Origin of the sequence: Burkholderia sp. L27(2015) (assembly GCF_009765705.1) — a bacterium.
Lineage (GTDB): Bacteria > Pseudomonadota > Gammaproteobacteria > Burkholderiales > Burkholderiaceae > LMUX01.
Map to the genome: position 1 here is coordinate 1,045,774 of NZ_LMUX01000021.1, position 57,671 is coordinate 1,103,444.

Annotated in this window: 53 protein-coding genes and 1 pseudogene (1 of these 54 running past the window's edge); 15 read left to right on the forward strand and 39 right to left on the reverse strand. The window is 57.9% G+C overall.

All coding sequences use genetic code 11. The annotated features are described in order from the left end of the window. Positions 1-35: 35 nt before the first annotated feature. The 6 genes from nagA to GSQ77_RS23130 all read right to left on the reverse strand — a co-directional run bounded on the left by nagA (position 36) and on the right by GSQ77_RS23130 (position 5,532). Complete coding sequence (gene nagA / locus GSQ77_RS23105; RefSeq protein ID WP_158906507.1) at positions 36-1,139, reverse strand: N-acetylglucosamine-6-phosphate deacetylase; 1,104 nt, start codon at positions 1,137-1,139, stop codon at positions 36-38. A 32-nt stretch (positions 1,140-1,171) separates the two neighbouring features. Beyond that, positions 1,172-1,729 (reverse strand): SCO family protein, encoded by a 558-nt coding sequence (locus GSQ77_RS23110; protein WP_254067828.1) that lies wholly within the window; start codon positions 1,727-1,729, stop codon positions 1,172-1,174. A gap of 52 nt (positions 1,730-1,781) precedes the next feature. Continuing rightward, positions 1,782-2,696 (reverse strand): heme o synthase, encoded by a 915-nt coding sequence (cyoE, locus tag GSQ77_RS23115; protein ID WP_158905184.1) that lies wholly within the window; start codon positions 2,694-2,696, stop codon positions 1,782-1,784. Between the two features lie 155 nt (positions 2,697-2,851). After that, entirely contained in the window at positions 2,852-3,955 is a 1,104-nt protein-coding gene (locus tag GSQ77_RS23120; RefSeq protein ID WP_158905186.1) for a heme A synthase, read from the reverse strand. 149 nt (positions 3,956-4,104) lie between these two features. Beyond that, the gene (locus GSQ77_RS23125) at positions 4,105-4,707 is read right to left on the reverse strand and encodes a cytochrome C oxidase subunit I (protein ID WP_158906509.1); all 603 of its coding nucleotides are present in this window, start codon (positions 4,705-4,707) and stop codon (positions 4,105-4,107) included. Between the two features lie 96 nt (positions 4,708-4,803). Beyond that, complete coding sequence (locus GSQ77_RS23130) at positions 4,804-5,532, reverse strand: SURF1 family protein (protein ID WP_254067829.1); 729 nt, start codon at positions 5,530-5,532, stop codon at positions 4,804-4,806. Positions 5,533-5,621: 89 nt separating this feature from the next. Here GSQ77_RS23130 and GSQ77_RS23135 point away from each other — a divergent pair, with 89 nt between their 5' ends. Then, complete coding sequence (locus GSQ77_RS23135) at positions 5,622-5,831, forward strand: twin transmembrane helix small protein (RefSeq protein WP_158905190.1); 210 nt, start codon at positions 5,622-5,624, stop codon at positions 5,829-5,831. A gap of 148 nt (positions 5,832-5,979) precedes the next feature. On the opposite strand, the gene GSQ77_RS23140 is transcribed toward GSQ77_RS23135, so the two are convergent. The 7 genes and pseudogenes from GSQ77_RS23140 to GSQ77_RS23165 all read right to left on the reverse strand — a co-directional run bounded on the left by GSQ77_RS23140 (position 5,980) and on the right by GSQ77_RS23165 (position 12,106). After that, positions 5,980-6,837: a cytochrome c oxidase subunit 3 gene (locus GSQ77_RS23140; protein WP_158905192.1), complete on the reverse strand. Its 858-nt coding sequence runs from the start codon at positions 6,835-6,837 to the stop codon at positions 5,980-5,982. A gap of 55 nt (positions 6,838-6,892) precedes the next feature. After that, positions 6,893-7,096, reverse strand: coding sequence for a DUF2970 domain-containing protein (locus tag GSQ77_RS23145; protein WP_158905194.1), 204 nt, complete (start codon positions 7,094-7,096; stop codon positions 6,893-6,895). Positions 7,097-7,140: 44 nt separating this feature from the next. Continuing rightward, positions 7,141-7,266: a hypothetical protein gene (locus tag GSQ77_RS29860; protein ID WP_301951181.1), complete on the reverse strand. Its 126-nt coding sequence runs from the start codon at positions 7,264-7,266 to the stop codon at positions 7,141-7,143. Between the two features lie 72 nt (positions 7,267-7,338). Then, positions 7,339-8,943 carry a cytochrome c oxidase subunit I gene (gene ctaD, locus GSQ77_RS23150; RefSeq protein WP_158905196.1) on the reverse strand — a complete coding sequence of 535 codons (1,605 nt, stop codon included), beginning with the start codon at positions 8,941-8,943 and terminating at the stop codon, positions 7,339-7,341. 139 nt (positions 8,944-9,082) lie between these two features. After that, positions 9,083-10,303: pseudogene (coxB, locus tag GSQ77_RS23155) on the reverse strand (cytochrome c oxidase subunit II); the annotation flags it as partial. A 48-nt stretch (positions 10,304-10,351) separates the two neighbouring features. Continuing rightward, positions 10,352-10,849 carry a DUF2244 domain-containing protein gene (locus tag GSQ77_RS23160; protein WP_158906511.1) on the reverse strand — a complete coding sequence of 166 codons (498 nt, stop codon included), beginning with the start codon at positions 10,847-10,849 and terminating at the stop codon, positions 10,352-10,354. Positions 10,850-11,152: 303 nt separating this feature from the next. After that, positions 11,153-12,106, reverse strand: a complete 954-nt coding sequence (locus tag GSQ77_RS23165) for a methyltransferase domain-containing protein (protein ID WP_158905200.1) — start codon at positions 12,104-12,106, stop codon at positions 11,153-11,155. 108 nt (positions 12,107-12,214) lie between these two features. Between GSQ77_RS23165 and GSQ77_RS23170 the strand changes: the two genes are divergently transcribed. After that, positions 12,215-13,060, forward strand: coding sequence for a ComF family protein (locus GSQ77_RS23170; protein WP_254067747.1), 846 nt, complete (start codon positions 12,215-12,217; stop codon positions 13,058-13,060). Positions 13,061-13,107: 47 nt separating this feature from the next. Further along, complete coding sequence (gene trmL, locus GSQ77_RS23175; RefSeq protein WP_158905202.1) at positions 13,108-13,578, forward strand: tRNA (uridine(34)/cytosine(34)/5-carboxymethylaminomethyluridine(34)-2'-O)-methyltransferase TrmL; 471 nt, start codon at positions 13,108-13,110, stop codon at positions 13,576-13,578. An 11-nt stretch (positions 13,579-13,589) separates the two neighbouring features. Here the strand turns inward: trmL and GSQ77_RS23180 are convergent, their stop codons facing one another. The 4 genes from GSQ77_RS23180 to GSQ77_RS23195 all read right to left on the reverse strand — a co-directional run bounded on the left by GSQ77_RS23180 (position 13,590) and on the right by GSQ77_RS23195 (position 16,000). After that, complete coding sequence (locus GSQ77_RS23180; RefSeq protein WP_158905204.1) at positions 13,590-14,591, reverse strand: NAD(P)H-dependent glycerol-3-phosphate dehydrogenase; 1,002 nt, start codon at positions 14,589-14,591, stop codon at positions 13,590-13,592. 21 nt (positions 14,592-14,612) lie between these two features. Next, a complete protein-coding gene (gene secB, locus GSQ77_RS23185; RefSeq protein ID WP_158905206.1) occupies positions 14,613-15,113 on the reverse strand; it encodes a protein-export chaperone SecB in 501 nt (166 codons plus the stop codon). A gap of 207 nt (positions 15,114-15,320) precedes the next feature. Continuing rightward, a complete protein-coding gene (gene grxC / locus GSQ77_RS23190; RefSeq protein ID WP_158906515.1) occupies positions 15,321-15,584 on the reverse strand; it encodes a glutaredoxin 3 in 264 nt (87 codons plus the stop codon). Beyond that, complete coding sequence (locus GSQ77_RS23195) at positions 15,584-16,000, reverse strand: rhodanese-like domain-containing protein (RefSeq protein WP_158906517.1); 417 nt, start codon at positions 15,998-16,000, stop codon at positions 15,584-15,586. Before GSQ77_RS23195 ends, grxC begins: the two co-directional genes overlap by 1 nt. A 198-nt stretch (positions 16,001-16,198) precedes the next feature. On the opposite strand from GSQ77_RS23195, the gene gpmA reads away from it, so the two are divergent. The 3 genes from gpmA (at position 16,199) to GSQ77_RS23210 (ending at position 19,578) form a co-directional block, all read left to right on the forward strand. Further along, positions 16,199-16,945 (forward strand): 2,3-diphosphoglycerate-dependent phosphoglycerate mutase, encoded by a 747-nt coding sequence (gene gpmA, locus GSQ77_RS23200; RefSeq protein ID WP_158905208.1) that lies wholly within the window; start codon positions 16,199-16,201, stop codon positions 16,943-16,945. Between the two features lie 236 nt (positions 16,946-17,181). Next, positions 17,182-18,720 (forward strand): S41 family peptidase, encoded by a 1,539-nt coding sequence (locus GSQ77_RS23205; protein WP_158905209.1) that lies wholly within the window; start codon positions 17,182-17,184, stop codon positions 18,718-18,720. A 93-nt stretch (positions 18,721-18,813) separates the two neighbouring features. After that, positions 18,814-19,578 (forward strand): molybdopterin-synthase adenylyltransferase MoeB, encoded by a 765-nt coding sequence (locus GSQ77_RS23210; protein ID WP_158905211.1) that lies wholly within the window; start codon positions 18,814-18,816, stop codon positions 19,576-19,578. A 103-nt stretch (positions 19,579-19,681) separates the two neighbouring features. Here the strand turns inward: GSQ77_RS23210 and ptsP are convergent, their stop codons facing one another. The 8 genes from ptsP to GSQ77_RS23250 form a co-directional block, all read right to left on the reverse strand. Beyond that, entirely contained in the window at positions 19,682-21,436 is a 1,755-nt protein-coding gene (ptsP, locus tag GSQ77_RS23215) for a phosphoenolpyruvate--protein phosphotransferase (RefSeq protein ID WP_158905213.1), read from the reverse strand. A gap of 149 nt (positions 21,437-21,585) precedes the next feature. Further along, on the reverse strand, positions 21,586-21,855 hold the full coding sequence (locus GSQ77_RS23220; protein WP_158905215.1) for an HPr family phosphocarrier protein: 270 nt from the start codon (positions 21,853-21,855) through the stop codon (positions 21,586-21,588). Further along, positions 21,842-22,351, reverse strand: a complete 510-nt coding sequence (locus GSQ77_RS23225; RefSeq protein ID WP_158905217.1) for a PTS sugar transporter subunit IIA — start codon at positions 22,349-22,351, stop codon at positions 21,842-21,844. Before GSQ77_RS23225 ends, GSQ77_RS23220 begins: the two co-directional genes overlap by 14 nt. 200 nt (positions 22,352-22,551) lie before the next feature. Then, positions 22,552-23,508 carry a glutathione synthase gene (gene gshB / locus GSQ77_RS23230; protein WP_158905219.1) on the reverse strand — a complete coding sequence of 319 codons (957 nt, stop codon included), beginning with the start codon at positions 23,506-23,508 and terminating at the stop codon, positions 22,552-22,554. Between the two features lie 38 nt (positions 23,509-23,546). Next, positions 23,547-24,836: a glutamate--cysteine ligase gene (gene gshA, locus GSQ77_RS23235; protein WP_158905221.1), complete on the reverse strand. Its 1,290-nt coding sequence runs from the start codon at positions 24,834-24,836 to the stop codon at positions 23,547-23,549. Positions 24,837-25,126: 290 nt separating this feature from the next. Then, positions 25,127-26,578 (reverse strand): ammonium transporter, encoded by a 1,452-nt coding sequence (locus GSQ77_RS23240; RefSeq protein WP_158905223.1) that lies wholly within the window; start codon positions 26,576-26,578, stop codon positions 25,127-25,129. 60 nt (positions 26,579-26,638) lie between these two features. After that, positions 26,639-26,977, reverse strand: a complete 339-nt coding sequence (locus GSQ77_RS23245; protein WP_158905225.1) for a P-II family nitrogen regulator — start codon at positions 26,975-26,977, stop codon at positions 26,639-26,641. A gap of 297 nt (positions 26,978-27,274) precedes the next feature. Then, a complete protein-coding gene (locus tag GSQ77_RS23250) occupies positions 27,275-28,585 on the reverse strand; it encodes an EAL domain-containing protein (protein WP_158905227.1) in 1,311 nt (436 codons plus the stop codon). A gap of 621 nt (positions 28,586-29,206) precedes the next feature. Between GSQ77_RS23250 and GSQ77_RS23255 the strand changes: the two genes are divergently transcribed. Together GSQ77_RS23255 and GSQ77_RS23260 are read left to right on the forward strand one after the other, a co-directional pair. Further along, positions 29,207-31,009 carry a GGDEF domain-containing protein gene (locus tag GSQ77_RS23255; protein ID WP_158905229.1) on the forward strand — a complete coding sequence of 601 codons (1,803 nt, stop codon included), beginning with the start codon at positions 29,207-29,209 and terminating at the stop codon, positions 31,007-31,009. 29 nt (positions 31,010-31,038) lie between these two features. Continuing rightward, positions 31,039-32,517 (forward strand): HDOD domain-containing protein, encoded by a 1,479-nt coding sequence (locus tag GSQ77_RS23260; protein ID WP_158905231.1) that lies wholly within the window; start codon positions 31,039-31,041, stop codon positions 32,515-32,517. A gap of 32 nt (positions 32,518-32,549) precedes the next feature. Here the strand turns inward: GSQ77_RS23260 and prpR are convergent, their stop codons facing one another. Further along, on the reverse strand, positions 32,550-34,493 hold the full coding sequence (prpR, locus tag GSQ77_RS23265; protein WP_158905233.1) for a propionate catabolism operon regulatory protein PrpR: 1,944 nt from the start codon (positions 34,491-34,493) through the stop codon (positions 32,550-32,552). Positions 34,494-34,844: 351 nt separating this feature from the next. On the opposite strand from prpR, the gene prpC reads away from it, so the two are divergent. Together prpC and GSQ77_RS23275 are read left to right on the forward strand one after the other, a co-directional pair. Next, the gene (prpC, locus tag GSQ77_RS23270) at positions 34,845-36,002 is read left to right on the forward strand and encodes a 2-methylcitrate synthase (RefSeq protein ID WP_158905235.1); all 1,158 of its coding nucleotides are present in this window, start codon (positions 34,845-34,847) and stop codon (positions 36,000-36,002) included. 522 nt (positions 36,003-36,524) lie between these two features. Next, positions 36,525-37,820, forward strand: a complete 1,296-nt coding sequence (locus GSQ77_RS23275; RefSeq protein ID WP_158905236.1) for an EAL and HDOD domain-containing protein — start codon at positions 36,525-36,527, stop codon at positions 37,818-37,820. Between the two features lie 12 nt (positions 37,821-37,832). On the opposite strand, the gene GSQ77_RS23280 is transcribed toward GSQ77_RS23275, so the two are convergent. From GSQ77_RS23280 to parA, 4 genes are all read right to left on the reverse strand, one after another. Next, positions 37,833-39,029 (reverse strand): DNA-binding protein, encoded by a 1,197-nt coding sequence (locus GSQ77_RS23280; RefSeq protein ID WP_158905238.1) that lies wholly within the window; start codon positions 39,027-39,029, stop codon positions 37,833-37,835. Positions 39,030-39,337: 308 nt separating this feature from the next. After that, positions 39,338-40,645, reverse strand: a complete 1,308-nt coding sequence (locus GSQ77_RS23285; RefSeq protein ID WP_158905240.1) for a replication initiation protein — start codon at positions 40,643-40,645, stop codon at positions 39,338-39,340. Positions 40,646-42,072: 1,427 nt separating this feature from the next. Then, entirely contained in the window at positions 42,073-43,104 is a 1,032-nt protein-coding gene (locus GSQ77_RS23290; RefSeq protein WP_158905242.1) for a ParB/RepB/Spo0J family partition protein, read from the reverse strand. Further along, positions 43,094-43,771 (reverse strand): ParA family partition ATPase, encoded by a 678-nt coding sequence (gene parA / locus GSQ77_RS23295; protein WP_158905244.1) that lies wholly within the window; start codon positions 43,769-43,771, stop codon positions 43,094-43,096. Before parA ends, GSQ77_RS23290 begins: the two co-directional genes overlap by 11 nt. A 786-nt stretch (positions 43,772-44,557) precedes the next feature. Here parA and GSQ77_RS23300 point away from each other — a divergent pair. Next, on the forward strand, positions 44,558-44,956 hold the full coding sequence (locus GSQ77_RS23300; protein ID WP_158905246.1) for a cupin: 399 nt from the start codon (positions 44,558-44,560) through the stop codon (positions 44,954-44,956). Between the two features lie 35 nt (positions 44,957-44,991). Here the strand turns inward: GSQ77_RS23300 and GSQ77_RS23305 are convergent, their stop codons facing one another. From GSQ77_RS23305 to GSQ77_RS23320, 4 genes are all read right to left on the reverse strand, one after another. After that, positions 44,992-45,354 (reverse strand): hypothetical protein, encoded by a 363-nt coding sequence (locus GSQ77_RS23305; RefSeq protein WP_158905248.1) that lies wholly within the window; start codon positions 45,352-45,354, stop codon positions 44,992-44,994. Positions 45,355-45,358: 4 nt separating this feature from the next. Further along, on the reverse strand, positions 45,359-48,460 hold the full coding sequence (locus tag GSQ77_RS23310; protein WP_158905250.1) for a transporter substrate-binding domain-containing protein: 3,102 nt from the start codon (positions 48,458-48,460) through the stop codon (positions 45,359-45,361). Positions 48,461-48,556: 96 nt separating this feature from the next. Then, positions 48,557-49,225 (reverse strand): response regulator transcription factor, encoded by a 669-nt coding sequence (locus GSQ77_RS23315; protein WP_158905252.1) that lies wholly within the window; start codon positions 49,223-49,225, stop codon positions 48,557-48,559. A gap of 311 nt (positions 49,226-49,536) precedes the next feature. Next, positions 49,537-50,760: a tyrosine-type recombinase/integrase gene (locus GSQ77_RS23320; RefSeq protein WP_158905254.1), complete on the reverse strand. Its 1,224-nt coding sequence runs from the start codon at positions 50,758-50,760 to the stop codon at positions 49,537-49,539. A gap of 38 nt (positions 50,761-50,798) precedes the next feature. Between GSQ77_RS23320 and GSQ77_RS23325 the strand changes: the two genes are divergently transcribed. Beyond that, positions 50,799-51,947 carry an iron-containing alcohol dehydrogenase gene (locus GSQ77_RS23325; RefSeq protein ID WP_158905256.1) on the forward strand — a complete coding sequence of 383 codons (1,149 nt, stop codon included), beginning with the start codon at positions 50,799-50,801 and terminating at the stop codon, positions 51,945-51,947. Between the two features lie 79 nt (positions 51,948-52,026). Here GSQ77_RS23325 and GSQ77_RS23330 read toward each other — a convergent pair whose 3' ends face one another. Next, the gene (locus GSQ77_RS23330; protein WP_158905258.1) at positions 52,027-52,335 is read right to left on the reverse strand and encodes a hypothetical protein; all 309 of its coding nucleotides are present in this window, start codon (positions 52,333-52,335) and stop codon (positions 52,027-52,029) included. Between the two features lie 203 nt (positions 52,336-52,538). Here GSQ77_RS23330 and GSQ77_RS23335 point away from each other — a divergent pair, with 203 nt between their 5' ends. Both GSQ77_RS23335 and GSQ77_RS23340 read left to right on the forward strand, forming a co-directional pair. After that, a complete protein-coding gene (locus GSQ77_RS23335; RefSeq protein WP_158905260.1) occupies positions 52,539-52,838 on the forward strand; it encodes a hypothetical protein in 300 nt (99 codons plus the stop codon). Positions 52,839-52,938: 100 nt separating this feature from the next. Continuing rightward, complete coding sequence (locus GSQ77_RS23340) at positions 52,939-53,340, forward strand: RidA family protein (protein ID WP_158905262.1); 402 nt, start codon at positions 52,939-52,941, stop codon at positions 53,338-53,340. 72 nt (positions 53,341-53,412) lie between these two features. On the opposite strand, the gene selD is transcribed toward GSQ77_RS23340, so the two are convergent. After that, positions 53,413-54,450, reverse strand: a complete 1,038-nt coding sequence (selD, locus tag GSQ77_RS23345; protein ID WP_158905264.1) for a selenide, water dikinase SelD — start codon at positions 54,448-54,450, stop codon at positions 53,413-53,415. A gap of 100 nt (positions 54,451-54,550) precedes the next feature. On the opposite strand from selD, the gene mnmH reads away from it, so the two are divergent. Then, entirely contained in the window at positions 54,551-55,627 is a 1,077-nt protein-coding gene (gene mnmH, locus GSQ77_RS23350) for a tRNA 2-selenouridine(34) synthase MnmH (protein ID WP_158905266.1), read from the forward strand. A gap of 78 nt (positions 55,628-55,705) precedes the next feature. Here mnmH and GSQ77_RS23355 read toward each other — a convergent pair whose 3' ends face one another. From GSQ77_RS23355 to GSQ77_RS23365, 3 genes are all read right to left on the reverse strand, one after another. Continuing rightward, positions 55,706-56,275: a YggT family protein gene (locus tag GSQ77_RS23355; protein WP_158905268.1), complete on the reverse strand. Its 570-nt coding sequence runs from the start codon at positions 56,273-56,275 to the stop codon at positions 55,706-55,708. An 87-nt stretch (positions 56,276-56,362) separates the two neighbouring features. After that, entirely contained in the window at positions 56,363-57,286 is a 924-nt protein-coding gene (locus tag GSQ77_RS23360) for a diguanylate cyclase (protein ID WP_158906519.1), read from the reverse strand. A 20-nt stretch (positions 57,287-57,306) separates the two neighbouring features. Beyond that, on the reverse strand, positions 57,307-57,671 hold the 3' portion of the coding sequence (locus tag GSQ77_RS23365; protein WP_158905270.1) for a chemotaxis protein. It continues 259 nt past the right edge of the window; 365 of the gene's 624 nt are visible here — the last part of the coding sequence; the start codon falls outside the window, past its right edge; its stop codon occupies positions 57,307-57,309.

A 57,671-nucleotide genomic window follows, 5' to 3' on the forward strand; every position in this document is an offset into this window, starting at 1 on the left:
CACAAGTATCTGCTTAGTGCGGTTTAAGCCGCTGATCAAGGCAGCACCTCGATGCTCTCCCCCTCCACGTACACTTCCTGCAGCTTGATGTCGCGGTCGAAAACGACCAGGTCGGCGTAGGCATCGGCCTCGATACGTCCGCGCTGCATCAGTCCCAGATAGTCCGCCGCGTGACGAGACAGTCGCGCCGACACGTCCGCCAAGGGCAACCCCAGTTCGACCAGATTGCGCAGCGCCTGATCCATTGTCAGGATGCTTCCGGCCAGTGTGCCGTCGGCAAGCCGAACTGCGCCCAGGCACTTGTGAACATGCTGGCTACCAAGGCGATATGCGCCGTCCGGCATGCCTGTGGCTGCGGTTGCGTCGGTGACGCAATACAGCTTGGGAATGGCGCGTAACGCGGCTCGGATCGCGCCGGGGTGAACGTGCAGTAGATCGGGGATTAATTCGGCGAATTCCGCATGCGCAAGCGCCGCGCCCACCATACCTGGCTCGCGATGATGCAAGCCGCTCATCGCATTGAACAAATGCGTGAAGCCGCTGGCGCCGCAGCGCAGCGCCGCAACGCCGTCTTCGTAACTTCCCAGCGTGTGACCGATTTGTACGCGTATGCCTCGCGCCGCCAGCGCTTCGATAATGGGCGCGTGGCCCGCGACTTCCGGCGCCAGCGTTACGACCCTCACCGGCGCCAGCGATAGAAAGTGCAGCACTTCCTCCAACGCCGCGGTTTTGGCCGCGTCGGGCTGGGCGCCAAGCTTGGCCGGATTCAGATACGGTCCTTCCAGATGTACGCCGAGCAAGCGTGCACTACCGCCAGGACGCGATTGCGCGGCTCGCGCGAGCTCCGCCAACACCGTTTCCAGCTCCGGGCGCGGCGCCGTCATCGTGGTTGCGAGCAAGCCGGTGGTGCCATGCCGTGCATGCAGACGCGCCATCGTCAAAACAGCAGCAGCGCCCTCCATGACGTCGGCTCCGCCGCCACCGTGCACATGCAGATCGATAAAGCCCGGCAAAATATAGGGCTCTTGATTGGTTTGAGGATCGACCGGAACGCCGTCGAGATGCGCAATGCGTCCGTCGCGTACCGTTAGGCAGCCAAGGATCCAGCCCTGCGTTGTCAGAATATTGCCGGTCAGCACGGGGTAGCGCATGAGAGGGGCTGCGATTGCCGCTAAGACAGCAGCAACTTCAGATCATGTACCCAGGACTGCGCGCCCTGTGCGTCTTTCACATACAAGCGCAACTGCCCCTTCTCGTCGAAGACGTAGCTGGCCGCAGTGTGATCCACGGTGTAGTCGCCCGGCGTCGTGCCGGCGACATTGGCATGGTAGATCCGGAAATCGTGCGTCACGCTTGTGAGCGCAGCGTCGCTATCGGGACGCAGGCCAATAAACGTCGGGTTAAATGCTTTCACATATTGTCCAAGCACCGCAGCCGTGTCGCGCTGCGGATCCAGCGTGATAAACAGCACTTGCACCTGCTTGCTCGCATCCCCGAGCTGCTGCATGGCCTGCGAAAGGTCAGCCAAGGTAGTGGGACACACATCAGGGCAATGGGTGTATCCGAATACCAGCACCACCGCCTTTCCCTTGAAATCGCCGACGTTCAGCGTTTTGCCTTGCGTGTCGGGCAACGAGAAATTCTGGCCGAACGCGGTATTACCGGTCAGGTCGAGATTGGTGAAATCGGGTTTGGAATCACAGGCGGCCAACAACGTGGTGGCCACCATCGCGCATATTAGAGCATTGCGCAGTGACGCGAACGGGCGTTTGGAATGCATATTAGAACCCGAGCAACGGACGCGTATAGTGGTCGACCAGTAACGCGGCGAACAACAGCGATAGGTAGAGAATCGAATAACGGAAAGCACGCCTGGCCAACTCGTCAGAATACGCGCGATAGATTTTCCACGCATACCCCAGAAAGATCGCATCGAGCACAACCGCAGAAAGCAGATAAATCAGGCCACTCATCTGGACCGCATACGGCAGCAGCGAGACCCCGAACAACACGATGCTGTATAGCAGAATCTGCAAACGCGTAAACTTTTCGCCATGCGTATTAGGCAGCATCGGCAGCCCGGCTTTCAGGTAATCCTGACGGCGGTACAAGGCCAGCGACCAGAAATGCGGCGGCGTCCAGACGAAGATAATCAACACCAGTATCCATGCCTGATGCGGCACATGCCCGGTGACCGCGGCCCATCCCAGCGCCGGTGGCATCGCGCCCGAAGCGCCGCCGATCACGATGTTCTGCGGCGTCGAGGGCTTCAGGATAATGGTGTAAACCACCGCGTAGCCGACAAAGGTCGCCAGCGTCAGCCACATCGTCAGCGCATTGGTGAACGCGTAAAGCACCCACATTCCCAAGCTGCCGAGCACCGCGGAAAACACGATGATTTGCGGGGCACTGATCTGGCCGTTGGCAGAAGGACGCCATGCGGTACGGCGCATCAACGCGTCTATTTTCTGTTCGACCAGACAGTTGATCGCAAACGCGGCGCCCGCCAGCAAACCGATGCCGATGGTGCCGCCGATCAGAACCTGCCAGGGCACCATGCCTGGTGTCGCGAGAAACATCCCGATCACGGCGCAAAAGACGGCGAGTTGGGTCACCCGCGGCTTGGTCAGGGCAAGATATTGGGTGACACGGCTACCCGGCGTGGGGGACTGAGCTGGCAGAGTGGTACTTTTCATGATGGGCTCACGCATAGTGGCCGCTGGAATGAGTTCAAACGGTTCGGTCGCTCGGCTACTTGTAGCATATGAGAGGCGCATTTGCGCTGCTCGTCCACATCCGGCATCTGCATTCAGATCCGCACTTGGCACGCACTTGGCATTTATCCACTCTCTTATCGAGCCCGAGAAGGGGCATAGCCGGTAGCATCGCAGCGCGCGCCCAGTCGAGCGACGCTCAACCTGTAGTTTAGCATGACGAGCAACAACAACAGGACTGCCGAGCCGCCGTTATGAGCCACTGCAATGGCCAGCGGCCACTGCAGCACGATGTTCGAAAGCCCTGTCACGAACTGAATCACGATTACCGCCAACAGGCCGGTGGCCGGCGCGCGCAGTGTGGCATAACGCCGCAACTTCCACGCGAGCCATGCGATGTACGGCACCACCACGAAAGCAAACGTACGGTGCAGCCAGTGGATGGCCACCAGGGCATCCTGGGACAGCACCTCGCCGTCACCGGTGCGGCCCAGTTGGCGCCACAGGTGGAAGCCATGGCTGAAGTCCATCGGGGGCACCCACATGCCATTGCAGGTGGGGAAATCGCTACATGCCAGCACGGCATAGTTGGTACTCACCCAGCCGCCCAGCGCAATCTGCACTATCAGCAAAATCAGCCCGAATACCGCGGCCCCCTGCCAGGGCGCGGCTTGCGGGTCAGCCGGCGCCGGCGTCAGGCGCGCGCCCAGCCAACCCAGCATGGCCAGCATGGCCAGGCCCAGCAGCAAATGTATTGTAACGATCACCGGTTGCAGCTTGAGCGTGACAGTCCACGCGCCAAACGCGCCTTGCACGCAGATCAGTGCCAGCAGGGCGGTCGGCCACCACGGCGAAATCTGCAACTGCCGACGTTTGGCCCAGGCCAGCACGACTTGCACGACGATCAGCACACCAATGGCAGTGGCGAAATAACGATGCAGCATTTCGATCCAGGCCTTGGTCATGCTGACCGGCCCGGTGGGCATCAGCGCGTGTGCGGCGTGTATCGCCGCATGAGCGACAAACGGCGAGGCCGTGCCATAGCAGCCCGGCCAGTCGGGACAGCCCAATCCCGAATCGGTGAGACGCGTGAAGCCGCCAAACATCACCAGATCCATGGTCAGGAAGGTCGTCACCCACACCAGTTTGCGAAATTTGTTGGCGTCGCCTTTGACCCAGATATAGGTCAGGGGAAACAGCGCAATGCACAGACCAGTCAGGCAGATTTGCAGTACGAACATCTCAACTTCCGTTAAAAAAGCTCGCGAGAACCTCGCGCGGCCCTGGTGCGGCTCTTGTGGGGCTATTGCCCCCCTCGCGCGCAACCCTCGCGTAATCATCCCCGCCGCCGCGCCGCTACTTCCTCACGTTGCTATCGCCATCGCATCGATTAGCCGATCGACGACGCTCTCAATAACTTGCCGATGTCGTTCTTGATTTTGCTCGGATCGGCATCCTTGGGAAACCGCATCATCAAATTACCATTCGGGTCGATTACATAGATATGGTCGCCGATCGCGGTGCCGTCATCGACCGGGAACCATTGCGCGAGCGCAGCCGGGTCGACTATCCACGCGTGCGTGTCGGGGTAGGCGTTGAGTATCTTCGGTGCGATCGGGCCGGCATCGGTACGCAGCCACACGGTTTCGATCCGGTCGCGCTCGGCGCCTTGCGTGGCTCGGATCTGGCGTGCGAAATAAAGCCGCGTGGCACAACTTTCGTCACAGCTGCTGGGTGCCACCGAAATCAACAACCACTTGCCTGCAAATGCAGTGTGAGGGACGACGGCGCCGTTCGAATCGCGCACGACAAGACTGTCCGGCACCGGCCGCTGCGGCGAAATAAGCGCGCCATAGTTGGTCGTGCCGCCGTGCGGTTTGAAAAAGTAGTAGGTCAGATACGATGCGATAACGGGCGCAGCGCAAATCGCCAGCACCAACAGGATCATGGCTCGTGAGCGGCGCAACTGCGTAGGCGTCGGGGGCGGCTGCATGGGACGCCGGCCGGCTGTTGGACGGACTGGTTTGGACAAAACGGATTCCTTTAAATAACTCAGGCGAGCGGGCCAGGCCGGCGGCTCGCCCCTGCTTCAATCAAGCTGGTCGGGTTCCTGCTGGCGTTGCTGGCGTGCCGAGCGACGTGCGGCATATAGCCCCACGACGATCACGGCAATCGCCATGCCCCACCATTGCAGCATATAGCCATAGTTACGCTCGACCCCGGTGGCCGGTGCGGGCCAATCGCGAACCAGGCCATCGCCGTCAGCGCTCGTTTGTTCGAGCACGAAAGGCTGCAGCGACAAGCCGGTTTCGTTCGCATAGGCATCCACGGCAAGATTTTGCCGAATTTTCAAATGCGGCGCAGAACCGTCATGCCCAAGTTCATAAACGCGTGTCGCATCGGCGCGGGCAATACCCGTCAACTCGATGCTCCCACTAGGGGTACTGTAAGGCGCGATCACCGTACGATCGACCGAGTTGCGGGGCAACCAGCCGCGACTCACCAGCACCGCACCGCCGTTATCGAGCTTGAACGGCGTGATGACGTAAAAGCCCGATTGATCCTGATACGGGCGATTGTCCAGATAAACCGTCAGCTCCGGCAAAAAATGCCCACGCGCGACGATCCGGTGATATTCGACCCCACTCACCGGCAACATTTGTGTGCCCAGTTCGATCACGCTTGCGTGCTCGAACTGTTCGATGAGCGCCTGCCGCGCCTCCTTCTCATGCGCCCGGCTGCGCTGCCAGAAACCCAAGCTTGTCGTCAGCATCGCCACAACGATAACCGCAAATGCCGGCCAGAACTTGATTTTCAGCATCGCGCGCCTCTCGCGTCCTTGCAGTCCCAAGCGCACCCCGCACATAGCAATGCGATAATCTGTAGATTCATTTTTTGGCCGAATTCATGCGTATCGTTGTCGTCATCGCTTTCATCCTCATAATTGGGAGCCTCGCCTCCGCCCTGTATTTCATGATGAAGGACCGTGGGAACAGCAAGCGCATGGTGTATTCGCTGATGTTTCGCGTGGGCTTTTCCATCGCCCTGTTCCTCTTCATCCTGTTCGCCAACTGGATGGGTTGGATACAGTCGACTGGCATCCCGATCGGCCGCTAAAATCGTCCACTGGGCCCGTTGCCGGGCCCGGCAACACTGCGGCAAATCGTCGCATCGGCTCGCCGTAAGCGACAACGCCGCCCACAGGGGCGGCGCAGCGTAATCAGCGAAAACGGTCTATCGAGCTAGACGCTTCGCAATCCCGGGCTCAGAGCCAGTACACGACGATATACAGCCCCAGCCACACCACGTCGACAAAGTGCCAATACCAAGCGGCGCCCTCGAACGCGAAATGATGCTCCGCGGTGAAGTCGCCGCGCAACATGCGCACCAATACGACGCTGAGCATCAAGCCGCCCATCGTCACGTGGAAACCGTGGAAACCGGTCAGCAGGAAGAAGGTCGAGCCGTAGACGCCCGAGGTCAACTTCAGGTTCAGTTCGTTGTACGCGTGAAAATACTCGAAGCCTTGGCAGAACAGGAAGGCCACACCCAGAGCGATCGTGATCGCCAGCCAGGTACACGCTTTCCTGCGGTGATTCTCGCGCAGCGCATGGTGCGACATGGTCAGCGTAGCGCCCGACGACAACAACAGCGCCGTGTTGATGGTCGGAACCGGCCACGGCGTCATCGAACGGAAGTGCGAGACCAGGTTGCCCGGCCCGATGTTCGGCCAAGTGGCTGCGAAATCCGGCCAGATAACCTGCGTGTTGACGTTATTGAGCATGTCGAGCGCAAACTCTCGCGCGTAGAACAATGCACCAAAAAACGCGCCGAAGAACATCACTTCGGAGAAGATAAACCAGCTCATGCTCCAGCGGAATGACGAATCGACCAGCTTGCCGTAAGAGCCGCTCTGCGATTCCGCGATCGCGTCGCCAAACCATTGCCACAACACGTAGAGCAGCCAGACCAAGCCAATCGCAAAACCGATAGGCGCAAAGCTCTCCCCATTGAGCCAGGCAGCCAGCGAGAAGAACATGCACAGCAGGCCGATCGCAGCCGTCAGCGGATGGCGTGATGGCTGCGGGACGAAATAAGTTGAGCCTGGCGTATGTGCGCTCATTGTTGTATCTCCACTTCAATCCAATTTTAACAATCGTGCCTGTCAGCGATGCCGACTACTTGGCAACAACAACATGTATTACTGTGATCAACACAAGTATGAAACATGCACCGCACAATACCGCCGCGAGAATCACGTGGACCGGGTTCAACCCAGCCAAATCACGCTGATGATCACGTCCTTTGCGTATCCCGAAGAAAGACCACATCACTGCTTTGATGGCTTTCAAAAAGCTCGGCTTGCCCTCTGCATCCAGCATCCGCCACTCCCAAAGCCAAGCATCGCTGACCGATTGTCCAGCCGCTACAAGACGTGGCTGGCGATCGACGCGACAAAAAACACCAACACGATACCCAACAAAATCATCCCGCCGCGAAAACATGCGCGACGTTGCTGCTCAGTCAGGGTTACCTGCGATTTCTGGTTCATGATCTTTTCTAAAGCCGGGCGCGAGCCCGGCACTAACAATACATTGCGCTGCGGGTGCTCTTACGGGCGCTATTACTCGACCACCGGCGGTGTTTCAAACGTATGGAACGGCGGCGGGCTCGGCAACGTCCATTCCAGGCCCTCGGCACCATCCCACGGCTTGTCGCCCGCTTCCAGATGGTTCTCGGCGCCGCGATAAGCCGGCAGCGCGACCCAGAACAGGAAGTACACCTGCATCAAGCCGAACACGAACGCACCGATCGTCGCAACCTGATTGAAGTCGGTGAACTGCGCCGGATAATCGGCATAGCGACGCGGCATCCCGGCCAGACCAAGAAAGTGCATCGGGAAGAACGTCACGTTGAACGAGATCAACGAACCCCAGAAGTGAATCTTGCCGCGCAGTTCGTTGTACATGAACCCGGTCCACTTCGGCGACCAGTAATACCAGCCGGCGAACAGCGCGAACAGAGAACCTGCCACCAGCACATAGTGGAAGTGCGCCACGATGTAATAGGTGCCGTGCAGCGCGATATCGAGCGGTGCAATCGCCAGGATCAGACCGGTAAAGCCACCCATCGTGAACACGAACAGAAAGCCAATTGCGAACAACATCGGCGTTTCGAAGGTCATGGAGCCGCGCCACATCGTCGCGATCCAATTGAACACCTTCACGCCGGTCGGCACGGCCACCAGCAGCGACGCGTACATGAAGAACAACTGGCCGGTCACCGGCATGCCGGTGACGAACATGTGGTGAGCCCACACCATGAACGACAGGATCGCGATCGACGACGTCGCGTACACCATGGAGCTATAGCCAAACAGCTTTTTGCGCGAGAACGCCGGAATCACCTGGGAGATAATGCCGAACGCCGGCAAAATCATGATGTACACCTCAGGGTGACCGAAGAACCAGAATACGTGCTGATACAGAACCGGGTCGCCGCCACCTGCCGCATTGAAGAACGAGGTGCCGAAGTGGCGATCGAACAACAGCATGGTGATCGCGCCTGCCAGCACCGGCATCACGGCGATCAGCAGGAAGGCGGTGATCAGCCAGGTCCAGACGAACATCGGCATTTTCATCAACGTCATGCCGGGAGCGCGCAGGTTAAGGATGGTCACGACGATGTTGATCGAGCCCATGATCGACGAAGCGCCGAGAATGTGGATCGCGAAAATACCCAGGTCCATGCCCGGGCCCATTTGCACCGACAGCGGCGCATAGAGCGTCCAGCCCGCAGCGGTGGCGCCGCCGGGTGAAAACAGTGAAACCACCAGCAGGAACGCGGCCGGCGGGAGCAGCCAGAAGCTCAGGTTGTTCATGCGCGCGAACGCCATGTCCGGCGCGCCGATTTGCAGCGGAACCATCCAGTTCGCGAAGCCGACGAAGGCCGGCATGATCGCACCGAAGATCATGATCAGCCCGTGCAGGGTCGTCATCTGGTTAAAGAACTCGGGACGCACGATCTGCAGGCCCGGCTGGAACAATTCGGTACGGATAATCAGCGCCATCACACCGCCCACCATAAACATGGTGAACGAGAAAATCAGGTAGAGCGTACCGATGTCCTTGTGATTGGTGGCATATAGCCAGCGCCGCCAGCCTTGCGGATAACCGTGCGCGTGATCGTGATCGTGACCCACCACGTGATCGTGCGAGACCGTCGACATAACCCCTCTCCTTACGCTTGACTACGATGCCCGCAGGAATGCGCGGGCAAATCTTTTAATTCGCACACCGGGCGCAGCCTCGCGCCCGAAGCAACTCTCAGCTGGCGACCTTGCTGCTCTCGACAGGCGCCGGGCTGGCCGCCTGTTTTTGGCCGCCTGGCAGCGTCTTGCCGTCACGCGCGGCGCCGACCACGCCGGGCTGTACAGTCTGGCCGGTGTGATTACCCCACGAATTACGAATATAGGTGACCACCGAGGCAATCTCGAGATCGCTCAAGTCAGTGCCCCAAGCCGGCATCTGGCCCTTGCCGTGCAACACGATATTGATGTTGTCCGAGACCGGGCCGTTCACGATGTGATCGCCATCCAGCGCCGGAAAGGGCCCGACGCCCTTGCCGTTTGCCTGATGGCAGGCGACGCAGTTGCTCATATAAACTTTCTGGCCGTTCGCAATCAGCTCGGCGTGCGAGTAGTCGCCCGTGTGGGCCGCAGTAGCGGCGCCTGCCGCCAGGGCCGCGGATTGCGTCGTCTTGACCCATGCCGCGTAGTCGCCCTCAGACAGTACGTCCACCACCACAGGCATGAACGCATGTTCCTTGCCGCACAGCTCGGTGCAGAAGCCACGGAAGGTGCCAACCTGCTCGGCCTTGAACCAGGTATCGCGCACGAAACCGGGAATCGCATCCTGCTTGACGCCGAACGCCGGCACATACCACGAGTGCACCACGTCGGCCGCGGTCGTAATGATGCGGATTTTTTTACCGACCGGCACCACCAGCGGGTGGTCGACTTCCTGCAAATAGGTATCGGTGATCGGTGCGCGGCCATCTATTTCGGCTCGCGGTGTCGACAACGAGGAAATGAACGAAATGCCTTCGCCCGGCCCTTTGATGTAGTCGTAGCCCCACTTCCACTGATAGCCCGTCACTTTGACGGTCAGGTCGGCGTTCGCGGTGTCTTTCATCGCGACCACGGAACGGGTCGCTGGCACGGCCATCGCAATCACGATCAGCAGCGGCACGGCGGTCCAGAGGATTTCAACCGTGGTGCTTTCATGAAAATTGGCCGCTTTGTATCCTTTCGACTTGCGGTGCGCAAAAATCGAATAAAACATCACGCCGAACACGCCGACAAAAATCACCAGGCAAATCAGCAACATCGCCGTGTGCAGGTCGTAAAGCTCCTGAGCGATATGGGTCACCGGCGGTTGGAAATTCAGCTCATTAACGGCCGGCCCTCCGGGACTATCCTTGACGTCGACGGCATACGCCCCGCCCGCCATCAGCAGGCCACCGATCGCCAGCCCGCCCGCCAGGGCTCGCTTGATTGATTTCATAGCTTCCTTACCCAAATTAACCATTCAGACTCGAGCCTGCCCGGTGGCGCCGGTCAGGCTCGGACGCATGCCTCAGGAACAACGCCGCAGCCATACGCGCAACTCAGCTGCAAACTGAGCACGCCGCTCAAGCGCAAGATGTTGTCCAATCTCAATCTTTTTACCCGAAACGTGCAGCGTGATCGGCTCGGACTCGCGTCCCCATTTGCCGCTTACCACCGGCCCCGCCTCGACCCGAACCCACCGCGGGTTCAATTCATGTTGTGTCACCCGCTCCGCCGACCGCGTCTCGATCAGCAAACGATGAGGCCGCAACTGGATGCGCTCGTAATCGACCGCATGCCGCGCATAGATCACGAACGCCACCCCGACCGCAACCACTTCCAACCCGGAAAAAATCAACACCATCCAGGCCCCGGTCAATGCAACAGTCACTGCCAAACCGAGCGAAAACACCGCAATCGCCAGATAAAAACCCACAAATTGCCGCGGGGTTGCAGAGCAATTTCGCCTGAGCAACCAATCTTTCGCCAACACCTCGGCATCCTCGTGGTATTTGCCCGGCTCCATCACCCCCTCCTGCAGTGTCTGGCAACGCATGCCGTTTCAGGCTAGCCAGCAACGAACAGAGATAGACTCGCCAGCATAACCCGAAAGCCCCGGCATTATAGGCGGGAAGCCCAACGGCCACAAGCAAGCGCGGCCGTTAGACACAACGGTTTCGAACATTTTGCGACATCGGCGGCCTATCGTGCACTCAATTTTAAACTTTCATTAAGACGATGCGTCACCGCAGCGGCGTTTATGCGCATTTGCAGCGTCCTTTGCCTGCTCATTTGCTTACTTCATTTGCCTGATTCGTTTGCTCACCGTTCAATTCATTCCCTTGAGCGGTTTGATCATGCCAGCGCCCCGGCCAATTTCGTCGGGACGGATCACGCTATAGCCTTGCGGCGTGGTCTTGACCTGCGCTTTCCACGCATGCCCATAAATTACCTCGAACGTGAGCGCGATGGTGCCATCCGCACGCCGCTGCGATTCAAGTGAGGCAATTTGTCGCGCCAGCGCGGCGCGCCCACCCAGGCCAACCGGCCCCATTCCCCGGCGCGGCTCGCCGCCCCAGCGCCGCACGTCCCGCAGCAATGCTTCGGCGCTGCGATACGTCACGGTCAGAATTTCGGCATCCATGACCGGCGTCTCGAAGCCACTCGCCACCAGCATGTCGCCAAAATCATGCATATCGACAAAACTCAGCGTCGCATCGGGATTCCCGTTCGCGCGTAATTCGCGCAAGGTGTCCGGCCCCAATGTACTGAACATCAGCAAACCACCCACCTTCAGCGCGCGCTGCCACTCTGGAAAAATCTGATCCGGGGTCGCGTGCCATTGCAAGGCTAGATTGGACCACAGCAGATCGAACGCGCCGCCGGCGAACGGCAGTCGACCGTAATCGCCTTGCACTACGCTCGTCGTACTGGATTCGGCGCCCATCGCGGCTCGCAACCCTTGCGGCAACATGCGGCGCCAGCCGATCGGTGCGATATCCCCGCGCGCCAACTGCGCCATGCGCCCTGACAGATCGAGTCCAAACACCGATGCGCCGGGGTAGCGCTCGCGCAGCCGCGGCAAGTCGGCGCCCGGCCCGCAGCCGGCATCCAGCACCCGCGCCGGCTGCAACTTGATGTAGTCGAGCCGCTCGTGCATGCGCTGCGCAATTTCGCGCGGCAAAAATTCGACCTCGTGAAAGCTCGCAGCACGCCGATCGAAAATCTTTTCGAGGCGTTCGATTTCAGCGCCTGGGCGCCCTGATTCTGCGGAATTAGACAACGTGACTACCTGTCGCTCGGATGGTTGCAAAGTATACTCGTTAGCCTCGATTTAATCAGTCAAACGCGCAGACTAACGCGCAGCACCTGCCCCGCCGCCATGACGCAAATGCCACTCCAGCCGGTATCGAAATGTGCGCTTGCACTTGGGCACCTACGTAGCCTGAATTTTCTTTCGTCCGTTACCGGCGTGAACCTGCGCACAGCCTGGCCGGCGCTGCTTCGCGTCGCGCTGCAGAACCGCTGCTTTTTATGCGGCAATATGTCGCACCTGGAAATTTGCCGCGATTGCGAGCTGGAAGCGCTTGAGGACACGCTCGACGACGCACCGCGCTGCGCGTGCTGCGCGCTTACCCTCGCGGGGATCGAGGACCCATCACAGCGATGCAGCCGTTGCGTGGTCGAGCCGCCGGCGTTCGACGCCACACTGGCCTTTGCCGACTACAGCGCGCCGTACGACTCGCTGGCGCTCGCCCTGAAATTCTCCGCGCGCCTGAACCTGGCCGGCTGGTTTGCACGCAAGCTCGCCCAGTTGGCTCATTATGCGGACGTACAACCCGATCTCATCATCCCGGTGCCGCTCGCACGCAGCCGGCTCGCTCAGCGCGGGTTCAACCAAGCATGGGAAGTCGCGCGCGTGCTGGGGCGTCTACTGGATGCGAATGCATCGGCCACCATCGTCACGCGCACTCGGAGCACCTTGCCGCAGTCGGCACTCGCCGATGTCCAAAGTCGTCGCGACAATGTGCAAGACGCGTTCTCGGTCGCTCGATACCAAGGATTTTTCGGGCGCAAGCGCATCCGGAGTCTGGACGGCCTTCATCTGGCCGTGGTAGATGACGTAATGACCTCAGGCGCCACGCTCAATGCACTCGCGCAGCAACTCAAACAAGCCGGTGCGGCCCGGGTTACCAACCTGGTTGCGCTACGTACACCAGCCGCATACTCCCGCTAAATACCGCGATTGCTAAATACCGCGATTGCCTAAACCCGAAGGAAACTATGTTCAATGTCGTTCTGGTCGAACCTGAAATTCCGCCGAACACCGGCAATGTGATTCGCCTGTGCGCGAATACCGGCGCGCGCTTGCACCTTATCGAGCCGCTCGGCTTTCCGTTGGACGACGCAAAGTTGCGCCGTGCCGGGCTCGACTATCACGAGTACGCCGCCATGATAGTGCACTCAAACTGGACAGCTTTTCTCGATACCGAAAAGCCCGATCGACAGCGTATGTTCGCCTTTACGACCCGCGGCGCCAGCGGTTTTTACGAGCAGAAATTCGAGCCGGGCGACTGGTTTATATTTGGTGCCGAGACACGAGGGCTGGCCGCCGAGGTACTCGACGAATTCGACGGCACACGCCGCGTGAGGCTACCGATGCGACCGGAAAACCGCAGCTTGAATCTGTCCAACACGGTCGCCGTGGTGGTATTCGAAGCGTGGCGGCAACAGGGGTTTGCGGGGGGAAGTTGAGAGTGCGTCGTTCAGCTTTCCGCGCGGGCGTCGCGGCGCAATAATGCGCCCACCGCGGCACGCGGTGTTCGGCCGTCGAACAGTACCGAGCAAACCGCTTCGGTAATCGGCACCTCGACCTTGCAGTGCTGCGCAATCTCCAACACCGCGCGAGCGCAAAGCACCCCTTCGGCCACATGCCCAAGGTGGTTCAGAATCTGCGCGAGCGTCTGGCCGCCGGCCAGTTGCATGCCGACCGTGCGATTGCGCGACAGGTCGCCGGTCGCGGTCAGGATCAGGTCGCCTAGCCCGGTCAGGCCGGTGAAGGTTTCGGCGCTACCGCCCAGCGCAACGCCGAGCCGCGTCATTTCGGCGAGGCCACGCGTAATCAACGCTGCCCGCGCGTTCAAGCCCAGGCCCAGGCCATCGGCGATACCGGTGGCAATCGCAAGCACATTCTTTACCGCGCCGCCCACCTCGACACCGACCACGTCCTCTCCCGTGTAGATGCGCATCGCGCCGTGATGGAACGCCTGCACGGTCAAATCGCGGCAAAGCTGCGAACTACTGGCGACGGTCAGCGCCGCAGGTAAGCCGGCTGCGACTTCGCGCGCGAAACTCGGTCCCGACAAAGCGCCGCATCCGAGATGATCCGGCAACACGTCGGCCACGACCTGGTGCGGCAACAAGCGGGTATCGGCTTCAAATCCTTTGCACAACCAGACCATTTGCGCGGGCACTCGACCGGCGGCACGTATCGCTTCGCACAAGCCACGCAAGCCGGCAACCGGAGCTGCGAGCACACACAGCGCGCGCTCGCCGCTGGCATGTTCGAGCGCGGCCGCGAAGTCCGTCTCGAAACGCAATTTCGCGTGGAGCGGGACCCCGGGCAGATACGCCGAATTTTCATGATCGAGCGCGAGCCGCTGCACCAGGCGCGCATCACGCGCCCAAAGCAGGGTATCGTGCCGCCCGGCGAGGTGGCTGGCCAGCGCCGTACCCCATGCGCCGGCACCGAGAACGGCGACTTTCATCCCTGGCTAACGCGATTGCGCTTAATGCTGAGTCGGAGCGCTATCGGCCACGATGATGCCAGGATCATTGCTGGCGGCGCCGTTTTGCGCGGCAAACTGCGCTTGACGTTGCTCGTACAGCGCCTGGAAGTTGATTTCCGCCAGATGGATCGGCGGGAAGCCGGCACGCGTCACCATGTCGGCGATATTGGCGCGCAGGTACGGGAAAATGATGGTCGGGCAGGCAATGCCCAGCAACGGATCGATTTGATCGTTCGGGATATTGCGAATGTCGAAAATACCCGCTTGCTTGGCTTCGATCAGGAAGGCGATCTTATCCTTGACCTTGGCGGTCACGGTGCCCGTTACGACGCCCTCGAACACACCATCGGCGAGGCGTTCGGCCTTGACGTCAACTTCCACTTCGACCGACGGCATTTCGGTTTCGAGGAAAATTCCTGGGGAATTCGGCTGCTCAAGCGACGCATCCTTTAGATAAACGCGCTGGATGTTGAAGTACGGCTCAGTGTTGACGTCTGACATGGGGAAAGATTCCTAAGAACAGCGAAGCGCCGCTCGGCACTCGGGCACCGGCAGCAAAAAAATAATTGGATACTGGCTCGAACACATCGCCGAACACCCAAACACGATTAACACCTTTTCGAACTGACCGATCAGGCCAAGTCAGGCAACGAGGGGCGGGCAACGGGCCACGCCACAGCTCAGGTGACCGGGTTCAGGCAAGCGGATTCAAGCAACTTCTTCCAGCATCAGTTGCAAACCGCCCTTGCGATCCAGCGCCGACAGATCGTCGTACCCACCGATATGGGTTTCGCCAATAAAAACCTGTGGCACGGTACGACGCCCGGTGCGCGTCATCATTTCGGCGCGGCGGGCCGGATCTTTGTCGATGAGAACTTTTTCGACATGCTCAACGCCCCGCGACTTCAACAAGCGCTCGGCCATGACGCAATACGGGCACACCTGCGTGCTGTACATCACCACTTTGTTCATCATGCTGTTCCCTCCCTAACGACGGGCATGCCCGCCTGATGCCAGGCGCCCAGACCGCCCTGCAAAATATAAGTTTCCGTATAGCCGGCGCTTTCCAGCAGCGCCTGCGCCTTCTGTGCTCGCTGACCGGTTTGGCAGATTAGCAAAAGCGGCGTTTTCTTGTTCTTGTTGACTTGGGCGGCTTTCGTTCCCAGTTCCTCCAACGCGAAATGGCGCGCCTGGGGCAGGTGCCCCGCAGCGAATTCGGCAGCGGTACGCACATCGACGATCACGGCGTTTCGCCGGTTGATCAACACGGTAGCGTCTGCGGCCGAGATGCCGCGCCCTTTGCGCAATGCCGGCCACAGCAGCAATGCTCCGGAGATCAGGGCAATTGCGATTAAAACAAGGTTGATGTAGTCGGTGAAAAACGTCACGGAAAAACCGCCAAAGGTAGGTTGGAATCCAATCATTATAAAATACTCCCTGTTGCGATGCGGAATTGCATTTTTGAGGCCGGCCAAAAAGCGGTGTTTGGGTCGCTCAGTTGCGTCACTTATTTGGGCCGCTTGCTTGGCCCGCCTCAGGCCTTCCGTTTTTCGCTTGCCGGTTTTACCACTCTTTCGAAGCTAACCATGTACAAACTTGTGCTTATCCGCCACGGCGAATCGACCTGGAACAAGGAAAACCGCTTCACAGGCTGGGTCGACGTCGACCTGACCGAGAAAGGCGCCATCGAGGCTTATCAAGCCGGCGTGCTGCTCAAGGAAGCCGGTTTTACCTTCGACATTGCCTATACCTCGGTCCTCAAGCGCGCAGTTCGCACGCTGTGGCAGGTGCAGGACGCGATGGACCTGATGTGGCTGCCGGTGGTGCACTCGTGGCGCCTGAACGAGCGCAGCTACGGCGCGCTGGCCGGCCTGAACAAGGCGGAAACGGCGGCCAAATATGGCGAGGAGCAAGTGCTGGTGTGGCGCCGCAGCTATGACACGCCGCCCCCGGCGCTGGACGCTGACGATGAACGCGCACCTTACGGGGATCCACGCTACGCCAAAGTGCCGCGCGAGCAGTTGCCGTTGACCGAGTGCCTGAAGGACACCGTGGCCCGGGTGCTGCCGATATGGAATGAATCGATCGCGCCGGCCATCAAGGCGGGCAAACGCGTGGTGGTCTCGGCTCACGGCAATTCGCTGCGCGCGCTGATCAAGTATCTCGACAATATCGCCGATAGCGACATCGTCGGCCTTAACGTACCCAACGGCATCCCGCTCGTCTACGAACTCGATGCCGACCTGAAGCCGATCAAGAGTGGTTACCTGGGCGACCCGGCCGCGATCGCCGCGGCGCAGGCCGCCGTGGCGAAACAGGGAAAAGTCGGCTGATCCTGGTTCAGCGTCCGGTCCCGACCGCTTCCCAGTTTTTTGGAGCGTAGATATTTCGAGCCTGGCTCGAACCTCGCCGCAAAGTCGCTGTCGAAGCGGTCTGAGACTGCAACCGCATAACGAATGTTACGATCGAAAAAGATCTCGATCGGTCTTATTCCGTTAAAAAAATCAAAACAGTTATACTCATAGAACCTTCGCTTGCGAGTTGACGAGAGCCACACATTAACTGATCTATGCGCATACAACTGAAATACCTTGGCCTGGTAGCAGCAGGCCTGCTGACCGGCACGTTTGCAACGTTACAGCTCTCTTCCGCCGCACAACCGGGTGACTTAGCGCCCCTGCCCCTCGATCAACTCAGACTATTTGCCGAAGTATTCGGTCAGATCAAGAGCGAATACGTGGAGCCGGTGGACGACAAAAAGCTGCTGACCGCCGCCATCAAGGGCATGGTCTCCAGCCTCGATCCGCACTCCTCGTACCTGGACAAAACCGAATATGCCGAACTGCAAGAGCAGACGCGCGGCAAATTCGCCGGGCTGGGTATCGAGATCTCCCAGGAAGACGGGCTGATCAAAGTCATCTCCCCGATTGAGGACTCGCCGGCGTTTCGTGCCGGGATTCGTCCGGGCGATCTGATTACACGCATCAACGACCAGCCAGTGCGCGGCATGACGCTGGACGCCGCCGTCAAGCAGATGCGCGGTGATCCGGGCACCAAAGTGACCGTGACGCTGTTCCGCAAGACGGACGAACGCACCTTCCCGGTGACCGTGACGCGCGCCGAAATTCGCGTGCAAAGCGTCAAAGCGAAAATGATCGAACCCGGCTATGCATGGGTACGCGTGACCAGCTTTCAGGAACGCACCATCCCTGACCTCGCCGCGAAGTTGACGGACTTGGCCAAGGCCGATCCGCAGCTCAAGGGCGTGGTGCTCGACCTGCGCAATAACGGCGGCGGCTTGCTGCAAACCGCAGTGGGCGTAGCGGGCGCATTCTTGCCGGACAATTCGGTGGTGGTGACGACCAACGGCCAGATCGCCGACGCCAAGCAGACCTACCGCGATACTTTCAGCAATTACCGTCTGCCGTCCTTCGACACGGATCCGCTGAAGAACCTGCCAGCCATCTATAAGACGGTGCCTATGGTCGTGCTGACCAACGCGTATTCGGCGTCGGCGTCGGAAATTGTGGCCGGCGCGCTACAGGATTACCATCGCGCTCAATTGATGGGCAAAACCACCTTCGGTAAAGGGTCGGTACAGACTGTACGTCCGCTCACCGCAGACACCGCCTTGCGCCTGACCACGGCGTATTACTACACGCCTAGCGGCCGCTCGATCCAGAACAAGGGTATCGAACCCAACTTCGTGGTCGATCAATACGCGGATGGCGACCCCGACGATGCGCTGGTGACGCGCGAAGCCGATTATTCGAACCACTTGGCCAACCTGCAGGACCCGAACGAGAAGAAAGAAGCGGAGCAGCGTCAGAAAGATCACATGCAACTGCTGCGCAACCTCGAAGAGGCGAATGCCAAGAAGACCCCGGAGCAGCGCGAGAAAGACCGCAACCGTCCGCCGCCTGATTTCGGCAGCCCGAGCGACTTCATGCTGCAACAGGCGATTGACGAGTTGAAAGGCCAACCCGTGGCGCTTTCCAAGGCGCTGATCAACGTCGACAGCGATGGCCCGCAAGCCGCAACAACCGGCTCAGCCTCCAGCGCCACCGCCAGCGTTCCGGCGATCGCATCGGGCGCAGTCGTCAAGTAAGCGGATCACGACCGCCTCGTCGGTACATCGATGAGGCGGCTCGGCGCTTGACTCTCCCCCGGCCACCGCGGCCCGCTTCCGGACTCCGCCGGCATGAACGACGATCAACTACTGCGCTACTCGCGCCACATCCTGCTTGACGAGCTCGGTATCGAGGCGCAACAACGCTTCCTCGACGCTCATGTGTTGGTGGTGGGCGCAGGCGGCCTGGGAGCGCCGGCCTGTCTGTATCTGGCCGCGGCCGGAGTCGGCACGTTGAGCGTCGTCGATCCCGATGAAGTCGACCTGACCAATCTCCAGCGTCAGATCGTCCATACCACAGCCAGTGTCGGATCCCTCAAGGTCCAGTCAGCGCAGGCCACACTCGCACAGATCAACCCCGAGGTCGTCGTCAACGCGCTGCCCGTGCGGGCCGACGCCGCGTTCCTCGACGAATGGGTCGCGCGCGCGAGCGTGGTTCTCGATTGCTCCGACAATTTCGTCACGCGTCACGCCATCAACCGCGCCTGTGTCACCCATCGAGTGCCGCTAGTGTCGGGCGCGGCACTACGCTTCGACGGGCAGATCAGCACCTTTGACGCGCGCGATCCGGCATCGCCGTGCTATGGATGCCTGTTTCCGCCGGATCAGGAATTCGAGGAAGTCGCGTGCTCGACTATGGGCGTGTTTGCGCCGCTGGTCGGTATCGTGGGTGCGATGCAGGCTGCCGAAGCGCTGAAGGTGATTGCCCATGTCGGCACCGCGCTCGTGGGACGTCTCGTGCTGTACGACGCGCTACGCGGCGAATGGAACACCATCCGCGTCGCACGGCAGCCCGATTGCCCGGTTTGTGGATCGGCTCACGCCGCGCGCGGGTAATGCCTGAGACTAATTTAGCGGACCAAGCCAGGCACATTAAGCCACGCACGCCAACCGCGGCAGACGCACCCGCAGCCTTCCCACACTCACTCTCAGCTAGCTTTCAGATGTGCGCCAAGCGCGTAAGCGCCGCCTGCAGTTCGGCCGGCTCGTAAGCGGCGAGCACGTCCTGCACAGGCTTTTCCAGATGCGGCCGATGTGCCCGCAGCACCTCTTGCTTGACCGTGAGCAATTGGCTCGGATGCATCGAGAACTCGGTCAGCCCCATACCCAATAGCAAACGCGTGAGCAGCGGATCTCCGGCCATCTCGCCGCATACTGAAACCGGCACGCCGGCACGTTGTGCTTCACGTAGCGTATGGCTGATTAAGCCCAGCACAGCCGGGTGACACGGGTCGTACAGATGCGCCACGGCGTTGTCGGTGCGATCGATGGCCAGCGTGTATTGAATCAGGTCGTTGGTGCCGATCGACAGGAAATCGAGGCGCTTCAAAAACATCTGCACAGCAAGCGCCGCGGCGGGAATCTCTATCATCGCGCCGACCTTGACGTTCGGATCGTAAGCGAGCCCCGCATCGTCGCACTGCTGTTTGGCCTCGTAAATCAGATCGAGCGTCTGATCGATTTCCTGGGCATGCGCAAGCATGGGAATCAGAATTTTCACAGGCCCGAATGCCGAGGCACGCAGGATCGCGCGCAACTGCGTCAGGAACATTTGCGGCTCGGACAAACTCCAGCGGATCGCGCGCAGGCCGAGCGCGGGATTCGCCGCGGTCTCGAAACCGTCGGTGCGATGATCGAGCGGCTTATCGGCGCCCACGTCGATGGTGCGTATCGTCACCGGCAAGCCCTGCATGATCTCGACAACCCGCCGGTACGCCTCGAACTGCTGTTCTTCCTGGGGGTGTTCGTGCTTGCCCATGAACAGGAATTCGGTACGAAACAGCCCGATGCCGACCGCACCCGCGCTGAGCGCGCCGACCGCATCTTCGGGTAATTCGATGTTGGCTAGGAGATCGATCTTGGTGCCGTCGACCGTCTGCGTCGGCGAGAATTTCAGCCGCTGCAGCTTGCGTTGCTCGAGCTCTTTTTCGCTTTGCCGGTAGGAATATTCTTCGAGAATAATCGGTGCAGGGTCGACGATCACGATGCCCGCATCGCCGTCGACGATGATCAGATCGTTTTGCCGGATCAGCGCACTGGCCTGCTGCACGCCGACCGCGGCCGGAATGCCCAGGCTGCGCGCGACGATGGCCGTGTGCGAGGTGCGTCCGCCCAAATCGGTAACAAAGCCTCGGAATGCCTGCGTTTTGAATTGCAGCATATCGGCCGGCGCAATGTCATGGGCGACCACAATCATTTCGAGTGTGCCGCCGGAGCGTTGCGCGCCGTCCGCCACCACGGCCGCGGCCGATGGCGACCCCGCCAGAGCGATCAGCACTCGCTCGACCACCTGCTCCAGATCCGCCTTGCGCTCGCGCAGATACGCGTCTTCGATCTCGTCGAAGTGCCGCCCCAGTTGTTCGAGTTGTTCGGTCAGCGCCCACTCGGCGTTGTAGCGGCGCTTGCGTATCAATTCGACGGCGGCTTCGGCCAGCATCGCGTCGCGCAGGATCAACATGTGAACGTTCAGAAACGCGCTCATTTCGCCGGGCGCATCCGCCGGCAAATCGGCGCGTATCGTATCGAGTTCGCGATGCACGACATCCTGAGCGGCGCAAAAGCGCGCGACCTCGGCCTCGATTTCCTCAGGCTCCACGAGATAGTGGTCGACATCGAGCGCTGCGGGCGCGATCAGATAAGCCCGCCCGATGGCGATGCCGCGAGACACAGGGATCCCATGCAGTGTGAACGACAAGCGCGGCTCCTCGATACAGTTATGAACGGCTATGGCTAAGGCTGCACGTACGTCGCATTCAGCGCGTTCAATACATTCGGCGCCCCCAATCCGATTGCATCATGCCTGAGTCGGAACGCACTGCGCCATTCGGGGATGCCCGGTCAGACCTACTCGCCTTCGCCGAATTTATTGGCGATCATCGCGAGCACTTCGTCCATCGCTTGTTGTTCGTCGGCACCCTCGGTTTCGATCAGCACCGTGCTGCCGATCCCGGCAGCCAACATCATCACGCCCATGATGCTTTTGGCGTTGATGCGGCGCGAGTTGCGTGTCATCCAGACCTCGCATTGGAAACGTCCGGCCAGTTGAGTGAGTTTTGCCGAGGCGCGCGCATGCAGACCCAGCTTATTGACGATCTTAGTCTCACGTTGCAGCATGATGATCCGGTGGACAGGACAAAGGGGAAGCCGCGCCGGTGGTATCGACTGCTGCAGCCGACACGGCCGCGGCCAGGGTAGAAGACGGGGTAGCAGTGGCGCCGGCCGCGGGTGGGCTGACAGCCTGGATGCCTTTGATTCCGCCCGCAAGCGCCTTATCCACGAGCGTATCGAGTGGAATCGAGCGATAACAGACAGCGCGTACCAGCATCGGCAGATTGGCGCCGGCGAGCACGCGCACGCGGGGCAAACTGGCCAGCCGCGCGGCAATATTGGACGGCGTTGCGCCGAACAGGTCGGTCAACACCAACGCGCCGTTTTCTTCCATCAGGCGCGTTAATTCCATCTCTGCCGTTTGCAGTAGTTGGGCGGGGTCGTTATCGGGGGTAATGTCGATCACCCCGATGCGCGCCGGCAGGCCACCGTAAATGTGCGAAATGCAATCCCGCAACGCGGTGGCAAACGGAGCATGCGCAATAATCAGTATTCCTGCCATATTGGTATCTTCACGGCGCGGTATCGCTTCACAGCAGCGCTTTACAGCGTCATTTCAGCAAACATGCCTATGGGAGCAGGAGGTGAAACCTTCGCAACGCCCGCTCACTCGCCTTGGCCCTCAATTGTAACAGCAGGGGCGATGCAATGCTGCCTTCGCCCTTGCCCGCTGCACTAGGCCATTTGTCCAAACCCGCCCGCTCATCCCACGGCTGCTTCCAACGCGTCGATAAACATTGCCGGCACGTCGAACCCCGTTTGTTCCGTAATTTCCCGGAAGCAGGTAGGGCTCGTGACATTCACTTCCGTCAGCCAATCGCCGATCGCATCGAGCCCGACCAGCAGCAAGCCGCGCGCGATCAACACCGGTGCCAGCGTTTCGGCGATTTCCAGGTCGTGAGCGCTCAGCGGCTGCGCGCGGCCCAAACCGCCCGCCGCCAGATTGCCGCGCACTTCGTTGCCTTGGGGAATGCGCGCCAGCGAAAACGGTACCGGTTTGCCGCCAATGATCAGGATGCGCTTGTCACCCTCGGTAATCGCCGGAATGAATTTCTGCGCCATCACCGAACGTACGCCGTTGTCGCTCAAGGTTTCGATAATCGAACCGAGATTCATGCCATCGGCCTTGACCCGGAAAATGCCCATGCCGCCCATCCCGTCAAGCGGCTTGAGAATGATGTCGCCATGTTCATCATGGAAGGCGCGCAGCCGCGTCACGTCGCGCGTCACCAGAGTCGGCGCGACAAATTGCGGAAACTCGCCGATTGCGAGCTTTTCCGAATGGTCGCGAATCGCCTGAGGTTTGTTGAATACGCGAGCCCCACGGCGCTCGGCATGTTCGAGCAACCAGGTAGCGGTCACATATTCCATGTCGAACGGCGGGTCTTTGCGCATCAAAATGGCGTCGAACCGCTCCAACGCGACGATTTCCGCGGGCGCGGCCCGATACCACGGGCCCGGGCCGACATGATGATGATCGGCCACGATTTCAATGCGCCTCACGCGGGCATCGACTACCCCGGAGCTGAGCGCCAGGTCGTAAGGTTCACAAGCGTATAACGTGTGACCGCGGCGAGCTGCCTCGGCCATCATCGAAAAGGTCGTGTCCTTGTAAATCTTGAACGCTTCCAGCGGATCGGCAATAAACAAAATATCCATGATCACTCGAACTCACAAAGCTGCAGACGTGGGGTGGGTCAAACCTGAATAGCGTCGGGGTCTGTTTTCTCTAGCTCGATCGACGCCGCCAACAATGCCAGCCGCGCGACCACGCCATACATATAGAACCGGTTCGGCGGCGCCGCACCCGCTTTTGCGTGCACATCGGGCAACGCTGCATGCTCGAAGGCCAGCGGTACAAAGTGCATGCCCGGCGCGTTGAGGTTCTGGTCCGGTCCGCGTTCGGTATGGACTCGATAGAAACCGCCAACCACATACCGGTCGATCATATAAACGACCGGCTCGGCCACCGCTTCATTGACGCGCTCGAAAGTATGCACCCCTTCCTGCACAATCACATCATGCACTTCGAGCCCCTCCTTGACGACCGACATCTTGCTGCGGTCGCGCCGGTTCAGGTTCGCGACCTCGGCAGCGTCGTGCACTGTCATCACGCCCATGCCGTAAGTACCGGCGTCGGCCTTGATGACCACATACGGCTTGTCCTGAATGCCGTACTCGCGGTACTTCTTCGCAATCTTCTTCAATACCACGTCGACCGTATCGGCCAGGTTCTGGTCGCCGGTGCGGTTCTGAAAATCGATATCGTTGCAGCGCGCGAAGTAGGGGTTGAGCATCCACGGATCGACGTCGATCAGCTTCGAAAACCGTTTCGCCACGTCGTCATAGGTCGAGAAATGCGTCGACTTGCGGCGCGTGGCCCAGCCGGCATGCAACGGCGGCAGCAAATATTGTTCGTGCAGATTTTCCAGCACAGGCGGAATGCCGGCCGACAGATCGTTGTTCAACAGGATCGAGCAGGGATCGAAGTTTTTCAACCCCAGCCGGCGCGGCGTACGTTCCAGCGGTTCGAGCACGATCGTCTGCCCGCCGGCCAGTTGCAGCGTAAGCGGTTCTTCGATTTCCTCATCCAGGGTGCCGAAGCGCACGTTCAAGCCGGCCTGCCGCATGATCGTCGACAGACGCGCCAGGTTCTCGAGGTAGAACGCGTTATGCGTGTGGCGCTCCGGGATCAGCAGCAGATTTTTCGCGTCGGGACAGATTTTCTCGATCGATGCCATCGCAGCCTGAACCGCCAGCGGCAGGACTTCCAGCGGCAAATTATTGAAACCGCCCGGAAACAGGTTGGTATCGACCGGCGCCAGCTTGAATCCGGCATTGCGCAGATCCACCGAACAATAAAAAGGCGGCGTGTGTTCCTGCCACTCGAGCCGGAACCAGCGCTCTATGGCGGGTGTCGCGTCGAGGATTTTCCGCTCCAGATCGAGCAGCGGACCATTCAACGCGGTGACTAGGTGGGGAACCATGAATCTCTCTGGGGCAATGAATTGGGGCGGCGAGTCGCCGATTGTAGTGCAATTATGATCCACACTTTGGGGCGGCCGGCCGCTTTACAAGCAAGGACGTCCATTTATCTGGGCTGACGATCGCCAGGCGGCGTGCTCGGGTACCTGCTTGCAGGCTGGCTTAGGTGCCTAGCTAAGTGCCTAAATCAAAAGAAAAAAAGCCCGCCTGGGTAGGCGGGCCAAATCTCGCTGCTCTCTGTAAACCTGTTACGTATTACCTCGCCCATCAAAGCGATATAAAGTGATATTCCTTATTCGACGTGCTCGCCGTGCAAGGTGATATCGAGGCCTTCGCGCTCTTCTTCTTCGCTCACGCGGATGCCCATCACCATGTCGATGATCTTCAGCAGCACGTAGCTGAGCACGCCGCTATAGACCAACGTGGTCAACACACCCTTGGCCTGCAAGATCACGCTGCCGTCCGCTCCGCCGATGTCCTTGACTGCGAACACCCCCGTGAGCAACGCCCCGATAATCCCGCCGATGCCGTGCACGCCGAAACAGTCCAGCGAGTCGTCATAGCCCAGCTTGGTCTTGAGCCACGTTGCCGCCCAGAAACACACCACGCCTGCCGCCACACCGATCACCAGCGAACCCAGCACGCCCACATAACCCGATGCCGGCGTAATCGCCACCAGCCCGGCCACCGCACCCGATGCAATCCCCAGCACCGACGGCTTGCCCTTGGTCAGCCATTCCGCAAACATCCACGCCAGCGCCGCCGTTGCCGTGGCCACTTGCGTCGCCATCATCGCAAATCCGGCACGACCGTCTGCCGCTACGGCCGAACCCGCGTTAAAGCCGAACCAGCCTACCCACAGCATTGCAGCACCGACCAGCGTGAGCACCAGGTTGTGCGGCGCCATGGCTTCTTTGCCATAACCCACCCGCTTGCCCAACACCAGCGCACACACCAGACCAGCAATACCTGCGTTGATGTGCACCACCGTGCCGCCTGCGAAGTCCAGGATGCCAGCGGTTGCCAGCCAGCCCGTGGGCTCCCACACCATGTGCGCGATCGGCGAGTACACGATGATCGTCCACAGCGACATGAAAATCAGCATCGCCGAGAACTTCATCCGATCGGCAAACGCACCGCAGATCAACGCCGGCGTAATGATCGCAAACGTCATCTGGTACGTCATGTACACCGACTCAGGAATCGTCGTGGCCAGGTGGCTCACGGTCAAGGTGGTCGCCTTGTCGCCCTTGATGTAGTTCATGCCCGTGAGGAACACGCGCGATAAGCCGCCGACGAAGCTGTTGCCCGGGGTGAACGCCAGGCTGTAGCCCACCACCACCCACAGGATCGTCACCACACAGCAAATCGCAAAGCTTTGCATCAGCGTGGCCAACACGTTCTTCTTGCGCACCATGCCGCCGTAGAACAGGGCCAGGCCCGGGATCGTCATGAACAACACCAACGCCGTCGAGGTCAGCATCCAGGCCGTGTCGCCCGAGTTGATCTTCGAGGAATCCACCGACACCGGTGCGGTGGGGGCGGCGTCAGCCGCCGCTGCAGCCGGCGCTGCGGCCGCGGCCGACGCGTCGGAAGCGGCTGCGGGTGCGGCCATCGGCATCGAAGCCATCGCTGCGGCCGGCGCCGACGCGGCGGCCGACGACGCGTCATCGGCGCGTGCCGCACTCAAGCCCGCTGCCAGCAATGACCCCGCCATCAGCACGGTCAGTAAAAGTTTGCGCATAATCTGTGTTCCCCTCAGTCCAGTCAAAATTGCCGCTGCTCTCGTTTGCTTTCGTTTGATTTACAGCGCGTCTGCGCCGGTCTCGCCCGTACGGATGCGGATCACTTGTTCTATCGGTGTCACGAAAATCTTGCCGTCGCCGATCTTGCCCGTACGGGCCGAACGCTCCAACGCCTCGATCGCCTGGTCCACGATGTCATCCGACACCGCCGCTTCTATCTTCACCTTGGGCAGAAAGTCCACCACGTACTCCGCCCCACGGTACAACTCCGTGTGACCTTTCTGGCGACCAAAACCCTTTACCTCCGTCACGGTTATCCCCGAGACGCCGATCGCCGATAAGGCTTCGCGCGCCTCATCGAGCTTGAATGGCTTGATGATTGCGGTTATCAATTTCATAAAGAAACTCCTGGGTTACTGCCATGCGCCTTAGGCGTGCCAACGCAACGGCAAAGCCATGCACCTTAACGACGTGTTGCTTTACAAAGCTTTCAGCGATACTGCTGCTGCGTACACACTTATGCAATCCGCGTGCCAACTCGGCAAAAATCTTGAGCCTACGTGCGGTGAAAGGGCTCGACGGAACATCTCGGTGCGTCATGCGCGATGCGGAACGGGGCCCGCACCAATACTAAGCAAAACAGCCCGGCGAACCGGGCTATTTTGGTGCATGCACTAAAGTTGCGCGAAACGGATTCAGGCTGGTGGCGTCCAGCCCCCCGAACTGGTGCGCACCTCTGCGCGAGAATCCCAATCTATGTCACCGCACAGCACACAGGAGTGGCCATCTACGCTGAGCGCCACGGATAAGGTGACGCAATCGTTCGCTTCATTGATCGACAAGTAAGGACGCGTCACCTGCACCTGATCCGGCGCATTGACCGCGTTGCGAAAATACGGTCGACGCAGCCAGTTGGCCCCTTCAGCGTCCGCCATCGGCAGAAATCGCGTACGGCGAGGAGACGCATCCAGCGCCAGCGAAACCACGTTGCGTCCGATCTGAAGGCCGTTTTCGTCTAACAGGAAGCAGCGCGCCGCGTCGTCGAGCGAAAGAAAATTCCAGCACACGTCATCGAGCGGTTCACCCGCACAAACGCGTTCGGCCACGCGCTCGAACGCCCTGATATAAGGGGCGAGCCGTGTCGCATCCGCGTACTCGCGGGCTTCCGTGCGCGTACGATAGATCGACAACAACTCATTCATCACCTGCCGCGCTTCACGCGCGTCGACGGCCGCGGCAATTGGACGCGAGAAATACGTGCCTTGCACGAAGTCGGCATTGCACTCCATCGCAATCAGCGCTTCTTGCTCGCTTTCGATTCCTTTGATCAGCACCAACTTGCCCGCCTCGTGCAGCAAGGACACAAGGCCCGGCAAAATGCGGGCGATCGACGGTCGTTGGCTGGCCTGGAACACCATATTGCGATCCAGCTTGACGATATCCGGGTCCAGTTGCCAGATTCGATCGATGTTGGAATGGCCCGCGCCGAAATCGTCGAGCGCCACCAGAAAACCGCTTTGGCGGAAAAAGCGTATCCCTTCGGCCATTTTCTTCAGGTCGGCGTCCCGCTGCTCCAGAACCTGCAGGACTACGCGCTGCGGCGCAAGTCCCGCGCGCCGCATTTCCGAAAGCAAGGCGGCGCTTTGCCACTGGTCGGTTAGCGCGGTCGAATGAACGTGGATAAACAACCACTCGCGATCGCACTGCATGTGGCAAAAGTTTTCGAGGTGCAGGCCCTGTGCCAGACGGTCCAGCGCCAACAAGTCGCCTAATCGCGCTGCGCGGCCGCAAACGTCGAGCGGCGAGACAGAACGGTCGAGACCATCATGCGCCCGCAGCACGGCTTCATAACCTGCCGCGCGCATGTGGGACAAACTGAAAATCGGTTGGAATGCGCTGAATAAAGTGAGGTCGCCATATACGATACTGCGTGCCTCGCCGTTGCGGCCGGGTTTTACGGATGCCCGCGAAGCCGGGGGCGAGCCGTGCTCGGGGGTATGCATCATCAGAGAATTCATAGCGGTACAGCCTCTTGTTTGGAGCGAGCCAGGGTTGCCCTGGCACCCGCGCAATACTCTTAAGCAAGGACCATGCAAGCTCGTCGCATCTTTAAAACGGCCTTATCGCCTTTTAATACTCGTCGCGATGGTTTTTCATGGTGCAAGCGCACCGCTCGCGTGCGCCGACGCCCTGAATCGATCATAGCCAAATTGCCGGCCGCGCTAAACACGGTGTTTACCTCAGCCCGGTTACCGACTTGGGCGGATTCGACCCAAGCTCGTCTTTCCGGGCGCGACGTTTGCCGACTGCGTGGAAATAATAAGCCTGCTACTATGCCTTCCATTAAAAATTTTATGCTCGACGACCGGTAAAAAAACCTCTGGCTGCATCGATAAAACCGTTAATGATCAATCGATTGGTGTCAAGTCTTGAAGCGATAAGTGAAATTGCCTCTTGAGCATATGACGGTTCACCTGTAGTCTCATTATTAAGGTGTAATAAAGCGTGGTCGGGCGGCAGTAAAGATTGACGGTAAATTGCCGTAAAGAGTTAACGAGCGCGCACGCTAAATTCGTCACGTCAAGGTTTTATGAGCCACCGGGTGCAAGGAACCCAATCTGGAAAGCATGGAAGCTAACTGGTTTCAGCGGTCAAAAGAGGCACCTCTTCGTGCCGCCCTCGATACTTTCCGGGCGCTTACTCGCGATTTAGCGGGGGGCGATCCCGTTCCCGCGACATCCGTCATAAAACCAGCCGAAACCCCTGCAGACTTCTTCGCTTTTGAAAAGGCGCTGGATTTCGTCGCGCGTGTCAACGTGCAGGGCCGCTTCACCTATGTCTCCGAACAAGCGCTGAGTTTTATCGGCTACCACCGCGAATATCTGGAAACCATCGCGCTGGCTGATCTGGTGACCGGTCAGGAAGTGATCGAGCTCAACCGCTGCTTCGAACAAGTCGTGCAGACCGGGGCAATGCATAAATGCACGCTGCACCTAGTCAAATCACTGACTTATCCGCGTTTGGTCGAGCTACGCATCGTCCCTGACCCGAGCCATGTCGGTGAATTCGCAGTCATCGCGTTCGACGTTTCGTTCTGGATCGAGCAGCAGCAAAAGCTCGTCCATGAGATGTACCACGACTCGCTGACCGGGCTGGACAACCTTGCCTCGGCGCGCGAGCAGATTGAGAAAGTCAAACAGGCGGCCCTGTCCAAAGGCACGAAGGTCGCGCTGATGATGGTCGATATCGACGATTACCATCGCGTCAATCAAGCCTTCGGCTACGACGTCGGTGACCAGATCCTTCAGGAAACCGGGCGCCGCCTTCAGCATGCCGTCAATAAGGGCGAGTTCGTCGCACGCTGCGATAGCGACGCATTCCTGATCTTGCTGACCGACACCCCGAGCCGCGAGTTCGTGCAGGACGCGGCGCGACGGGTAGCGGACTGTATTTTGCAACCGTATTCCCACGAAGGGCAGACGCTGCATATCTCGGTCAGCGTCGGCGTGGTGATTTTCCCTGATCAAAAAAACAACACTGACGATCTGTTGCGGCAGGCCGATCAAGCCGTGGTACGCGCCAAACAAAATGGCGGCGACCGGATTTCGTTTTACGAATACCGCGGTACCGCCACCGGCGCGGAAACCCTGAAGCTGGAATCCGATCTGTATAGCGGAGTGCGTAACGGCGAATTTTCGCTGCACTACCAACCGATCACTGATGCCCGCACCGACGCCGTGGTCGGTGTCGAAGCGCTCATGCGCTGGCAGCACCCGATCCACGGCTCGGTTCCGCCGACCGTGTTCATTCCGCTTGCCGAATCTGCGGGCTTGATCAATTTCCTGGGTGACTGGGCGCTTAAAAATACCTGCATGCAATTGATGCAGTGGGACCAGCAAGGCATCCATCTGAAATACGCGACCGTCAACGTCTCGGCGCAGCAGTTTCGCGACAAGCGTTTTCCGGGCGCGGTGCGGGAAGCATTCAAACTCACGGGCATCGATCCCAAACGGATCGTGCTGGAAATTACCGAGTCGGTGCTGATGCACGATCCGGCTTATGCCAAATCGCTGCTTGAGGATTTGGCTGCGTTAGGCGTACGATTCGCCGTCGATGATTTTGGCACGGGATACTCTAGCTTGGCTTATCTGCAAAGCTTCCCGCTGGCCACGCTCAAGATCGACCGCAGCTTCATCATCAATTTGCCGACCTCGCGCAACGATCAGGCGATCGTCGCGGCGGTGGTGGGCTTAGCCAATTCATTGGGTCTCGAACTGGTCGCAGAAGGTGTCGAGACAGAAGACCAACGTCGCATGCTGCTGGCTAGCGGGTGTACTTTGATCCAGGGCTGGATCGTCTGCAAGGCGCTCCCGATTGACGAATTGGCTCGCAAGTTCGAGCGAGGTGAACTATGCATACAAGCAAGTTAACCCTGTCCGTACTTTTTTACGCTTACTAAATGTCGGAACCTAAAACCAAGGACGCATTGATCGAGAAACTCTGGGCCCGCATGAGCGAGCGCGGAGAGTTTCCGATGTTGTCCAACGCATTGCGGACCACGATTTCCGCGATGAAGAGTGACGACTACGATTTCACGGCACTGGTTCAAGTTGTCCTGTCCGATTTCACACTGACGCAAAAAGTCATACGCTTGGCCAATTCGGCAATGTATATGGCGTTTGGCGGCAATATCACGACCGTCTCGCGTGCGCTGATGGTGCTGGGCATGGAAGCCGTCGGCCACTTGGTGCTGGGCCTCAAGCTGGTGGACCACTTCCACCAGGCGCGCTCGGAAGTTCAGCAAATCGACGCCAAGCTGGAACTGAATCGGTCCATGCTGGCAGGCTGTATCGCGCGCAAACTCACCGAGTCCGGCGATGTCCGTAAGGGCGAGCAAGCGGTTGTCTGTACCCTGATGAGCCAGTTGGGCAAACTGCTGTGCCTGTTCTATCTCGAAAATGAATGGCAGCAAGTGCATGAGCGCGCGGAGCTGGAAGGCTGCAGCGCCGACGAGATGTGTTCGGAGATTTTAGGCGTGTCGTTCGAAGAACTCGGACAGGCCGCGGCCAAACGGTGGGGCCTGCCCGCAGTGATTCGTGCCGGTATGAAGCCGTTCGATTCGTTGGAAGACGACGACGCGATATCGGATGAGGTTCGCTGGCTGCGTGCCGTCACCAGCTTTTCCACCGAAGTATCGACACTGATGACGGCGGCCGACGACGATCCGCAAGCCCAAGAAGACCAGATTCAGCAGGCGGCGCTAAAGTACAGCGACGTGCTCAATGTCGACCCGGAAATGCTGTTGGGAATCGCGGACAGCCTCGCCGAGGAAAACATCAGCAAGCACTACATGAAGGAAATCGATGGCTTGCGGGCACAAGCTGCGGAAGTCAAAATCCAGGACGCGGAACGGCACATTCGCGACGGGCTGGGCGATCTACGTTCGTTGCCGTCGGAAAACCTGCTCGCACAGGTTTTGACCATGGCTTCAGAGACTGTACTGGCGAGCCTGCACTTTTCCCGCACCATCGTTTTCGTACGCGATCCCCGCAACGGCACCTTCACCGCGCGCATGGGGTTCGGGCCGAATATGGGTCCGCTACTGCCGCAATTGCATTTCGACGAAGCCTTTGCCCCCGATGTCTTCCACCTGGCGATCGCCAACACGGTAGGAATTTTCATCGAGAGCGCTCACGACCCGAAATTCCGGTCGCATATCCCGGCTTGGTTCAGGCGCGCGTTGCCGGATGCGCAAGCCTTCGTGCTACTGCCCGTCAAAACGGATACCGGTGCGGTCGCCCTCCTCTATGGCGATTGGGACGACGTTGCCGTGGTGCGCAAAATCCTGCCGCATGAAATGAGCGCGCTCAATGAGCTGGCACGAGAGCTCGGACGCTTCTTCAAAAGCGCCAACGTCAACGTCATGGAATTGCTGTAGTCACGCGGTCCCGCTTCATTGCGCCCCGCAGTTCAATCCTCTTCGCGCAACCGCCGCCACAAGGTCGAACGGCTAATACCGAGTTTGCGACACACCTCGAGCTGATCGCCGTTACACTCCACCAGCATCGCTCGTATCATCGCGCGTTCCCGCCCACGTCCACTGGCCTTTAGCGATTTCGTCACGGTCGCATTGCGCGCGTGATTAAACAACTCGGGGGCAATCTCCCGTAGTGCATGCTGCGGCGAAGCACGCTCCGAAGCCGTTGCCGCGCTATAGAAAATGACGACCCGTTCGACGATATTTTCCAGTTCTCGTACGTTCCCAGGCCAATCGTAGCGGCTGCAATACGGCAGGATAGCCTCGGCGATCGGCGCGGCGGCAAACCCCGCGCCCACGCGCACGATAGCCCGCTGCAGCAGGCTGGTCAGCAGCTCCGGCAAATCGGACAAGCGCTCACGCAACGGCGGCACCGCAATGCGCAAAATGTTCAGGCGATAGTAGAGATCTTCCCGCAGGCTACCTTGTTCGATCAATTTATCCAGGTCGCGATGCGTCGCGGCCATGACCCTGACGTCGACCGGCGTGGGCTGGTTGGCGCCCAACCTGACCACCTCGCGCTCCTGGAGCACCCTGAGCAATCGCGTCTGAAGCAGTAGCGGCATCTCTCCTATCTCGTCGAGAAACAGCGTGCCGCCGTGCGCGGATTCGATCAACCCCGGTTTGCCGCCGCGACGTGCCCCGGTGAATGCCCCTTCTTCGTAGCCGAACAGTTCGCTCTCCAGCAAGGTCTCCGGAAATGCGCCGCAATTGACGGCCACAAACGCGAAGCCTTGGCGCGCGCTTTGATTGTGCATCCCTTGCGCGACCAGCTCCTTGCCGGTGCCGCTCTCGCCGCTGATCAGAACCGTGGCGTCCGAAGACGCGTAACGCGCAGCCACCTCGCGCAAACGCCGCATCGGCTCGGCGGCGCCTAATAAATCGTCGAGTCGATAACGGGCGATCAGATGGTTCGGCCGGTGCTTGGAACGAAGCGACCGGTCGATGCGTTGGAGCGTCTGCGACTCCTGTGCGGTAAGCAGCCAGCCGGTCGGAATGCCATGCTCGTGTAAGGCGATGCGCTGGAATACGTAGCTTTTTCGGCCGATGCTATGCACCAGCTCAGCTTCTTCATGGGCCGCGCTGAGCAGGTCAGCGGGTAAATTCGGAATCAGGTCATGCAGGCGCTTGCCGAGCGCGCCTAACGCGTCGACTTCGCAGATCTCAGCCATGCGTGGATTAAGCGACTCCACCAGGCCGCTCGCGTCGGTCACCACTACGCCATCGCGCAGATGCCTGAAAATAGCATCCAGACGCGCTCGCTTGAGCGCTTCGACGCGGCCGCCGCGTGCCACTTCCAACGCGGTATCGAAGGCCGCACTCACTGACGCCTGCGAATACAAGAACACGCCACGCAAGCCTTCCCGCTCGGCGAGATCGGTGACCAGACCTGGACCCGCAATAGCGCCGACGCCACTTTGCTTGAGATCGAGAACGCAGTCTTGCGCATCCTCTGCATTGCGATAAACGCGATGCGCCAGCTTGATCCCGAACGCGGCGGTGAACCGTTCGAGCTCGACGGGCGGCTCGCCATAGGTCACCAATGCAATCGAAGACGACGCCCGACGTGCCCGAGCCAGTGCATTCATCACGTCGAACCCCGTCACACTGACGAGCACCACAGGTACTTCTACTCTGCTGCGCAGATAGGCTCCGTTCGAACCTGCCGCGATGACCACGTCGACGCGACCGGGCGCGGCGTTCCGTATGGCTTCGACCGCGGCATCATAGCCCAACGTCAGTAGGCGAATGTCGGCGCGCGTCTCGTAGTCCTGGACGATAGCCTGGTATAGCTCGCCGAGGCGACTGATACCGATTGCCCAAATTTGCGGGCGGGTGCCGCCTTCTTTACGGCCTTCTTCCGAGGAGAAACGCACGATATCGTCAGAGAATGGAAAGATTTGAAGCGTAGCATATCGCTTTCATTAGTGAACGAGGAAACGTCAATTATGAAACACGATGAAACCTCTCCCCCGGGGCTTTGTGAGGCAGACGAATAAAAAAGCTTTTAGAATCAGGCAACGGCGAACGGTACTCGGGCGCATCAAAAACTGGCAAGCGTCTTGCTCACTTACCCTGCTGCGCCTCGTTTGTGCGCTTTGTTTTGCGCTCCTTGCTAGCCAAGTATCTTGGGTTACCACGCGTACGAGGAAAAGCTCGACGCCCTCTTTGCACAACAGAAGAAATAATCGGTCACGAGATCGATTCAATCGCCATCAGGAGCTTATATGAGTGATGCAACCCCAACTCCCGGATTCAAGCCCAAAAAATCGGTCGCGTTGTCGGGCGTAACTGCGGGCAATACTGCGTTGTGCACCGTCGGAAAAACCGGCAATGACTTGCACTATCGCGGCTACGATATTCTCGACATTGCAGGTGACAGCGAATTCGAAGAAATCGCCTACCTGCTGGTGCACGGCAAATTGCCGACCGTGGCGGAACTGGTTGCCTACAAAACCAAGCTCAAGGCCTTGCGTGGGCTGCCGGCTAATCTTAAGGCCGCGCTCGAGTGGCTCCCTGCATCGGCTCACCCAATGGACGTCATGCGAACCGGTGTTTCGGTGCTGGGCACGATACTGCCGGAAAAAGACGACCACAACGCCCCGGGTGCTCGCGATATCGCGGATCGGTTAATGGCGTCGCTCGGCTCGATGTTGCTGTATTGGTATCACTATTCGCACAACGGTCGTCGCATCGAGGTGGAAACCGACGACGATTCGATCGGTGCGCACTTCCTGCATCTGTTGCACGGTGAAACGCCCGACGAGAGCTGGATAAAGGCGATGCACACCTCGCTGATTCTTTACGCGGAACATGAATTCAACGCGTCGACGTTCGCCGCCCGCGTGATTGCCGGAACGGGTTCCGACATTTATTCGGCACTGACTGGCGGCATCGGCGCATTGCGTGGACCTAAACATGGCGGCGCCAACGAATTCGCATTCGAGATCCAGAAGCGCTATGACTCGCCCGACGAAGCCGAAGCGGATGTGCGCCAACGCGTCGAGAAAAAGGAAGTGGTCATCGGCTTCGGTCATCCGGTCTATACGATTTCCGACCCGCGCAACAAAATGATCAAGGAAGTTGCAAAAAAGCTTTCCAAGCAGGCCGGTAATACCAAGATGTTCGATATTGCCGAGCGCCTCGAAACGGTGATGTGGGACGCGAAGAAGATGTTTCCCAATCTCGATTGGTTTTCAGCGGTTTCGTACCACATGATGGGCGTGCCTACTGCGATGTTCACGCCACTGTTTGTGATCGCGCGCACTTCCGGATGGGCGGCTCATATCATCGAACAGCGCATCGACAACAAGATCATTCGGCCCAGCGCTAACTACACCGGCCCCGAAGATTTGAAATTTGTACCGCTGAAAAGCCGTAAATAGCCGCTGATGAGCTGAACAGCGGGGTCGCTCGATCGGCGGATTCCTGGCCCGCCCTGGGGCCTCTCTTCATAAGCATGGATTCTCTCCATAAGCAGGGATTCTGTTCATAAACACGGGCGCCTCGAGCGCCCGTGCTGTTTTTTGCTTCGAAAACCATCGGTTTTTGGCAAATTATCCGATTTTCAAGTTGCACGTGTAAAATCCTGAAGTTCACTCAAGCGCGCGCTGCCAAGCGAATTCGCGTGGCCCGCAGATGCCCCGGATCCTCGGTCCATCTTCGTTATGGCCAACGCGGTGTCGAGAATTATACGGAAGGCCTATACGCAAGATGATCGCTTCAATTAAACGGGCCAGCCACGCTCATCTGCTGCCCCGCATATGCCACACGATCGGTCGTGAGTCGGCGTCCCACACTGCATTGGTGTCGAGCGTCCCCGAGTGGCCAGTCAATCTCGCACGGAATACGCGTGCGGTAACACTGCTGGTTTCGTGAACACCATGGCATCCAACAGGACCTCAACGATGTTGTCCGATCTTGACGCTCTTGCCGATTCTCAAATCGAATTTGAATCCGTTTATCTGGGCCGTCAGCCTATATTGGGTCGCGACGGCGCGCTTTCGGCTTTCGAGCTGCTGTTTCGCAGCAGTCTCGAAAATCGGGCACGCGTGACCAATGACGAGGAAGCCACCGCGCATGTGCTGGTGCGTACAATCGGCGATGTCGGCATTACTGCGGCGCTGGGTTCGCACATGGGCTATTTGAATATCAGCCGCGACATGCTGATGAGCGAAGTGGTTCTGCTGATTCCTCCCCAGCGCTTCGTGCTGGAGATTCTTGAAACCGTGGTTCTCGATGCTGCCGTCATCGAACGGTGCGCCAAGTTGCGCCAATACGGCTTCAAAATTGCGTTGGACGACGTAACCGTACTTTCCGACCGACTGCTTACGGCGATGCCCGTCGCGGACATCATCAAGATCGACTTCCTCGATTGCGAACGTACCGCGCTGCTGGAACTTGTTTCCCTGGCCAAGGCGCACAATAAAACGTTGCTTGCCGAGAAGGTGGAAGCCGAAGCGGATCACCAATTGGCATTACGCCTCGGGTTTGATTTTTTCCAAGGCTATTATTTCGCGAAACCGCAGGTGCTGGTTTCGCGCCGTGCAAGCTCCTCGAAGCAGGGTCTGTTACGACTGCTTGGCCTGCTGGCGACCGAGCCCACTTTGGGCCAGTTGGAAACCGAACTCAAACTGAGCCCCAATCTGGTCGTCCAGGTGTTGCGGCTGATCAATTCGAGCGCCTTCGGCTTCAGTCGGCCTATCTCGTCGCTGCGCCAAGCGATTATTGCGATCGGCACGCGTCAAATTACGCGCTGGGCTCAGTTGCTCTTTTTCGCTGAAGGCAGCAATGTGGCGCTGCAATCGGATCCGCTCGTGCAGTTGGCGGGGGCTCGCGCACGCTTCATGGAAGTTGCTGCCGAAGCCATCAGTGGCGCAGACGAAAAGCTCGCGGACGCAGCCTTTATGACGGGAATCTTTTCGCTGGTCCACGTCGTTTTCGGTTCGACCACCGAAGAAATCGTCGATACGTTGCGCTTGTCACCCGCTATTCGTAATGCGATTCTCGAAGAGTCGGGCGAACTCGGCCTGTTATTGGCGCTGGCCAAAGCCGTCGAAAAAGGTGATGAACTCGAGATCGACAAGTGTTGCGAGCGCCTCGCGGCGGAGCACCCAACGCTATCCCATCAGTTAGACGCCGCGCAGGTCGGTGAATTAGCCCTGGCCTCAGCCGCCTGGATCAGCGCTCACGCACGTATGTGAGGGACCAAGCGCTCACGGCTGCACCAGGTTCGTTGCGAAACGGTAGGATGCCTGGAGCCGAGAGTCGCAGGTACCCGAACTGTGTCCGCACTCTGGACAGCTTATTTCGATTAGGCCGTCGAACTCGGTCAACTCGGGTTCCCCGTCTTCGCACACAGCACATCGGACTGGAATCGACGCACATTCATCGGCCGCTCGCCCCAAGGCCGTCAAATCGGCGTCACTGAGTGCGCCGCGGGCCGCTAGCTGCGCAACCAGCTCTGCCAATTTCGGATCGCCACTCCCTCGTTCCCGCGCTATGGCCAATTCGCGATGTAATGCAGCGAGCTCGTCGGCCTGCCGATTCGCTAGTTTTTCCAGCGTATCGGCACGCCCCTTGACAAGGCTGAGCTGTTGCATGAAATCGAACTCGCGTCGACCGGCCTCCTTGATACCCGCTTGATAAGTGGCAGCCTGCGCGCGCAAATTATCGAGCTCGACGAGCATGGGCCGCACCCGCCTTTGCGCATCCTCGATCGCGTCTTTCAGTTGAGCCGCGTAATACTCGGCCTTGGTTTGGGCTTCGATGCGTAACTCGTCGTGTTGCTGCCTTAGAGCAGTAAACTCCCGTTCCCGGTCGGCCAAACGTAGCCGTAATGCCGTGGCCTCGGTTTCACGATCCATGCGGCTGGCGTGCCCCTGATCCGCACGCCCGGCGGCTTCACCTTGCAACAACGCCAATTGCCGTTGCGCCTGCTCTCGCCGCGCGATCTCCTGGTCCAATTGGGTTTGAGCCTTACGCGTCGCGTCATTGGCGAGCGTGACCAACAACTCGGCGTCACGTGCACGCCGCTCGTTGGCTGCGGCCTGTTCCAGCATCGCATCGCGCTCACCCTGCAACGCCTCGAGCGCCGCTTCGCGAGCAGCTTGATAAAGAGCACCCAACAATTCGCCAGCCCGCGTTTCAAGAGCCTCGGGAATTGCGCCTTGCGCTGCGCGCACATGACTCGCTTCGCGGATCCGAGCCCAAAACGCCTCGATATCTTTAGGGATGTCGCTTGCGCTGCCGGTCCCTGTCAGCTCACGCACATTGACCACCGAAGGCTTGACGCCGAAGTCGAAGAATAGTCGTTGGCAGGCATGCCACGAGAGCGCCTGCCGACGTGCGCCCTGTTCCCGCATCGCCTCCAATTCTCGCCTGACGGCAATTTTTTCAGCGTCTCGTATCATACTGGCGCCGGGTAGCAGTATCAAAAACCATAAATTACGTATTGAAAAATATTCAATCGGTTGGCGCGGTCAGCGGTTTCGCCAGTGCCTCAAAAATACGCCCCGTCGGACGATGAAACATGTTTCGTTGATTCAATAATCGTGAAACAACTTTAGAAAATCGTCGCAACACCTTGCTTAATCTAGGTTTCCAAGCGAAGCAGAAAAAAACACATATGTTTCACGAGCGAGACCCCAAGCTAAATACGTAACGCGTCGCGCCAATCAAAGAACCCTGTTAGAGCTCACCTTAGGCGCAGTCCGACGTGTCAGAGCGCACTTTCGGCGTACGCCAGCAGGTCTTTGTCCGTTGCCTCGCCCCACAAGCGGGTCGCGAGCCATGAGAAAAAGGCGCTTTGAGCCACCTTGGACTGCAGTCCACTGCGCCTAAGCGAGGTTGCGACCACTCTTGGCGCTTCTGGCTCAAACTCGAGCAATAGCTGGTCACGCTCGGAGGCATCGATCTCGTTAAAGTATTCGGCAGCTTCACGCGTTCGTTTGGCGGCAAATCGCTCGCGCAGTGTAGGTCCACGCTCGGGCGCAGATACTGCGGGCGCCGCGGTCAACGTTTTCTGCGCGACTTCGCGCGGAGAGGCAAAGCGATTGCGTAGTGCCGACTTGAAATAAGCCGCCGGCGAGTCGACCGGAGGCGCTTTGGTGCTGCGCATACGCTCCTCGACAAGCTCGATCGTGGCACGCAGTGCTGCGTCATCATTGGAGACGAAGATCGCCGTAGCCTCTTCCTGGGCAATTCCCAGGGCCATCAGGCGCTCGATCATTGCAGCGTCGATCAGCGGGGGAGCGGGGAGATCGAGGGCGGGTTGTTCGTTCAAACGAATACGGAACTGCAAATCCACGACCTTGCGCCCGGCCTTATGCTCGATCAGCTCAACCTCGATATCGGTAACCGCGTTGATTTCGGCAATCGAAGTCTTCAGGACGTCACGCTTGAAGTATTTGTATTGCGGCAAGTTCTCCGTGACCGGATTTCCCGACAGGACGCCATACCACCACTCCCACCCCTCCCTCGAACTCAAATGCGAGGGATTCGTTGCGAACCGTCGGCAAATTTCGTATAGAGCCAGGCTAGCGCCGCTACGCAACATCGTCTGATAATAAATTGACAGCTTCGTATAAGCGCCAGGATTCATTACCAGGTTACCCACCTCAGGAGGGAAGGCGAATCCAAACCAGACGCGGCCGCCTCTGCGCTTGAGGCCTGCCGAATTGACAATCTTCACGCTCGAAACAAGCCGCTCGCTGGTCCACTGCTTTTCATCCTCCATGTAGATGCGGATGTCTTGCAGTTCTTGCACGCTTTTTTTGAGCAGGTCAGTATCTTTGCTATCGTACGCGGCGTCGCGAGCCAGGTCAGATAACGGGATCCAAAAGTATTTCTGCGCGACCGGTCCTTCAATCGGCGCGTTTTGGCCTGGCACGCCTAGTTTCTGCGCGTGATAAACCATCAAATTGAACGTTTTGCGCGAAAGCAACGAGAGACGGCCTTCGGAAACCCGCAAACCGATCGCTTCGTTGGTCTTACGGAATTCCAGCGCGGGCGTTGATACCGGCGTCAAGCTTCCGTTCGGTTTGGATTTGGGCTTCGTCTTTGGCGTTGCCATAGCAAAAGTGAAAGAGGAGTTTCACCTATGATGGCGCAAAGGTGAACACATTGCAATCACCTCTAAGCCTTTGATTTTTATTGGTGGAACCAGCCTGTCCGAGATCCCTGAAAAGCCTCACCTACGGGATTTAACGCTGGCGGGGCAGAATCCGCTTTAGGCGTCCTAGTTCCCCGTAAAGCCTCACCATAAGTTCCCTGGACAAGCTCACCAAGAAAAAAACAACTGCCTTAATTTTTCGAATGGCCGCATGAATGAATGACGGGAACACATCTATCGGCGTTTCGGGTACCTGTAAAAGCTCACCTCGGCGACCACGTGATTCCCGTATCCACTCACTGAGCTCCCCGCCAGCGCTCACCCAGTTATGGAAACGTTCCCGCAAAGGCTCACTGAAGTCCCTGCTCAAACTCACTGAGATCCCTGTCCAGCCTCACCTCATGGCCTGGAACCCTTTATGCAATAAGGGGTTCCGGCAGCGTTAACGTTTTTAATGGGTTTAAGGTGTTTACTTTTAATTCTCTCAAGCACGCGTATTTGATAAAAAATCCGAACCTGAACCCCTTACGCAGAAGCGGCCTTGGAGGTCGTTGCTAGGAAAGTTAGCATGAGCCGTGATACACAGCTGTGTTCCTGTAAAAGCTCACCATGAGGGTGAATGGATCGGAATACGGTTTAGATACAAGCGCTTATGGCAGCCGACTGCGAATAAGATGCGTTCGGCAGAGGAAGCGCCGGTCCTTAGGCTCCCTGTAGAAGCTCACCTTTGGTGATTCGAAAGCGGTTCCGTTCACGAAGTAGCTGGGTGAACAGCATTCCCAAAGGGGGTTAGGTCCCTGTGGAGGCTCACCTAAGCTTGTATTTCGATGCAACTGGATGAAAGGTCCCCGTTTAGTCTCACGTATGGGCGACTATGGGCCCGATTGAGATGCGGGGAACGCATACAGCCGTTCGACGGTGAATCGCTAGGCTGCTTGAAACATGGTCCCTGTTTGAACTCACCATACGCGAAAACCCTGTGCTTTCTCACCAATAATACGATCCCTGTAAGTGCTCACCTTTCGCCTAAAATGTGAGCACTTGCTTCCATATAAGTCATTGATTTTTATAGATTTATAATCGGCGGTCGAGCTTGAATTGTGCGGTCCCTGCTGCTACTCACCTTTCAGGATCTTCGTCGTTTGCGGTCCGTCGAGAAGGGCTATGCATTTCACCTTGGGAGCTCGCTTTTATGCGTGATCCGGCAATTTATTCGGGCTGGAGACGGTGGCGAGGCCAAAATCCGGGTGCCATCTGGGTGTTGTTGGAGTATCAGCAAGGGTTCGATTTGGTCCCTGCTGAGACTCACCTTATCTGTTTGGTGAGCCTGAACAGGGATTCGATTACTCGGTCGGATCAACCTCTGAAAGGGTGAAACGTTTTTTGAGTTCCTCAACCAGTGCGTCGCGGTCACGCTGATCAAGGAGACGGACTTCGAAGGCCACCTTCCCCGAGTCCCATTCCTTGATAAAGCCGATCTGGGCAGCACCACTACGGATTTTGTATTGGCGGCTAACCTCTTTCGGTTTGCGCGCCGGTTTATCGTGGGCCTTCTTCCGTAATGCTTCGACCTCGCGGCTACTCATGTCCTGGTCGATGATCCGGTCCATCAAGGCAAGGACTTCTTCTTCACTGGCGACCTTGGCAAAGAGGTATAGCTCATATCCAACTGCGACGCCAAATTTAGCGGGTTGCTCCCGAACTCGTCCGACAGCGCTATCGGGCAGTTTGAGCAAAGCGAGTGTTTTATTCACTGTGCCCCAGGAGAGTCCAGTCAGTTCAACCAAGGCTTCTTCGGAGGGGACCTTTTTTTCGTCGAGCAAGCGGCGCCATGCCAATGCATTATCTAGAGACGACTGGGCGTTGCGTTCGGCGTTAAGGAGAAAACTAAGCCGATAGAGTTCCAGATCGCTAGTGATCGGTTCGATCAGGCACTCAATTTCCGTTTTGCCGGCGGCTTGTATCGCGCGTTTGCGATAATGGCCGTCTATTAATATGTATTTACCCGGGTGATTCCAATCCTCGCAGGCGAGTGCTGGCACGCGTTGACCGTGTGTTGCAATCGACGCCGCCCGTTCTTTGATCACGTCAGGGTCATAAATTTGGCGTGCGTTGAATGGGTTATCTAATACAAGATCCAACGAAATTTTCTTTATTGTTCTATTTTCTGATATTGCACCGGCTAGCGAGGGACTTTCTGCGCTGAAAGTGCTCGCAAGGACTCCCCTGCTTGCGGGAAACGGACCCGCCAGTCCACCTGGCGCTCGTTCCATTGCCGCTTCGGCTGCCGCGAAGCGCTTTTCCACAGAGGTTTCTTCCGCTTTCATCGACGCACGCATCAAGGCGCGGCGGTCGGGAGTTGTCTTAGTGTTCATGAATTCTCCTTTCGCTAAGCAGAGTCAGTGCTTCATCAACCAGACTTTCTACTTCGCTGATCGCGTCTCGTGCGCGCGATATTTTGTGCACCGTCGCACCAAGCAACTGACATTCTCGATACGCAGATCTAGACCCGAGCCGCGCGACCGCCAACGGAATCTCGGTGTCTTCGGACAATACGTCGAGTGTTTCTCGCGCCAAGGTCGTATTTTTTTGAACCATGTTTGGAACGAGTCTTACTTGAAGAACTTCATTGGTTGCTTGAGCATGGAAAGCGAGTTGCTTTGCCGCGACCACCGCCCACATATCGGCGGGAGCGGGAACCACCGGGATGAGCGCCAAATCCGATACGAGCATGGCGCTAGAGGGCGATGGAGAATGCACCGCGGGCGGGCAATCGATCACGATGTAATCGTAATTTTCTATCTGCGACCTGATTTCACGGTGCATTTTGCCGCCCATCGCTGCCAAATTCGATAGCGTTGCGGGGAAGGGGCTTTCGTCGGGCGCTTGGGAGGCCCATCGCGTAGCCGTGCCCTGCTCGTCCATATCGACGACCAAAACCCTATGCCCCCGGAGACCCAGCGTCCCCGCGACATGCATCGACACGGTGGTTTTCCCGCAACCGCCTTTCTGGTTAAAGACAGTAATAACTTTGGCTACCATACATTACTCCCGCGTTCTTTCAGCGCTGAAAGTGGGTTTGCGAAGTCGCTATGCGAGTATCTCACGAGAGTCATATCAAAACTAGTTTCCACATGCTTTTTTGTTATTTAATTTTAAATTTAATAATCGTTGAGCTAGGTACCGGTACGGGCCTTGACTCTTCTTTCGGCGCTGAAAGCGCACACATCAAATCCGCAAGTGGCCTTCGTTCTGGATGCTGGTTTTCGGATGGGGTCTAGGTCAAGACAGTCTTCGTGCGTGTATTCACCGCGGCGCGCGGTGAGATTGCGCTGCGTCAGATGGGGTGGCGTTCCTTGATCGCGATCGCAGCGCCAAATCCCTTTGATCGTCACTTGGCGCGATCGAAAGTTTGCCAAAGATTATTGTATTTTCATTCCATTAGTTAAATTTTTATACTGAGGGTGGCGTTGGAACGGCGCAACCAAAATGCGTAGCGGAGAGGCTGTCCAAAAAACAATCGCAAGCGCCGGTTAGACTTACTCTTACTTGTCGGCCACGAAGCCATCGACAGAGCCATTAATTGGTCTCGAGTTATATCCCTTGAACCAATGCAAGCAACTGCAAAACGCGGTCGCGGGCGTATCGCGTCGCACGCTATTCGCTCGGCGTCGATGGCATTACTTGCCAAGAAAATTCGAAGTTAAACGAGTCCTATTTTCTTGGTCGAGGTGATACCAAAAAAATAAGTGGCTATAAATAACTAAGGAGTACGAAAGTAGGAGCGGTATGGCATGAAAAGAAGGTCCACTTTTTGGAGATTAAAAAATGAACGTGACGGGCAACTTGTTTTGTCTTGATGTTTTGCAAGAAAAAGGCGTTGAGCAACGTGAAACGGTGGGTTTGCAGGTCGGCTTATCGATAACGCGCAGTGTATCGACGGGTTGCGCGACGCCGCCCGGTATCTGGTGTAGCGAAAATGGCGGCGGCATTGTGGTCGTTGTACTCGGCGGTGAGGTGGGGTTGCTGATCAAAGGCGAAGTCACTCCTAGAATCCTGGCCGGTGGTGACTACCTAATCATAGATGATCAAAGCAGCTATCGCATCGAGTGGACCCATCCGTCAGAACTGACCGTTTGGCTTGTTATCCAGAAACTGGAATGGAATAACAATGTCTATTTATTTTCGACTAGCGAACCGCAGAGTATCGACATGCTAGAAAGGTAGATCGAGAAGCAGCGCCTCGACCAATCGCCACTTGATCAAGTGGCATCAATCTCCTTGGATGCCTTCGTCAGCAATGCGCCCAATTCTAGCGTGAGTGTATTGAATTGAATAAGCACTCGCTCGACGTCGATGTCCGAAGGAGATGCATGAGTCGCCTGTGCGATTAGTTTGTTCTCGGTGGCTTGTATCGGCCCCAGTTTGATGGCTGGAACGCCCAGAAAAAGTGCGAGTCCACGAGTGCGGTGCATCAATTGGCCAGCTCGAACAAAGTCGTGGACGCCAATAGCCGCTTGGAAATTAGTCGCATCGTCGGATATTTGCTGCAATGATCGTTGCAACAACGTGCGCAATGTTCCCAAGGGGAAATTACTCTTGAGCTCGTCGAGATTCAATTGCATGCATTTACTCCGTTTGGCTGGGAGCCGTTGATTCAATCGTCACTTGCCACTTGAGCAGCATCGCTTCGAGCGCTTTGCGTGTCAGCGGCTTGGGAAGAAAGTCATCCATTCCGGCCGCTAGGCATCTTCGCTCATCTTCAACACCCGCATTAGCCGTGATCGCGATAATCAGGGTCCTCGGACGTCGCTCTTGCCCTTCGATCAAACGAATACGTCGCGTCAGTTCATAGCCATCCATTATTGGCATCTGACAATCCACCAACATCGCTGTAGAAGGCGTGGCCACCCAGGTAGCCAGCGCCTCTTCGCCATCACTGGCCGTGTACGCGTCAATTTTTAACAAGCGCAATTGTTGTTTAAGAATGTCTCGGTTAATGTCGTTATCCTCGACGATCATCACGCTGTTTTTTGGCCGAATGCGAGTCGCGGACGCAGACGGGATCGTCTCCGACGCTGACGATCTCGTGCCGGCAATCTGATGAAGCGCACTGGGCAACCCTGCGAATGACAATAGTGGCAAATCAGGCCCAGGGTCGCGGCGCAGAATCAACACTCCCGAGGTGTTGTCGGTCACGACACAGTCGGTCGCAATCGTCTCGGTCGTGTCGCAGACGTCCATGCGTCGTAGCCACGCAACCACCGACGGCGCAAGGAAGGAATGCCGTAATGCAATCCCGACGCGCATGCCTCGGTAACTCGGCAACCGCGGACCCGCATCGCCCCATGAGAATGGTAATTTGATATCTATGCATGTACCTCTACCCAAGGTACTTTGAACCCGGATCGTACCGTGCATCAAATCGATCAGCCGTTTGACTATCGACAGACCCAGACCAGTGCCCCCGTAGCGACGGGTTGTCGAGCCGTCTTCCTGCATAAATGGCTCGAAAAGACGATCTAGATAAGCATTTGACATACCCGTTCCAGTATCGCTGACTTGGATGTGCAGTACCGGCCCAGCTCGGCTGATAACATTTCGCATTCGCACGCAAACATAGCCGCTCTCCGTAAACCGGATCGAGTTGCTAACGAGGTTGGTAATAATTTGCGTGAGCCTGACCTCATCGACTAGAACGTAGCGATCGAAATGCGGCATGATCGCAAAATAGAAGCCGATATTTTTCTGTTGCGCGAGATTCTGATACAAACCCGCAATACCTTCTGCGGCCTGGTATAGGTTGACGGCTGTCGGATCGATAATAAGACGCCCAGCCTCCATCTTCGAGAAATCGAGAATATCGTTAATGACGCGTAGCAGTAACCGTGTCGATTGGTGCGCGGCATCTAGATATCGCCTTTGGAATTCGGAGAGCGGGGTGGTCTGCAGCACATCGATAACCCCGACAATGCCGTTCATCGGGGTTCGGATTTCATGACTCATCGTGGCCAGAAATGTCGATTTCGCCCGGTCGGCAATTTCGGCTTGCTGTCGCGCGGCATCGGCCTCGATGCGCGCGCGGGTTGCAATTTTTCCGGCTCGGCGGATCCTCAGATTCGCCCAACCTAGGATCGCGAACAGCACTGCGATTACCAGCATGATCGGCGCAGCTATACGCAATGCTGCTTTGGGATCGAAGCCTATCGTTATGTGTGCCGGATGGTTGCGGCGGATGATCTCGCTGAGTTGATCGGGCGGATAGGCGCCCACGAACTGATTCAGCAAAGATTGCAGCGGAGCATTATCCGAGACTACGGCGTAGCCAATTTCCTCGGTGCTGGAAAAATGCCGATCGACCGTGATAGCGCCGTTCTTCAGCGCCGTGCCGAGGCGATTGGCCGCGATCGAATTGACGAACGCCGCATCTATTTCGCCCTTCAATAATGCATCGGTGGCGTCGTCGCTCGTGTCGTAGGCAACGAGTTGATTTGACGCAAAATGGGGCGGCGGCGATAAATAAGGCAACCGCCATAATTGAGCACCGACGCGTGCCTGAGCCGGGTGCCGATCCATGCGGCTAATCAACAGCCAGGGCACGGTGTCGTATCCCCGAGTAACGCGTGCGGTACCTTCTACGACATTAGAAATTGGAGCGGATGCGATCACATCCACACGTCCGCTATCGAGGGCGTCGAATGGATGACCGAATGCGCTGAGTAAAACGGGCTGAATCCGCAAACCGTAACGTACGGCAAACGCGGTTAGTAAGGTTGCGCCGACGCCATGTAGTTGGTTGTTTTCGTCTATGAAATCGTAGGGTTCGCGAAATGAATAAATGCCGATCTTGAGCACTGGATGTTGCCCTAACCAAGTGGTTTCAGCAGACGTTGGGGGCGCGAGTTTGCCGCCAGGAAGCTCCGGCAGTCCATTCAGCCAGCGGGTCTGGATGTCTGCGCGCTGCGCGTCAGAAAGTCTCAATAGCCCATTTTCGACTACCGCGATCGAGTGCCTATCGTCCTGCCGCGTGACAAAATGCAAATCAACCTGGGCGTTGGGTATTTCAACGCTTTGGACGGTGCCTAAACCCAGTTGCGCGATTGCGGTACGATTGACGGATTGCAATCCGACATAAACGTCTGCGTTTCCTTGCGAGACAGCGGTTATGCCCTCTTGTGGCGACTGCACCGCGATAAAATGGACATGCGGCAGTTGCTTTTCAATGAGTCGTTCGCTGACACCATCCTCTTGTGCAGCGACTCGATATCCGGCAAGGTCACTCAGCGCGCGCGGGTCGGGGAGGGAGGATCTTTTGACGATGCCGATCGGCTGTCGAGAATAAGCAGGAGATAGCCAATAGCGTTGCGCATCGATACCATCTTCAAACATCGCAGGAACCACATCGATTTGCCCTTCATCGAGCGCTTCTAGTGCCGCCGGGATCGACTTGAATGTCTTGTAGCTCAGTGTGAGGCCGTGGGTGAGCGCGAGTCGGTGCAGGATGTCGGGATCCAAGCCTTGGTGGGTGCCATGCTGGTCCTCGTAATCGAGGACGCCGCTGCCTCGTTCGAACCAGCCCACGGTTAATGTCTCACGCACGGTGGGAGGCGGGTGGGCAAGTGATTCGCCGCTCGAGGTCGTGAGCGTCAGTAGAAAGAAGAGCGGGGCGAGGAACGCGCAGGGGGGGCGCCGGCGCTGACTGCGTTTCTCAAAACGATAAGCACGAGACATGGTAATCCGCCGAAGATCGGATAGTCTATTCCCCGATAGAAAGAACCTTGACTGTTGGCAACAGCGTCGTGCGGTGCCAAACGACGTATCGTTGATTCAGTGCTTGTATTTTTCTTTTAGAAACAGCGCGAGCGAGAGATCGTCAGATAAATTGAGTTTGCTCATCGAGCGACGCTTGTGAGTGCTGATGGTTTTTTTACTGCGACACATCTTTTGCGCGATTTGCGTTACCGAGTAGCCTTCTGAGATCAACCGCAGCACTTCGGTTTCTGCACTCGATAGTGTCTCGTTGGGATCTCGAGGCGTAACCTCATCCAACTTTTCGTCTCGCACCGAGAAAAAAGACTTGGGGTGAAGCGTGGCCATCCGTATCGAGTCGGCGAGGAGCGGCAATGCGCTCGACTTCTGCATGAACGCGTTAGCCCCGGCTCGGAAAGCCGCAAACTCGGTTTCGACCGACTTGCCCGCCGAAAATGTGATGATCGCGAGCTTGGAATACTTGCTGCGTAGCCGTTTGATCAGATGCGTACCGTCAAGCTGGTCATTGGGCATGTAAAAATCGACGACGACGACGTCACATTTGTGGGTATCTAATGCGGCAAAGAATCGATCGGTATCCGTGGTTTCAATGACGACATCGAAATCAGCATGGCCGCGTAGGTAAGACGCCGTGCCCAAATTGATGATCGGGTGATCGTCAAGTATGGCAATTTTTATCGAATGCTTGGGCCGAGAGAGTAAGAAAAACTGTCTGGTCGATGTCATGTGAGCGTCTACCCTTTGAACTCGTTCTGTTTTTTTATGATCGAGACGGCTATTTTTAGGGACACCGGAAACTCCGGAGACAATTCAGATCGGATCATGAATGTCATCGCGCAAGAAAACAGGTGAATCCGGTCGAAGAGCATGCAGCATGGTCCGAACTAACCTTTGAGGAGGTTGATCGTTCGGAAGTCCGATATTCTCAGAAGAGCAGGGTTTTCTAATAAAGATACACAAAATAAGACCAACTTACTATCTGAGGTGATTCTCGCAACGAAATATCGATGAGGTTGCCGACCGAGCAAGATGGCGCTTCACTCCGGTTGAACGGGCGAGGCGAACCGTCGACGCTCCTTCCACATGTCCCAAGCGCCGCGCAGCCTTTGCGCGGATAACACTTGTCCAAACCCCATCCATTCGGCGACGAGTTCGGTGCCTTGCCCCGACTCAAACAACGCTGCGGCAAACGAGTTGCGCAAAGTTTGTGGACTGGCGCGCTCAACGCGTTGCGCGGTGATGCCCGTTTGCTTGATCTGATCGGCCGTCGCCCTTAGGACCGTGGCTTTATGCATGGGGCGCCCCGCGCGCGTTGCGGGAAACACCAAGGCGCCGGCTGTACCTGAACGCTGGCGCAGGTTCAGCCATCGTTCGATCAAATGCCGCGCAAACGGCTGCATTTTAGTGCGATGTGAAAATCGACTGTCGAGACTTTCAACCAGGATCCATCCTTCAGTCATAAAAATGCAACTAACAGTCAGGCTCTGAAGTTCGGCCATCTTTAACCCAGCGCCCGCGAATAGCGCAACGATCGTGCGATCGCGTAGTTCTCGCCATTGCCCGACGGCTGACAAAGTAGGGGGTAACTCTAAACAGAGCTGGGCCACAAGATGGTGATATTCTTCGGGGTCGAGAAAACCGGTGGGCTCGTTCGTTGCGATGGCGGTCCAGTCTTGAGTTGGATTTTGGGCAACCGAAGTCGCTGGATTCTCCGTTCCAAAACTTGTGCGATGAACACGGCCGAGTACGCGTTCTATCAAACGAAGGTATCGCTGCCGCTGGTCTTGTTTGATTTCCAGCGTGAGAAGAAAGTGTTCAATATTTTGCTGCGTGGCAGAACTCAAGGGAATTTTTTGCGAGGTTAGCCAGGCGGTGAAGTTGGACCATTGCGCTCGATAAACCTCTGCGGAAGACTGGACAAATCCTTGTTGAACAAGCCAAGTGTCGAAAGCGAGGATCGGACTTTTTTGCCAATCGGTTGTTGCTGGGCTAAATAGATCGACTGAAGGGCGTGGCGTTGTTGAAGAAGGTGTTCGTTTCATATGAGTTAAATACTTGTTAGTTGCGTTTAATCTATAGCAAATTGTTTGCCCTCTCAAGGGCATCGTCGTATCGCGTACTTTGCCGGTATTGCAACAAACCGGTCCGGCGTGATGATCTTTTCCTAAATGCCCACCGTGAGCTACCTCCCAGTGGGCATCGATACGAAATGTGCTTAGCAACCCAAAATCGTATAACCTTGCACAGATGTGCGTGGCCATGCGGCCCGCTCCAAAACTACCCCCTTTAGGCTTGCCCCATGTTTGAATTTCGTACCGTGCCAGAAGTGGTAGTCGGCGAAAGTGCCTCATTGCAGTTGCCGGCGCTAATCAGCGCACGTTTCAGTGGCAAGCGGATTGCTTTGGTTACGGATGCTCCATTGCGAGCGCTGGGACTTTTGGAACCGCTTCTCAACGCGCTGGGTGCAGCACAGTTCACGGTCGACATCTTCGACGGTGTTGTTGCAGATCCGCCAGAAGCCACAGTGCGTAGCGCGATCGATCGCGCTCGCGACATCGGCGCGGAGATTGTCATCGGCATCGGTGGCGGATCTTCCATGGATGTCGCCAAACTGGTTGCGGCCTTCGCCGGCTCGACGCAGGATCTTGCTCAGGCGTATGGGATCGATAAGGTCACGGGCCCCCGATTGCCACTGATTCAAGTGCCAACTACTGCGGGAACCGGTTCCGAGGTAACGCCGATCGCCATTGTCACTACGGGCGAAACGACCAAGCTGGGGATAGTGTCCGGCAAGCTCTACGCGGATTTGGCGGTGTTGGACCCGACGCTGACGACTGGGCTGCCGGCGAGCATAACGGCGGCGACCGGCATCGACGCAATGGTGCATGCCATAGAGGCGTACACCGGAAAACTGAAGAAAAATCCGATTTCGGACGGGTTGGCGCGAGAAGCGCTACGCCTGTTGGCGGGTTCTTTGGCACAAGCCTGTTCAAACGGCAAGGACCTGAGCGCGCGCAATAACATGCTGATAGGCGCAATGCTGGCGGGCCAAGCGTTCGCGAACTCTCCGGTTGGCGCCGTACATGCGTTGGCTTATCCGATCGGTGGCATTTTCCATGTGCCGCATGGTTTATCGAATGCACTTATGCTGTCGCCGGTCATCCGGTTCAACATGGAGGCTGCCGCTCCCTTGTACGCGGAGCTCGCACAGATCGTCATGCCGGACGTTTCGGGAAGCGACGAAGCTCGGGCACTCAGATTCGTCGAGTTTCTCGACAAACTGTCCGATCAAGTCGGAGTGGCTAGACGATTGACTCAGGTGGGCGTTCAGGCGGGAGATGTTACGCGCCTTGCCGAGAATGCAATGTTGCAGCAGCGGCTACTCGTCAACAATCCGCGTGAAGTCACCTTCGGGGATGCATTGAGACTGTATTCCGAGGCTCTGTAGTGCAGTTGCATAGTCAGCCTGCTGACTGAACAAAGCGCTGTGCCGGCTCGGCGTCACGCAGAAGGGGCGCTGGGCAGACTTATCCTTCCAGTACGCTCAACAAATCACTGATTTGATCCCGTTCTGACGGCTTGCGTGAGCTGCGTGCCGGCGCTGCCGCCGGTTCATCACGGCGTCCCATCGACTTGCGTGCACGCCCTTTCGCGGTGCGGCGAGGCGGCGTTTCCAGCCAACGCAGCACCCCCATCAGGGCATTGTATTTTTCCATAGGCAGCAACACGGCGGCTTTGTCGCCAGAACTCACCACGCCTAGCTCTCCGCTCGCTATCAATTGCCGTAGCGCGTAGCTGATCACCATAGGTTCGTTCGAGAGGCTAATCGCGCGCATTGGAGCTCCTTGGCTGACTATTGCTTGCCGGTCGGCAGCATGTTCCGCGCGTAGATTTTAACGAACCTCCTGCGGCGAGGCTATGGTTTCGTTACGTGCCGGGACGCAGACCAAACGGTGCACTCGGCACCGGCGAATTTTATTTTAACTTGCTATACTAGGGTAAATACTGATGTCGTTTAAAGCCCTGTCGCGCGAAACCCGTGAAACGATTGCTCAATTACCTCGAACCTTTTCATCACCTTCAGACGGTTGCCGACCTTGGGTTTTGGCAACGTCATCAGCGTGACCTCATGCTACGCGCCATGGCTAGGCAGTTTGTCCGATACGCGTTTCGGTGGGCCGTTATTGCCGCGGCATTGTTCATACTGGACGCCTTTATCGTGCCCGGTGTCGTCGCGATGCTGGTCGCGGTCTTGAGCAGCATTGCGCTGAGCTTTGTTCTGATCATTGGAACCACGGCGGCAGCATTTGTGATCGGCTCTAAGCTTAAGGTCGCCTAAACCGCATCAACCCAAACATAATGGTGGCAATCGACGATATAACCGCCGAGGCCGCTGTCGATTCGACACTATCATCATCCTGCGCAAGAGGCTCGCATTCATGAATGAAGCAACCCGTTTTCTGATGGTGGACGCAGCGCCCACGCCGGTCGCGCCCTTTTCACATGCAGTGGAAGCGGGCGGGTGGCTCTTTGTCACGGGACAGATGCCGACGGAACCCGACGACGACAGTGCGCCCCTGCCTGAAGGGGTTGTCGCACAAACGCACAAGGTGATGAGCAACCTTAAGCTGGTCCTGGAAGGGGTCGGATACGCGTGGTCCGACATTGTGTCGGTGCGCGCATTTCTCACTGAGTTCGAGCGAGACTATGCAATCTTCAACGAAACGTACCGCCAGTATTTTCCGGTAGACCGGTTGCCCGCGCGCACCTGCGTCGGTGTCACGGGCCTGGCGAGGCTAGCGTTGGTGGAGATCGATCTGATCGCGCGCCGGGCGCCTTAGTGGGCACCTCAGCGGCGATTTTAGGCGGCCTACCTTAAGGCGGCCTCCCAGGCGGCCCCTTAGGCGGCCACCTTAAGCCACTTCGACGTGAATCTCGGCAGCGCCCGCAGTCATGTGCCCAATGACACTTGCAGCCGCAAAGCCCGCAGTATGGAAACAACCCAGCACTCGATCGACGTCCTGCGGCGCAACTGAAACCAGTAGGCCGCCGCTCGTTTGCGCGTCCGCCATCAGGCTCTTTTGCCAGCTTTGGACCGACGCCGAAAAACGGACGTCGGTTCCGAAACTCGCCAAGTTACGCTCGATCGCGCCCGGGCCGATGCCCTGTTGCGCAAAACCGATCGCCGCGGGAAGCAGGGGTAAGCGGGATGCATCGATGCGTGCGGTCAAGCCAGCTCCGCGACACACTTCCAGCAGATGCCCCAGCAGCCCAAATCCGGTCACATCTGTCAGCGCGTGGACGCCCTCGATCTCGGCTAAGTCAACGCCGACCGAATTGAGTTGAGTGGTCGTCGAGATCAGTTCCCGATAGCCCTCGTCATTGAGCAGCCCTTTTTTCAGGGCCGTACCGAGCACGCCGATTCCCAATGGTTTGCCGAGTATCAGCACGTCGCCCGCCTTTGCGCCGTTGTTGCGCCGCACCCGGGACGGATGCACCAACCCCATGACAACCAGACCATAAATCGGCTCCGGGGAATCGATCGAATGGCCTCCGGCTACCGGGATGCCGGCAGCACTACAAACGCTGGCACCGCCCGCGAGAATTTGTTGGATCGTCTCGACCGGCAACACGTTGATCGGCATGCCGACGATAGCCAGCGCCATAATGGGTTTGCCGCCCATCGCGTACACATCGGAAATGGCATTGGTCGCCGCGATCCGGCCGAAATCGAAGGGGTCGTCCACAATAGGCATGAAGAAATCGGTTGTCGCGATCAATGCCTGCTCATCGTTAAGCCAGTACACGGCCGCGTCGTCCGACGTCTCCGTCCCGACCATAAGATGTTTGAACGGTGTCGCAGCCGGCATCTTTGCCAGCATTTCGGACAGCAGGGCGGGGGCAATTTTGCAGCCGCAGCCGCCGCCATGGGATAATTCGGTGAGTCGCATCTAATCCTCTCCAGCATTCGTCCCCACGTGCCTGTGTGCTTGCGCACCTGGCAAGAACCAGGAACCTCCAGGCCGTGATTATCCTCCGTTCGGCACTTTCGTGAAGAATCAGCATATTGCTTTCGACCATCGCGACGATTTCGATGAAATTATCGACGTGCGTACTCCGCTGGAATTTGCTGAGGACCATATCCCCGGGGCCATCAACGCACCGGTCCTGTCCAATGAACAGCGCGTGATTATCGGCACGATGTTTCGTCAGGGGCTGGCTCATGAGGCAACCCGACTCGGGGCCGCGATGGTGGCGCGTAACATTGCCGATCACCTCGACACGCTATTTGCGGATCGCCCGGCGAGCTGGAGGCCGATGATCTATTGCTGGCGCGGCGGCAAGCGGTCCGCGTCGATGACGACATGGTTCAACCTGATCGGCTGGCGGGCGAAACAGCTCGAGGGGGGGTATAAATCGTATCGACGCTGGATATTGGAAAGGCTGGATAGCCGGCCACGCGATTTTCGCTACATCGTGTTGGCGGGTCACACGGGTACGGGCAAGACACGGCTACTGGCCGCATTGGCCACACAGGGAGCGCAGGTGCTCGACCTGGAGGCGCTGGCGTGCCACCGAGGCTCTTTGCTGGGGGCGATGCCCAACGCGGCACAACCAAGCCAAAAGTCCTTCGACAGTGCGCTGGTACGAGCGCTAGATACCTTCGATATGAGTCAACCGGTCTTTGTGGAAGCCGAAAGCAAGCGCATCGGCAAAATCACGCTTCCGCTTGCGCTGGTCGAGCGGATGCATGCGTCGGATTGCGTACGGGTCACGGCTAGCCTGGAAGATCGCGTTAGCTTTCTGTTGCACGACTATCGCAATTTATTCGACGACCCGGAGCAGCTCAAACAACAACTGTCGATGCTGACAAGTTTGCACGGCAAGGAAGTGCTGCGGTGCTGGACCGAATTGATCGATCATCGTGCGCACGCCGAGCTGTTTCGCGAGCTGATCGAGCGGCATTACGATCCGGCCTACGCGCGCAGCAGTGGCAGTCATTTCAGTCGATTGGCGCAGGCGCTGCCGTTTCACTTCCAGCCCAATGAGCAGGACCCGGGGCGGCAAGCCGCAGTCCTTCTGAGCGAACTCGGGTTAGTGAACGTGAACGCCACGACCGAAGCCTGATTCAGAACCCGGCTTCAAAAGTCTGCTTCTGCCTGCGCATCCAGGACGTGGCTTTCGAACCCGCCGTTAGACTGCGCTTTAGAGCGCCGATTGGAAACCATATAAGGCGAAAATCGCGCGCGCCAAGACCATCAGGGCCACCTGGATCAGGATGATAAGAACCAGCAACGAGAAATCGATACCGCCCGTGGCAGGCAGGCGACGACGTATCGGGTTCAAAAGCGGCGCGGTCAATTGCTGCAAAGCCCACATCGCTTCGGTCCGCGGATTCACCCACGACAAAATCCCCATCAACACGGTCAACCACAGCATCAGGTTGAGCCCCCACTTGACCACCGTCAGCAAGGCGACGATCAGTCCCATCGGCAACAGCAGGAGCGGACTATAACCGCGGATCAGGACCGCCAGCGCGAGCGCCACGACGGCGGTCAACCAGGCGCCGACGATACAGGCCCAATCGATACCCGCAAACCCTGGCAACACCCTGCGCAACGGCAACACGAGCCAATTGGTCGCCTGATAGACGGCGCGGGAAAACGGATTGTTCGGCGCCAATCGTACGGCTTGCGCCCATGCACGCAACAGCAACGCGGCACCTAGCAGTGAAGAGATGATAGTGATGAGATAAATGGCGATCTCTTCGAACATTGACGCTTCCTGTTTCCCGTTAATTGATAAGCCACACTACACTAGCCAGACACGCTTTGCGCAATAGCCAATGAGATTGATCGTGGCTCAACCGAGCGGGCTGCAAACAGCCCGGTTACGCCCGCGACTTTTGGCAAGATACAAAGCGGCGTCGGCTTGCTTGATCAGCATTTCATATTGCTTGATGCTGTCGGTCGTTTGGGCGACCCCAATGCTCACACTGACGTTGACCAGGGAGTCGCCGCACTGGACCGGCTCGTGCGTGACGGCGGAACAAATTTGTTCGGCTATCGCAAACGCGTCTGCCAGATAGGTGGACGGCAAAACGACCGCAAACTCCTCGCCACCATAACGTCCGAACACACTACCTTCAGGCAGCAATTCTCCGATACGGGCCGCGGCGATTCTGAGCACGGCATCTCCGACCAAGTGGCCGAATTCATCATTGATCTGCTTGAAGTGATCGAGGTCTATCATCAACAAGCAGAAGTCATCGTTGGTACGCTCCCAGGCGGTGAACGCCTCGCTCAGGCAGACTTCCAGATAATGTCGGTTGAATACAGCGGTCAGGCCATCGCGACGAGAGCTTTCGCTCAAGGCCGACAGCGCTGCCTCCCGCTCATAACTGATCATTGCGACCTGCGTCACATCGAACAGCATGACGCAAACAGCCACCACCTCACCGTCCACGACCAGTGGCAAAAAGGTGCAATCCTGACGCATGAAATCGATGCCGCCCGTGATCGGGCGGTCATGCAAGAAGCGGAATAGATAGGGGCGGTGCTGCCAGGAGGTGAAGGCCGAGTTTTTCAGCAGAAATACGCTTTCGAACTTCTTGCTAAGCCAGTTGCGCGGCAACTCCGGAAAGCAGTCGAACAGGTTCTGGCCGAGTACGGCATCGGGTTTGCGGCCGCTGCGGTTCTGCATGAAGCGATTCCACAACGTCAAGTTCAGATCCCGATCGACGACGAACGCACCCAAACCCATGTGGTCGACAATCAGATCGGACATGCCATTGGACGACCGACCCGTCACGTGCACTCCAGCAAATCATCCAGCGCCAACTTCAGTGTCCTGAGCGAATCCTCAACGGTAAACATCACGAGGTGAGCGCAAAAAGTATGGTTCTCGATCGAGAATTTGACTTCAACCAGCAAGCTGACGTCCCACGCCATGGTCTCGGGGCGCAACAGGCTGGACAGGCTAGTACGCCGGCCCATCAGCGTCGGCGGCGAAAAGGTCAGCGAGCGGCCCAACTGTTCGAACATGCACGATAGGCATGCACCCGTAATCAGGTTCGACAAATCGATCAGTATTTCGTGTTCGGCGGCGGCATCGAGCTCGCCGGACATTTCGTCATAGCCCATCAATTCCCACAACTCGGGAATCGACTCGT

What these genes read in the sequence shown, in the direction of transcription:
- cyoE (WP_158905184.1), bottom strand. Translation starts at nt 2,696, where the DNA reads ATGAAAAGTACCACTCTGCCAGCTCAGTCCCCCACGCCGGGTAGCCGT.
- GSQ77_RS23250 (WP_158905227.1), bottom strand. Translation starts at nt 28,585, where the DNA reads ATGATGCATACCCCCGAGCACGGCTCGCCCCCGGCTTCGCGGGCATCC.
- prpC (WP_158905235.1), top strand. Translation starts at nt 34,845, where the DNA reads ATGAGTGATGCAACCCCAACTCCCGGATTCAAGCCCAAAAAATCGGTC.
- GSQ77_RS23275 (WP_158905236.1), top strand. Translation starts at nt 36,525, where the DNA reads ATGTTGTCCGATCTTGACGCTCTTGCCGATTCTCAAATCGAATTTGAA.
- GSQ77_RS23255 (WP_158905229.1), top strand. Translation starts at nt 29,207, where the DNA reads ATGGAAGCTAACTGGTTTCAGCGGTCAAAAGAGGCACCTCTTCGTGCC.
- GSQ77_RS23225 (WP_158905217.1), bottom strand. Translation starts at nt 22,351, where the DNA reads ATGGCAGGAATACTGATTATTGCGCATGCTCCGTTTGCCACCGCGTTG.
- parA (WP_158905244.1), bottom strand. Translation starts at nt 43,771, where the DNA reads ATGGTAGCCAAAGTTATTACTGTCTTTAACCAGAAAGGCGGTTGCGGG.
- GSQ77_RS23180 (WP_158905204.1), bottom strand. Translation starts at nt 14,591, where the DNA reads ATGAAAGTCGCCGTTCTCGGTGCCGGCGCATGGGGTACGGCGCTGGCC.
- selD (WP_158905264.1), bottom strand. Translation starts at nt 54,450, where the DNA reads ATGCGACTCACCGAATTATCCCATGGCGGCGGCTGCGGCTGCAAAATT.
- GSQ77_RS29860 (WP_301951181.1), bottom strand. Translation starts at nt 7,266, where the DNA reads ATGAACCAGAAATCGCAGGTAACCCTGACTGAGCAGCAACGTCGCGCA.
- GSQ77_RS23325 (WP_158905256.1), top strand. Translation starts at nt 50,799, where the DNA reads ATGTTTGAATTTCGTACCGTGCCAGAAGTGGTAGTCGGCGAAAGTGCC.
- GSQ77_RS23120 (WP_158905186.1), bottom strand. Translation starts at nt 3,955, where the DNA reads ATGTTCGTACTGCAAATCTGCCTGACTGGTCTGTGCATTGCGCTGTTT.
- GSQ77_RS23125 (WP_158906509.1), bottom strand. Translation starts at nt 4,707, where the DNA reads ATGCAGCCGCCCCCGACGCCTACGCAGTTGCGCCGCTCACGAGCCATG.
- GSQ77_RS23210 (WP_158905211.1), top strand. Translation starts at nt 18,814, where the DNA reads ATGAACGACGATCAACTACTGCGCTACTCGCGCCACATCCTGCTTGAC.
- GSQ77_RS23140 (WP_158905192.1), bottom strand. Translation starts at nt 6,837, where the DNA reads ATGAGCGCACATACGCCAGGCTCAACTTATTTCGTCCCGCAGCCATCA.
- GSQ77_RS23260 (WP_158905231.1), top strand. Translation starts at nt 31,039, where the DNA reads ATGTCGGAACCTAAAACCAAGGACGCATTGATCGAGAAACTCTGGGCC.
- GSQ77_RS23110 (WP_254067828.1), bottom strand. Translation starts at nt 1,729, where the DNA reads ATGGTGGCCACCACGTTGTTGGCCGCCTGTGATTCCAAACCCGATTTC.
- GSQ77_RS23135 (WP_158905190.1), top strand. Translation starts at nt 5,622, where the DNA reads ATGCGTATCGTTGTCGTCATCGCTTTCATCCTCATAATTGGGAGCCTC.
- gshB (WP_158905219.1), bottom strand. Translation starts at nt 23,508, where the DNA reads ATGGATATTTTGTTTATTGCCGATCCGCTGGAAGCGTTCAAGATTTAC.
- GSQ77_RS23280 (WP_158905238.1), bottom strand. Translation starts at nt 39,029, where the DNA reads ATGATACGAGACGCTGAAAAAATTGCCGTCAGGCGAGAATTGGAGGCG.
- GSQ77_RS23340 (WP_158905262.1), top strand. Translation starts at nt 52,939, where the DNA reads ATGAATGAAGCAACCCGTTTTCTGATGGTGGACGCAGCGCCCACGCCG.
- GSQ77_RS23170 (WP_254067747.1), top strand. Translation starts at nt 12,215, where the DNA reads ATGCCACTCCAGCCGGTATCGAAATGTGCGCTTGCACTTGGGCACCTA.
- GSQ77_RS23320 (WP_158905254.1), bottom strand. Translation starts at nt 50,760, where the DNA reads ATGGCCACGCACATCTGTGCAAGGTTATACGATTTTGGGTTGCTAAGC.
- trmL (WP_158905202.1), top strand. Translation starts at nt 13,108, where the DNA reads ATGTTCAATGTCGTTCTGGTCGAACCTGAAATTCCGCCGAACACCGGC.
- GSQ77_RS23300 (WP_158905246.1), top strand. Translation starts at nt 44,558, where the DNA reads ATGAACGTGACGGGCAACTTGTTTTGTCTTGATGTTTTGCAAGAAAAA.
- GSQ77_RS23145 (WP_158905194.1), bottom strand. Translation starts at nt 7,096, where the DNA reads ATGCTGGATGCAGAGGGCAAGCCGAGCTTTTTGAAAGCCATCAAAGCA.
- GSQ77_RS23355 (WP_158905268.1), bottom strand. Translation starts at nt 56,275, where the DNA reads ATGTTCGAAGAGATCGCCATTTATCTCATCACTATCATCTCTTCACTG.
- gpmA (WP_158905208.1), top strand. Translation starts at nt 16,199, where the DNA reads ATGTACAAACTTGTGCTTATCCGCCACGGCGAATCGACCTGGAACAAG.
- gshA (WP_158905221.1), bottom strand. Translation starts at nt 24,836, where the DNA reads ATGGTTCCCCACCTAGTCACCGCGTTGAATGGTCCGCTGCTCGATCTG.
- GSQ77_RS23205 (WP_158905209.1), top strand. Translation starts at nt 17,182, where the DNA reads ATGCGCATACAACTGAAATACCTTGGCCTGGTAGCAGCAGGCCTGCTG.
- secB (WP_158905206.1), bottom strand. Translation starts at nt 15,113, where the DNA reads ATGTCAGACGTCAACACTGAGCCGTACTTCAACATCCAGCGCGTTTAT.
- GSQ77_RS23220 (WP_158905215.1), bottom strand. Translation starts at nt 21,855, where the DNA reads ATGCTGCAACGTGAGACTAAGATCGTCAATAAGCTGGGTCTGCATGCG.
- GSQ77_RS23290 (WP_158905242.1), bottom strand. Translation starts at nt 43,104, where the DNA reads ATGAACACTAAGACAACTCCCGACCGCCGCGCCTTGATGCGTGCGTCG.
- grxC (WP_158906515.1), bottom strand. Translation starts at nt 15,584, where the DNA reads ATGAACAAAGTGGTGATGTACAGCACGCAGGTGTGCCCGTATTGCGTC.
- GSQ77_RS23310 (WP_158905250.1), bottom strand. Translation starts at nt 48,460, where the DNA reads ATGTCTCGTGCTTATCGTTTTGAGAAACGCAGTCAGCGCCGGCGCCCC.
- GSQ77_RS23240 (WP_158905223.1), bottom strand. Translation starts at nt 26,578, where the DNA reads ATGCGCAAACTTTTACTGACCGTGCTGATGGCGGGGTCATTGCTGGCA.
- GSQ77_RS23315 (WP_158905252.1), bottom strand. Translation starts at nt 49,225, where the DNA reads ATGACATCGACCAGACAGTTTTTCTTACTCTCTCGGCCCAAGCATTCG.
- GSQ77_RS23330 (WP_158905258.1), bottom strand. Translation starts at nt 52,335, where the DNA reads ATGCGCGCGATTAGCCTCTCGAACGAACCTATGGTGATCAGCTACGCG.
- GSQ77_RS23245 (WP_158905225.1), bottom strand. Translation starts at nt 26,977, where the DNA reads ATGAAATTGATAACCGCAATCATCAAGCCATTCAAGCTCGATGAGGCG.
- ctaD (WP_158905196.1), bottom strand. Translation starts at nt 8,943, where the DNA reads ATGTCGACGGTCTCGCACGATCACGTGGTGGGTCACGATCACGATCAC.
- GSQ77_RS23305 (WP_158905248.1), bottom strand. Translation starts at nt 45,354, where the DNA reads ATGCAATTGAATCTCGACGAGCTCAAGAGTAATTTCCCCTTGGGAACA.
- GSQ77_RS23360 (WP_158906519.1), bottom strand. Translation starts at nt 57,286, where the DNA reads ATGTCCGATCTGATTGTCGACCACATGGGTTTGGGTGCGTTCGTCGTC.
- GSQ77_RS23160 (WP_158906511.1), bottom strand. Translation starts at nt 10,849, where the DNA reads ATGGAGCCGGGCAAATACCACGAGGATGCCGAGGTGTTGGCGAAAGAT.